Raw genomic sequence first — 57671 nt, forward strand, 5'->3', positions numbered from 1 at the left:
GCGGGCGCCGTGTGGTGAGGTCGTCCGCCGCGGGACCCCGTCCGCGGGGGCCCGGTCACAGAGACCCGGCGGGCGCCCCGGATCAGAGCGCCTCGGCGAGCGCCGCGGACAGCGCGACGGTCACGGCCGGATCGGCCCGCTCGACGCGTACGGCGTCGCAGCCGACCCAGGCCGCCGCCTCCGCGAGGGCCGCCGCCATCGCCTCGACGGCTCCGCGGCCCGCGCGGGGTTCGAGGCCGACCTGCCGGGCGACCAGCGTGGTGCCCTCCCGAGCCGGGTCCACCCGGCCGATCAGGCGGCCGCCGGACAGGACCGGCATCGTGAAGTAGCCGTGGACCCGCTTGTCCTTCGGGACGTACGCCTCCAGCCGGTGGTCGAAGCCGAAGACGCGCGAGGTGCGGGGGCGGTCCCAGACGAGGGAGTCGAACGGCGACAGCAGGGTGGTGCGGTGCCGTCCCCGCGGTTCGTCCTCCAGCGCCGCGGGGTCGGCCCAGGCGTCCGCCGCGCGTTCGGGCCAGCCGGAGACCCGCACCGGGACCAGCCCGGTGGCGCCCGAGGCGAGGGCCCCGTCCAGGAGCGTGGCCTCGGGCGCCTTGAGACGGAGGAAGTCGACCAGGTCGGCCCGGGTGGCGACGCCCAGGGCGCGCCCGGCGGTCCGGGTGAGGCGGGTGACGCACTCGGCGTCGGAGAGGTCCTCGGCCAGCAGGTGGGCCGGGACGGCCCGCTCGGTCAGGTCGTACACCCGCCGCCAGCCGACGCGGCGGGTGCAGACGACCTGCCCGGTGTCGAGCAGCCACTCGATGGCGATCTTCGCGTCCGACCAGTCCCACCAGGGACCGCCGTTCTTGGCGCCGCCGAGGTCGGCGGTGGTGACCGGGCCGCTCTCGCGCACCTGGTGCAGCACCTTCTCGACGGTCGGCGGCACCTCGTGCCATCGGTACTTCCTGGCCGCGTAGTACCGGCGGCGGAAGGCGTAAAGGGGCCAGTCGCCGATCGGCAGCACGCACGCGGCGTGGCACCAGTACTCGAACGCGCGGGCCGGGTCGTCCCAGTAGGCGCGCTCGACCTTCGCCCGGCCGACGGCGCCGAGGCGGGCGTAGGCGACGAGCTCGTGCGAGCGGGCCAGGACGGAGATCGTGTCGAGCTGGACGGCGCCCAGCCGGCGCAGCACGGCGGGGACACCGCCGCGGCGGGCGTCGGCGCCCAGGAAACCCTGGGCGCGCAGGATGATCCGGCGGGCCTCGTCGGCGGAGAGTGCGACCGTCATGAGCGGCCCCGGGGCAGGCATCGCGTCAGCATGACGCCGAGACTAGCGCCTGACACCGACGAAAACGGTATGCCGGTTAGCGGCCCCGGGTGCGCGGCGGGGGTGGCGTCGCCGTACACCCGGGTGGGGAAGGGCGGCCGGGCGGTCAGCCGCGCGGGCCGGCGGCGCGGCCGGTCCGGCCGGTCCGGGCGTCCGGGAACTCGCGGGGGAGCTCGACCGAGACGTCCCGGAACACCCCGAACACCGCGACGAGGACGCCACCGAGGGCGCAGACGGCCGTGCCCGCCCAGAACAGGAACCAGTCGGGACCGCGGCACAGACCGATCCCGCCGACGGCGAAACCCAGGATGAGCACGGTCACGGCGAGCCAGGACGACGCCCTGCCGGCGTGGCCCGCGCCGTGGTCCGAATGAGGTGCGCCGTCCGGCATGGCGGCGTCTCCTTCCGGGGATGACCCGAGGGGGGCGACGCGCCCGTGCGGCACCGGCCGTCGTCGTGCGCGTGGGCCGATCGGCATACCCTTTAGTCTGGGAAGTAGTCCTGATGCAAGGACACGAGGGACTCCGCGGTCGTGGAAGGCGTCGCCGAGGATGGCTGTGCCGGGTGGCGGAACCGCCTACGATGGCTGCGGAGAACCATGTCTCGTCCTCATCCGGGCCCGTCCGGTCCGGAAGACCTGCGAGGAGCCTTACCTAAAGTGCCAGCCTTTCTCGACAAGATTCTTCGCGCAGGCGAAGGCAAGCTTCTGCGTAAGCTCAAGCGGATCGCCGACCAGGTCAACTCCATCGAGGACGACTTCACGAGCCTGACCGACGCCGAGCTGCGCGCGCTCACCGACGAGTACAAGCAGCGCCACGCCGACGGCGAGTCCCTCGACGATCTGCTTCCCGAAGCCTTCGCCACCGTCCGCGAGGCCTCCCGGCGTGTGCTGGGCAAGCGCCACTTCGACGTGCAGATCATGGGCGGGGCCAACCTGCACATGGGCAACATCTCCGAGATGCGCACCGGTGAGGGCAAGACCCTGACCTGTACGCTGCCCGCCTACCTCAACGCCATCTCCGGCAAGGGCGTCCACGTCATCACGACCAACGACTACCTGGTCAAGGTCGGCGCCGACGAGATGGGCCGGATCCACCGCTTCCTCGGCCTCGAGGTCGGCGCGATCATGGCGAACATGTCGCCGGAGGAGCGCCGCAAGCAGTACAACGCCGACATCACCTACGGCACGAACAACGAGTTCGGCTTCGACTACCTCCGCGACAACATGGCCTGGTCGCTGGAGGAGTGCGTCCAGCGCGGCCACAACTACGCCATCGTCGACGAGGTCGACTCGATCCTCATCGACGAGGCCCGGACGCCGCTGATCATCTCCGGCCCCGGCGAGCAGTCCGGCAAGTGGTACGCCGAGTTCGCCAAGATCGCCCCCCGGCTCCGCCGCGGCACCGAGGGCAAGGACGGCGAGGAGAGCACCGGCGACTACGCCGTCGACGAGAAGAAGCGCACCGTCGGCATCTTCGAGTCCGGCGTGGAGAAGGTCGAGGACTGGCTCGGCATCGACAACCTCTACAAGCCCGAGCACACCCACCTGGTCGGCTTCCTCAACAACGCGCTGAAGGCCAAGGAGCTCTACAAGCGGGAGAAGGACTACATCGTCGTCGAGGGCGAGGTCCTGATCGTCGACGAGTTCACCGGCCGCGTCCTGCACGGCCGTCGCTACAACGAGGGCATGCACCAGGCCATCGAGGCGAAGGAAGGCGTCAAGATCAAGGACGAGAACCAGACTCTCGCCACGATCACGCTGCAGAACTACTTCCGCCTCTACACCACGCTGTCCGGCATGACCGGTACCGCGGTCACCGAGGCCAACGAGTTCCACCAGACCTACAAGCTCGGCGTCGTCCCGATCCCGACCAACCGGCCGATGATCCGCAAGGACCAGGCCGACGTGGTCTACAAGACCGAGGACGCCAAGTTCCTCGCCTGCGTCGAGGACATCAAGGAGCGCTACGACCGGGGCCAGCCGGTCCTGGTCGGCACCACCAGCGTGGAGAAGTCCGAGCGGCTGTCGAAGGAGCTCAAGCGCCGGGGCGTCCCGCACGAGGTCCTCAACGCCAAGAACCACGCGCGTGAGGCGGCGATCGTCGCCGAGGCGGGCCGCAAGCACGCCGTCACCGTCGCCACCAACATGGCCGGTCGAGGCACCGACATCATGCTCGGCGGCAACCCCGACTTCCGCGCCGACCTGGAGCTGCGCAGCCGCGGCCTCGACCCGACCGAGACCCCGGAGGAGTACGAGAAGGCCTGGCCCGAGGCGCTGGAGAAGGCCAGGTCCGCCGTGGCGGCCGAGCACGATGAGGTCACCGAGCTCGGCGGCCTCTACGTCCTGGGCACCGAGCGCCACGAGTCGCGGCGTATCGACAACCAGCTCCGCGGCCGGTCCGGCCGCCAGGGCGACCCGGGCGAGTCGCGGTTCTACCTCTCCCTTGAGGACGACCTCATGCGCCTGTTCAACTCGGCCCGGGTCGAGATGATCATGACGCGGCTCAACATCCCGGACGACGTGCCGATCGAGTCCGGCATGGTGTCGAAGGCCATCGCCTCCGCCCAGCACCAGGTCGAGCAGCAGAACTTCGAGATCCGCAAGAACGTCCTGAAGTACGACGAGGTCATGAACCGGCAGCGCAAGGTGATCTACGCCGAGCGCCGCCGGGTGCTGGAGGGCGCCGACCTGCACGAGCAGATCCGCGGCTTCGTCGGCGACGTCGTCGACGGCTACGTCACGGGCGCCACCGCCGAGGGCTTCGCCGAGGAGTGGGACCTCGACAAGCTGTGGAAGGCGCTGGGCCAGCTCTACCCGATCACCCTCACCGCCGACGACGTCGCCGAGGAGGCCGGCAGCCGCGAGGAGATCACCGCCGAGCTGCTGTCCGAGAAGATCAAGGCCGATGCGCTGGCCGCCTACGACCGCCGCGAGGAGGAGCTGGGCTCCGAGGCGATGCGGGAGCTGGAGCGCCGGGTCATCCTGTCGGTCCTCGACCGCAAGTGGCGCGAGCACCTCTACGAGATGGACTACCTCCAGGAGGGCATCGGCCTGCGCGCGATGGCGCAGCGCGACCCGCTGATCGAGTACCAGCGCGAGGGCTTCGAGATGTTCTCCGCGATGCTGGAGGGCATCAAGGAGGAGTCGGTCGGGTACCTGTTCAACCTCGAGGTCGAGGTGCAGACCAACCCGATCGTCGAGGAGCACGACCACGACCACGAGCACGAGGACGCGGCGCTCGCCGAGACCCGCTCGATCATCGCCCGCGGGCTGCGCGGCCCGGAGCGCCCCTCCGAGCTCGAATACTCCGCGCCGGGTGAGAGCGGCGAGATCGAGCACACCCGCGTGAGCACGAAGGCCGAGCGCGACGCCTACGGCGACGTGGAGCGCAACGCCCCCTGCCCCTGTGGCTCGGGCAAGAAGTACAAGCGCTGCCACGGCGACCCGCGGAACGTCCAGGCCTGACAGGTCACCACCCGGAGAGGGGCCCGCACGGCCGACGTGCGGGCCCCTCTCCGGCTTTCAGGGGGTGGTCTCCACGTCGGTGCACAGCCACCGCGTCCCCCGCCGTTCCAGACGCAGCGCCAGGACGCGCGGCCGGTCGCCGCAGTGCACCAGGACGCACATCTCCACCACCCCGTCTCCGGGCCGGGACACGTGCGGGGCGCCGACCAGCGGCGGCCGGGCGCCGCCGATGACCTTCCCGGTCCGGACCAGCTCGGCGTGGGCCCGGACGGTCATGTGGGCGGACAGGCTCGCCGGCGGCCGGCGCCCGGACAGGGCCTCGGCGACGGCCTGGCCCAGGGCGCGCAGCCGCCGTTCGTCGGGGACCGCGCCCGGCGGCCGGTGGGCGCGGACCCCGGCCGGCTCGGGTTCCCGGGCGCTGACCGCCTCGGGCTCCGGGGCGCTGACCGGTTCGGGCCCGCCGGCCAGCGCGAGGGCGCCTTGGACGTACGGTGGGGCGCCCTGGACGTACGGCGGGGCGGCCGGGCCGGATAACGGCGGGCGCTCGTCGTCGTAGGGCGGCTCCGCCGGGGGATGCGGCGCGAGCCGGGGGAGCGGCACGGGACGCGGCGGGCGGGAAGGACGCGGCGGGCGCGGAGAGCGGAGGGACCGTGGCGGACGCGGCGGGTGCGGAGGGCGCGACATGGGGGGCTCCGATCGTCGTCGGCTGACCTGACGCGTTCAGGAGTTTCCGGCCACCCGTCCAGATACCGTCGCCGCCAACTTCCCGCCCGGCCGTTCCGGTTCGCCCCGGTAGGTGAGGAAGGCCGGACCGACCTGGCGCGGCCCCGGACCGGGCGGAACGGGTTCCGGCGCGGATCGCGGCGTCCGGCGGACGTCCGGAACGCCCCTCAGGAGACGGACCCCGCCGGGGGAGCCCCCTCGTCCGGTTCCCGGCCCGGGGTGGCGAGGTTCATCCTCCTGATCAGCACGGTGAACAGCAGGTAGTAGACGACGAAGTAGACCAGGCCGAAGCCGATGATCAGGACGAGCCGGTGGGTGTTGGACTTGCCCGCGTTCAGCAGCATGTCGATGGCGCCCGCGGAGAAGGTGAACCCCAGGCGGGCGTCCAGCTCGGCCATCAGGGCCATCGACAGGCCGGTGAGCAGCGCGTGCACCACGAACAGCACGGGCGCGACGAAGATGAAGGCGAACTCCAGCGGCTCGGTGATGCCGGTGACGAAGGCGGTGAGACCGGCCGACAGCATGATCCCGCCGACGGTCGCGCGCCTGCCGGGCGGTGCCGCCCGCCACATCGCGATGGCCGCGCCGAGCAGGCCGAACATCATCACCGGGAAGAACCCGGTCATGAAGATGCCGGCGCCGTCCTGGCCGGCGAAGTAGCAGTTCAGGTCGCCGGCGGCGCTCCTGGTCGCGCCGTCGACGCCCGCCCGGCACTCCGGAAGGGTGAACCAGACGATCGTGTTCAGGAAGTGGTGCAGGCCGACCGGGATGAGCAGCCGGTTCGCCACGCCGTACACACCGGCGCCCACCGGGCCGTGCAGCGCGAGCCAGTCGCCCGCGTTCGCCAGCCAGTCGCCGACCGGCCGCCACAGCAGGCCGAAGACCACGCCGAGGAGCAGCGCGGCGACGGCGGTGACGATCGGGACGAACCGCCTGCCGCCGAAGAAGGCGAGCCAGGCGGGGAGCCTGGTGCGGTAGTAACGCTGCCAGAGCAGGGCGGCGACGATGCCGATGACGATGCCGCCCAGGACGCCGGTGGGGTTCTCCGCGCCCAGGTCGAGCGCGGGCGCGGGCTGCCCGTCGGGTCTCACGACGGTCAGCGCGACCTTCCGGTAGACCGCCGAGTCCTGCGGGGCGGCGAAGAACAGCGTCCGGGACACCCGGTCGAAGACGAGGTAGCCGACGAGCGCGGCCAGGGCGGTCGAGCCGTCGGCCTTGCGGGCGAACCCGATCGCCACGCCGATCGCGAACAGCAGCGGCAGGTTGTCGAACAGCGCGCCGCCCGCCGCCGCGAACACCCCGGCCACCTGGTCGAGGACGGGATTGTCGGTACGGCCGAGCAGGTCGTCCTGGCCGAAGCGGAACAGGAGCCCGGCGGCGGGCAGCACCGCGATCGGCATCATCAGCGAGCGCCCGACCCGCTGGAGCACCGCGAAGACCGCAGGGAAAGAAGGTCGCTTCACTGGTGTGGTCCCTCCGTTCGGGACGGGCGGGGCGTGTCAGACGCGCCGCGGCGTCTCCAGGACGGTGCGGAGCTGGTAGCGGTCCGCGCGGTAGGTGGACACCCCCAGCTCGGCGCAGACGCCTCCGGCGAAGGAGCGCCGCTGCAGCAGCAGCACGGCCCCGCCGCGCGGCAGCTTCAGCAGGTCGGCGTCGCCGGGGTCGGCGATGCCGCCGTCGATGGTCAGCTCGCCCGCGTCGAGCACCAGCCCGTAGCGGGTCTCCAGCAGGGCGTACAGCGAGCGGCCCGTCAGGTCGTGGTCACCGAGGTCGGGTGCGATGGAGACCGGGATGTGGGCCCGCTCGATGCACATGGGCTCGGCGTCGGCGGTCCGCAGCCGCTCGATGAAGTGCACCTCCTCGCCGGGGCGGATACCGAGTTCCCTGGCGAGGTAGGCGCTGGCCCGGACCACGCGGCGGTCGAGGTCGCGGGAGCCGGGTTCCATGCCCCGGGAGCGCATCTCGTCGCTGAACGAGGTCAGCCGGAGCGCCATCTCGATCTTCGGGCGGGCCACGAAGGTGCCCTTGCCCGGGACGCGCTGCAGCCTGCCCTCGGAGACCAGGTGGTCGACCGCCTGCCGTACCGTCATGCGGGACAGGCCGAAGCGCTGGCAGAGCTCGCGCTCGGACGGGATCGCCGTGCCGATGACCAGCTCGTCCCTCTCGATCATGTCGAGCAGGATCTCCCGGAGCTGGAAGTACTTCGGCACCGGGCTGTCCGGATCGATCCGGGCCACGGCGTCCCCCTCTCTGACAGGTAACCACCCACTCGATCTGTGATGTGGCGATGAGCTATGGTTCGTACTGGTCTAGTCCGGACTAGACCACGTGCCGGAAAAGGGTGTCAACATACGGACCGGAGACGGATCGATAACGGCCCGATCTCGTCCGTCCGAGCCGAAGGATGAACGAGATGACGACCAAGATGCGCAGCGAGATCGCCGAGCAGCCCGCAGCGCTGCGCGCCACCCTCGACGCGCTCCTCCCCCGGGTCGGAGAGGTGGAACGGATCGCCCGGCGGACCCGCCAGCTGCTGTTCATCGCCCGCGGCACCTCCGACAACGCCGCAGTCTACGGCCGTTACCTGGCCGAGGCGCACGCAGGCCGTCTTTCCACCCTCGCCGCGCCGTCGATCGCCACCACCTACCGCCGCAGGCTGGACCTCGACGGCGTCCTGGCCGTGGCGCTCTCCCAGTCGGGCCGGACCGAGGAGATCGTCGAGACCCTCACCTGGGCCAAGGACTGCGGCGCGGTGACCGTGGCCGTCACCAACGGCGGCGAGGACAGCCCGCTCGCGCAGGCCGCCGACCTCGCCCTGTGCACGCTCGCGGGCGAGGAGAAGGCCGTCCCGGCCACCAAGACCTACACCACCCAGCTCGCCGCCCTGGCCGTCCTGGGCCTCGGCCTGGGAGCCGACGTCGACCCGGGCGACCTGCGGCGCGTGCCGGACGCCGTGGAGAAGCTCATCGCCGAGCCGGGGGACCTGGAGGCGATCGTCGAGGGCTTGGCCGACAAGCCGGGCGCGGTGATCTCCGGCCGGGGCCTGGCCTTCTCCACCGCCCTCGAACTGGCCCTCAAGCTCAAGGAGGCGTGCTACCTGCACGCCATGGGCCTGTCGTACGCCGACCTGCTGCACGGCCCGATCGCGGTGGTGGACGCCGACACCCCCGCCGTCCTCGTCGCCGCCGGTCAGGGCCCCACCCTGGCCGGTACGGTGGCCCTGGCCCGGCGGGTCACCGGGGCCGGAGCCCAGGCGTTCACCGTCGGCGGCGGCCCCGAGCTCGCCGCCGCCTCCAGCGCCGCGCTGAACGGCCCGGACCTGCCCGAGTGGGTCGCCCCGCTCGGGCTGATCGTCCCGGGGCAGCTGCTGACCGAGGCCCTGGCCCGCCGGCTCGGGATCGACCCCGACGCCCCGCGCGGCCTGAACAAGGTCACGCAGACCGACTGATCAACGAGCGTCGTTTAGCCTGGTCACAGACCGCAGGCAAGGGAGGGCGACATGGCGGCTGACGCCGACGCGATCATCGCGGGCCTCGGGGGCGCGAGCAACATCATCGAGATCGAACCGTGCATCACCCGGCTCCGCACCGAGGTGCGCGACGTCTCCAAGGTCGACCAGGCGGCCCTGCGGGCGGCCGGCGCGCACGGGGTGATGGCCACCGGCAACATCGTCCAGGTGGTCGTGGGGCCCGAGGCCGACACGATCGCCGGTGACATCGAGGACATCATCGGCTGACGCGCCGGTCCGTCCCCGCCCCGGCGCACGGGGGGAAGACCGAGGGGGGTTTGCGATGATGACGGTTATGGCTCCCGTCACGGGGACGGCGGTGGACCTGGACGCGGTGCCCGACCCGGTGTTCTCCAAGGGCCTGGTCGGCCCCGGGATGGCGGTCGAGCCCGAGCGGACGGCCGGCCGGGCGGTCTCGCCGATCACCGGCACCATCGTCAAGCTGCACCCGCACGCCTTCGTCGTCGTCGGTGACGACGGCCGCGGGGTCCTGGTCCACCTGGGCATCGACACCGTGCAGCTCAGGGGGGAGGGCTTCGAGACGCTGGCCGCGGAGGGGGACCGGGTCGGCGCGGGACAGCCCGTGGTGGCCTGGGATCCGGCGCGGGTGGCGGCGGGCGGGCGCTCGCCGGTCTGCCCGGTGGTGGCGCTCGACGCCCCCGCCGAGGCCGTCACCACCCTCGCCCGGGGCCCCGTGCACGCCGGGGACGGGCTCTTCCGGTGGGCGTGGGCCCTTTGAGCGGGTATGACATGTCCGGGCGTGGCCGGGCCCCGGTACGGCGCGCGCGGGCACGGCCGGAGCCCGGCATGACGGCGCGTGGCGCATCCGGGGATCGGCATGACGTGCGTGGCACGGCCGGAGCCCGTTACGACGCGCTCGGCGCGGCCGGGCCCCGGTACGGCGTGCGCCGCATGGCCGGGCCCCGCACGGGCACGGGACCCTCGGCGGCCGATCACCGGCCGCCGTACCGTGGAGGCCGCCCGGGTTCCACCGGGCGGCAGGACACCGGGTGGTCCGGACCGCCCGGCCGACACTCGCAGGAGGAGTTCGTGACCCAGCGTCAAGTCACCGTCGAGGCCGAGGTCGGCCTGCACGCCCGTCCGGCGGCGACGTTCGTGCAGACCGCCGCCAAGGCGCCCCTGGACATCACCATCGCCAAGGGGAGCGGCAAGCCGGTGAACGCCAAGAGCATCCTGTCGGTCCTGTCGCTCGACGTGCGCAAGGGCGACATCGTGGTGATCGCCGCCGAGGGCGACGGCGCCGACGAGATCCTGGACCGGCTGGCCGAGATCGCATCGGCTCCGTGAACGGGCTGACGGGGACGGGCGTCAGCCCCGGCGTCGGCTTCGGCCCGGCCTTCGTGCTCGACTGGGAGCCGCCCGTCCCCGAGCCGGGGGCCGGGCACGGCGGGGACGCCGAGGCGGAGCGGGCGCGGGCCGAACGGGCCCTCGCCGACGTCGCCGCCGACCTGGAGGCGCGCGGGGCCAGGGCGGGCGGCGAGGCCCGGGAGATCCTGAACGCCCAGGCGCTGATGGCGCTCGACCCCGGCCTGGCCACCGGGGTGGCCGAGCTGATCGACGCCGGCGCGTCCGCCGCCCGTGCCGTCTACGAGGCGTTCGGCGCCTACCGCGCGATGCTGGCCGGCGCCGGGGGATATCTGGGCGCGCGCGTCGCCGACCTGGACGACATCCGGGACCGGGCCATCGCGGTGCTCGACGGCCGGCCGCCGCCCGGACCGCCGTCCTCCCGGGACGCCCTCGACGGTCCGCCGGGACCGTACGTCCTCGTCGCCCGCGACCTGGCGCCCGCCGACACCGCGGCCCTGTCGCCGGACGTGGTCGCCGCGTTCGTCACCGAGGAGGGCGGGCCGACCAGCCACACCGCGATCCTCGCCCGCGCGCTGGGCGTGCCGGCCGTGGTGGCCTGCCCGGGGGCGGCCTCCATCGCGGCGGGCACGCCGCTGCTGGTGGACGGCGCCGCCGGGACCGTACGGCCCGCCCCGCCGGACGCCGACGTGGCCGCCGCCCTCGGGGCCGCGGCCGGCAGGGAGGCCGCCCTGGCCGCGGCCATCGGCCCCGGAGCCACCGCCGACGGCCACCCGGTGCCGCTGCTGGCCAACATCGGCGGTCCGGACGACGTCGAGGCGGCCCTCGCGCACGGCGCCGAGGGCGTCGGGCTCTTCCGGACCGAGTTCCTCTTCCTGGGCCGGTCGGCGGCGCCCGGCGAGCGGGAGCAGGAGGAGGCCTACCTCGCGGTGCTGGACGCCTTCCCGGGCGGCCGGGTGATCGTGCGGGCGCTCGACGCGGGGGCGGACAAGCCGCTGGCGTTCCTGCCGCCGCCGCGCCCGGAGCCCAATCCCGCGCTGGGTGAGCGGGGCCTGCGGCTGCTGCGGGCCCACCCGGAGATCCTGGAGACGCAGTTGCGCGCCCTGGCCCGGGCCGCGGCGCGCTCGCGGGCCGATCTCCAGGTGATGGCCCCGATGGTCGCCACCGCGGAGGAGGCCGCGTGGTTCGCCGCCGCCTGCCGGGAGGCCGGGCTGCCGTCCGCGGGCGTGATGATCGAGATCCCGTCGGCCGCGGTGCGCGCCGCCGACCTGGCCGCGGAGGCGGGCTTCTTCTCCGTCGGCACCAACGACCTGGCCCAGTACACCCTGGCCGCCGACCGGCAGGTGGGGGCGCTGACCGGGCTGCAGGACCCCTGGCAGCCCGCCCTGCTCGACCTGGTCGGCCTGGCCGTGGCCGGCGCGGCCGAGCGCGGCAGGCCGTGCGGGGTGTGCGGGGAGGCGGCCGGCGACCCGGCGCTGGCCTGCGTGCTCGTCGGGATCGGCGTCACCTCGCTGTCGATGGCCGCGCCCGCGCTGCCCGCCGTACGGGCGGCCCTGGCACGGCACTCCCGGGAGGAGTGCGTGCTCGCCGCGGCCGCCGCCGTGGCCGCGGGCTCGCCGGACGAGGCGCGCGCCGCGGCCCGGGCGAACCTGCCGGGCCTGGCGGATCTGGGCCTTTGACCGGCGGATGGGAGATTTCCGGCCCGGAGATGGGGCGGTGCGGCGTGTCCGTCGGTGGGCACGGATAGCGTGGGACGCATGGTTCGGTGCATTCGTACGACTGGTCTGGCAGTGATCGCGACTATGGTGGCCGGCTGCGCCGCCTCGGGAGCGGACTCGCCCGCCGGGCCCGCCGCGGGGCGGGAGAACGGCGCCGTCGCGAGCGCCACCGCCACGGTCCTCACGGCCCCCACGTCCGCCGCCCCGTCCGCGACCCCGGACGGCTCGCAGGCGCCCCCGGCGTCCCGGGCGTCCGCCTCCTCGAAGGTGGAGGCCGTGCTCGCCCGGATGAGCCTGGAGGAGAAGGTCGGGCAGCTCTTCATGCCGGTGGTGTACGGCGCGGACCCCGGCACCGTGTCGGGGGAGAACAGCGCGCGGTTCGGGGCGGACACCCCCGCCAAGATCGTGGCGAAGTACCGGCCGGGCGGGGTGATCCTGTTCCCCTGGGCCGGCAACATCAAGAGCGTCCGGCAGGTGGTGGCCCTGACCAACGGGCTGCAGAAGGCCTCGCCGAAGGTTCCGCTGCTGATCGGCGCCGACCAGGAGAACGGCCGGGTCTCCCGCCTCGCGCCGCTGGTCACGGCCATGCCGGGCGCGTCGGTCATCGGTTCGACCGGCGACCCCTCGCTGGCCCGTAAGGCCGCCGAGGTCACCGGGAGCGAGCTGCGCGCCCTGGGGATCAACCTCGACTTCGCCCCGGTCGCCGACGTGAACATCAACCCGCGCAACCCGGTGATCGGCCCGCGTGCCTACGGCTCCGACCCGGCCAAGGTCTCCCGGATGGTCGCCGCGGCGGTCAAGGGGTTCCACGACTCGGGGACGGCCACGGCCGCCAAGCACTTCCCCGGCCACGGCGACACCGCCGTCGACAGCCACACCGGGCTGCCGGTGATCCGGCACTCCCCGTCGCAGTGGCGGAAGCTGGACGCGCCGCCGTTCGCCGCCGCCATCGGCGCGAAGACCGACGTGGTGATGAGCGCCCACGTGGTCATGCCGAAGCTCGACCCGTCCGGCGACCCGTCCACGCTGTCCAAGCCGATCCTGACCGGGTTGCTCCGCGACAGGCTCGGCTTCGACGGGGTCGTCTCGACCGACGCCCTCGACATGGCGGGCGTGCGGAAGAAGTACGGCGACGCGCAGGTGCCGGTCCGGGCCATCCTGGCCGGGGTCGACCTGCTGCTGATGCCCCCGAACTTCACCAAGGCGTACGACGCGGTGCTGGCCGCGGTGAAGTCGGGGAAGATCTCCCGGGCGCGGCTCGACCAGTCCGTGCGGCGGCTGCTGACGCTGAAGGAGGCGCGGGGGCTGCTGGAGCGCGCGCCGGTCGCCGACCCGGCGAAGGCCGAGAAGGTGCTGCGCTCGGCGGAGCACCGTAAGGTGGCCCGGCTCATCGAGTCCCGGGCCCGCTGAGCGGGAGGCCGTGTCTAGGCCGGCTGGAGGCCCCGGCGCTCCAGGACGGAGGCGACGATCGCCCGGATGGCGTAGGCGGCGATGGCTTCGAGCGCGATGACGGCCAGTTTGGCCAGCAGCGACGTCAGGATGGCGGGCATGATGACCTCACAGGGGAGAAAACTTCTTATAAGCGATAATTCATGACAAATATGGACTAAACGCCCAGGTCAGGTTACCGGGAGATGAACAGACGGTGACACCTTGCGGGCCGGAGCCTGCAGCGCCGCCTCCATGACCGTCGCGGCGGCGGCGCTGCCCAGGGCGACGGTCCACCCCACCGGCCCGAGCGGGCGGCAGCCGAAGAACCGGCACACCCCCGGCACCGACACCGTCAGGCCCAGCACGGCCAGCGAGACGGCCGAGGCCAGCAGGACCACCCGGTCCCGGCGGCCGAGCACCAGGGTCTGGAAGAGCTGCGCCGACACCAGCGCCACCAGGCCCATCGTGTTCGCCCGGCCCGTCGTGCCGGTCATCCGGCCGATCCACCACGCGGCCCCGGCCGCGCTCGCCGTGGTGACCGCGCGCAGATAGATGTCCCGGGTCAGGGAGGCCCCCAGCGACGCCTCCGGCCCCTCGGCCAGCAGCTTCTCCGGGCTCGTCGACGCCGGCGGCCGGACGGCCACCGCCAGCGCGGGCAGCATGTCGGTGAGGAGGTTGACCAGCAGCAGCTGGCGGGCGTTCAGCACGTTCCGGCCGGACAGCAGGCTGGAGCCGACCGCGAAGACGATCTCGCCGATGTTGCCGCCGAGCAGGACGCTCAGGGCATCGCGCACCGAGCTCCACATGGCCCGGCCCTCGGTGATCGCGTCGACGATCGTCTCGATCCGGTCGTCGGTCACCACGACGTCGGCGGCGGCCCGGGCCGCGGGGGTGGCGCGGGAGCCCAGGGCGATGCCCACGTCGGCGACGCGGATCGCGGGCGCGTCGTTGGCGCCGTCGCCGGTGACCGCCACGACCTTGCCGGACCGGCGCAGGCAGCGGACGATCCTGGCCTTGTGCGCCGGGGTGGTCCGGGCGAGGACCGCCGCGTCCGACAGCGCCTCGGCCAGCTCCTCGTCGTCCAGGGCGTCGATCTCCGGGCCGGTCATGACCCGCCCGCCGTTCAGCGCGTCCAGCTCGGCGGCGATCGCCTCGGCGGTGCTGGGATGGTCACCGGTGACCATGACGATCCGGACGCCCGCTCCCATCAGACGGCGGACGCTGTCGGCCGCCGTGGGCCTGACCGGGTCGGCCAGGCAGAGGAACCCGAGGAAGCGCAGCTCGCGGATGCGCTCCTCGTCCAGGTCCCGGCGGCCGGAGGCCGGACGCTCGGCCACCGCGAGCACCCGGTACCCCTGCAGGGCCAGCCGGTTCACCTCCTTCTCCAGCTCCGCGCGCACGGGACCGGTCAGCGGGGTCTCGCGGCCGTCGCGCAGCACCGCCGTACAGCAGGTGATCACGATCTCCGGGGCGCCCTTGACGCTCAGCAGCGCCCCCGCCCCGCCCACGCCGAGCACGGCGTGGTAACCGCGGCCGGGTTCGAAGGGCAGCTCGTCGATCCGGCGCCACCCCTCGGCTCCGTCCTCGGGCGTCACCTCCAGCCGCCGGGCCCCCTCCAGGACGGCGCGGTCGGTGGGATGGGCGACGGGCCGCTCGGCGTCGTGCCGCGGCCCGGCCCGCATCCCCGCGGCCACGATCCGCCGCAGCTCCGGCGTCAGCGCCTCCACCGGCCGGTCGGACCGCCCGTCGGAGACGCGCCGCAGACTGATGCGCCCCTCGGTCAGCGTGCCCGTCTTGTCGAAGCAGAGCACGTTCACCCGGCCCAGGGCCTCGATGGTCGAAGGGTTCGGCACCAGGGTGTTGCGCCTGGACAGCCGCCGGGCGGCGGCGAGCTCGGCGACCGAGGCGACGAAGGGCAGCCCCTCGGGCACGGCGGCGACGGCGAGGCTCACCGCGGGCGCCAGCGCCTGCGCCACCGGCCTGCCCCGCGCCAGGTCGGTGACGAGGAGCAGCAGGCCGGAGCCGATCGCGGCGGGGAGGATCTCCCGGCTCAGCCGCCGCAGCCGCAGTTGCACCCCGGTCGGCGGGGGCCGCTCCGCGGTGATCCCGGCGGTGCGGGCCGCCTCGGTCGTCCGGCCCGCCGCGACGACCACGGCGAGGCCGTGCCCGGCCGCCACCGTCGTGCCCTCGTAGACCATCGAGGTCCGCTCTGCCAGGGCGGACGCGCCGACCGGCGCCGGCGACTTGGCGACGAGCTGCGACTCGCCGGTCAGGCTCGCCTCGTCGACCTCCAGGCCCACCGCTTTGACCACCCGGCAGTCGGCCGGTACGGCGTCGCCCGCCCGCAGCTCGACGACGTCGCCCGGTACGAGCTTCTCCACGGTCGTGCTCTCCTGGCCGCCGGGGCGGCGCAGCCGTACGCGGAGCGCGACCGTCTCGGTCAGGCGGCGCAGGGACCGGTCGGCGGCGAACCGCTGGCCACCCCCGATGAGCGCGTCGATGACCATGACCGCGGCGATCAGCACCGCGTCGGAGACCGAGCCGACCAGGGCCGACAGGCCCGCGCCCGCGGTCAGGACCGGCGTCAGCGGGTTGGCCAGCTCCTCGGCGGAGGCGCGCAGCAGCGAGGCGGGGGCCTCGGGGCGCTCGGACCCGGCGGCGGTACGGCGCCGCAGCGCCTCGGCCTCGCTGATGCCCCGGGGCGAGGAGCCGAGCCGGGTCAGAACGTCCTCGGCCCGCATCGCGTGCCAGGGCGTCGGGTCGGCGCGGACCGGCGCCGCCACGCGCCCGACGTCGCGGCCCGACCACTCGCCGACGACGATGGCCAGCAGCGCCGTGCCGTCGCTGACGAGCTGCGCCCAGCGCACCACCGCCGCCCTCGGCACGAGGACCGTCAGGCCGGTCCCGAGCAGCGCCGTCGCGACGCCGATCCACACGCACCGCTCGCTCGTCCGGTGCGCCGGGCCCAGGGAGCTCAGCAGCAGGTGGGCCTCGCCGGGCTCGCAGATCACGTCCGCGTCCCACGGCACCGGGCCCGACGGCCGCAGCACGCCGACGCCCAGGTCGGCCTGGGCCAGCGCGGCGAGGGAGCGGTTCGACACCACGGCCACGCCGTGCCCGTCCGCCTGGAGCGCGCGGACCCTCGCGACGAGCCCGGAGCCGCCCGGCACGCTCTCGCCGACGCCCAGCCGCGGACCGAGTTCCGCGAACGCCGCGAGCTCCGGGTGGCCGCCGGCGAGCAGTACGGTGCCCGCGTCCCGGGCCGCGGCGACGAGGGCGTCCGCCATGGGATCGACATCCGGCGCCACGCCCACCAGCGCGACCGGCACGCCCTCCCGCCTCACGCCGACGGCCCGCAGTCCCCGGCTCTCCCACTCGCCGAGGTCGTCCGGCGGGGGTGGACCGTCCGCGGGGAGGAAACCGGCGGGGTCGGCGAGCGGTTCGGCCGTCCATCCGTCGTGCTCGCGCCGCGCGCCGGGGTCGGAGAGATCGATCAGCCCGTACAGCCGGGCCCGCAGCTCGTCTCCGTCCGTGTTCCCGGCCGAGTCTCCGTCCGTGTTCCCTGCTGTGCCGCCCTTCATGTCGCCGGCCGCCCCGCTGATCGCGTCACCGATCGCGTCGCCGGTCAGCGGGACGACGCGGTCGATCGTCCAGGAACCCGTGGCGAGGAGGCCGGCGTCGAGGACGACCGTGTCCACGCCGTCCATCCGGCGCAGGGCGTTGCCCCTCAGCACGATCGCGCCGCGCCGCGCCGCGGCCCGGCCGACCGCGCCCGCGAACGCCTCGCGGCCCAGCTTCGCGGCCCTGGGCGTCGCGTTGACCAGCATGGCCAGGCCCTGCTCGCGGCTGCCGCTGAGCAGGCGCGTCAGGCCGGAGACGCCCACCGCCAGCGGGCTCGCCACGCGCTCGAACCGGTCCACGGGACTGTGGGACATCGGGGCCGTGCGGGGCGTCCGCGCCGCCCGGATGTGGCGGTAGCCCCCCTCCCTGGTGGCCAGCTCCTTCTCGTGCTCCCGCCAGGCCCGCAGGGCGCCGCGCGCCTCCGTGTAGCGGGCCGCCGCGGTCACCGACTGGACCACCATCCCGAACGGCCGCATCGCGAGCGTCTGGCCGACGATCCCGGCGGTGGTGAACAGCGTGTCGGTGACCGCGCGCCCGAGGCGACGCTCCAGTCCCGCGCGGACGAACGGGGTGGAGTCGACCAGGTTGAGGACGGTGGGGACGGACGGGGGGAGCAGCGGCGTCCGCAGCGCGCGTCCGGCGACCGCCAGACCGGCCCCGAGCAGGCTCGCGCCGAGCCGGATACCGGCCCGCATGTGGTTCTCCGCCAGCCGGGACGACGGGGACCGCGGGCTGTGGTCCGTCGTGTCCCCGGCCTCCTCCACGGGGCCCGGTTCGAACTCCTCCTCCCCTGCCCCGCCGTCGAACAGGTCGACGATGGACAGCAGCCTGCCCAGGTCGGCCGAGGCGCTGTCGCAGCCGACGAAGACCCAGCCCAGGACGCCGTTGACCTCCGCCCGGCCGATGCCCTTCATCGACAGCAGCCGCTCCTCCAGCCGTCGCGCCGCCCGCCCGGTGCCCGGGCCGCCGATCCTCCGCAGGTCGATGCGGACCCCGCCGGGACAGGCCCGCGCCTCGCGAGGGCCCGGCAGGGCGGCGCGGATCGGATCGGGCACGATTCCCCAGAGCGCCTCGATCGGCGATCTGAGCGCGCGCGGCACGAACATTCGGTTCTCTCCAGTGAAAAGGAAACCGGGCCGACCCGGCCTCGTGGATCATGGCCCGATCGGCCCTGTCACCCTGGCGTCGCGTCCCGCGCCGCCGCTCCCCGGACGTCCCTCCGGTGTCCTCCGGATGCCCCGGTGGTGCCCTTCCGGCGGGCACCACCGGGATTCCCGGTGTCCTTCCGCGCAGGCGTGCCCGCCGCCGTCACTCGGAGGCGCCCTCCGCGCCCGCGGCCCGGGTGGTCCGCGACGTGGACCGGGTGGCCGTCGAGGCGGCCCCGGTGGCCGGGGAGGCCGCCTTGGCGGCCGCGGCGGTGGACCGGGTGGCCCGCGCCGTGCCGCCCGCGGTGGCCCGGGTGGCCCGGGTGGCCCGTGCCGTGCCGCCGGTGGCCGCGGTGGACCGGGTGGCCCGGGTGGTGCCACCGGCGGCGCGGGTGGACCGGGTGCGCGCGGTGCCCGCCGTACCGGTCGTCCCGGCGCCCTCGGCGGCGGGGGTGCTCGTGGAGCCCGGCCCGGAGGCCGGGACGGGCGGCGCGGCGGCCCCCGCGGAGGGCGAGGCGGCCCGCTCCCTGCGGGCGCGCTGGGCGATCACCGTCCCGACCCCGATGGCCGCCGCCACCGGCCACTCGATCAGTCCCGCGACCGCGAGCGCGCCGAGCCCGCCGTAGTAGACGAGCCGTTCCGGCGGCGGGAGGAGGGACCGGGCCGTGTCGACGGCGTGGCCCGCCTCCTGCCGGTTGATGTGCGGTAGGTGCATGTGCGGGGGACGCAGCTGCAGGGTCAGCATCGGCAGGTTCAGCGTCAGCGCGTGGCCGTCCGTGCTCTGCTCCGCGGTCCCGGGCTGCTCCGTCTTCCGGCCGGTCGCCGCAGGCTCCGGCGCCGTCGCGGCGGAACCCGCCGTCGCGCGGCCGCGTGACGGCCGGGACGTCCGGCTCGACGTCCGGCTCGACGTCTGGCTCACTGTCATGGCCCCTCCTGGACGGAGTTCTGAGGAAACGGTCAAAACAAAACCCGCAGAAGCCTCGTCAGGCCATCTACGTGCTGTTTCATGGGCATGCCGCCATTCCCATAGCGTTCCTCCCGCGGCGCTTCCGAAACGCGTTATGCCTGGTCAGATGGGCGTTCACTACGCAAAGCCATCTGCGTTCCACGCTCTTTCCGGAAATATCAGGAAGAGGCGACGGAGAGGGTGTTTCGACCACTGGTGATCAGGGGGAAGATAGGACCCCCGTTGGCTTCGTCCGGATACGTCCTAACCTGGAGCCGACGCCGAGAAGGAGGCGGGATGCTCAAAGGTGTGCTCATCGACTGGGGCGGGGTGCTGACGACGAACCTGTCCGAGGCGATCACCGACTGGATCGTCGCCGACCGGATCGACGCCGACCACTACCACGGCGTGATGCGCGAGCTGGTGCAGCACGCCTACGAGGGGCCGGGGCCGGCCGAGAACGTCGTGCACGCCCTGGAACGCGGCGAGATCTCCGGACCCGACTTCGAACGCTCCCTGGCGGCCATGCTGATCACGACGGACGGCGTGCCGCCGGCCGCCGAGGGCCTGCTGGAGAGGATGTTCGCCGGGTTCCTCCGGATCGAGCCGATGTACGACATGCTCCGCGCGGCGCGCGCCGCGGGCCTGCGGACCTGCCTGGTCTCCAACTCCTGGGCCAACGAGTACCCCCGCGACGGCTGGGAGGAGTTCTTCGACGAGGTCGTCATCTCCGGCGAGGTCGGCATGCGCAAGCCGGAGCCGAGGATCTTCGAGCACGCGCTGGGCCGGGTGCGCCTCACCGGTGAGGAGTGCGTGTTCGTCGACGACATCGAGGCCAACATCGTCGCCGCCCGCGCGCTGGGCATCGTGGGCGTGCACCACCGGGAGGCGGAGGAGACCATCGCGGAGCTGGAGACGATCCTCGGCGTGCCGCTGCGCTGAGGTCCCCACAGCGTTCCCACAGCGCTCCCACAGTGTTCCCACGGCGTCCCCGCCCCGCCCCGCGCCGCGTGCGGCCCGGCCGTCCGGGCTGGCACACTCGATGGGTGATCGGCGCCGCACCGGCGCCGGTGTGGGATGAACAGATCGAGGCATGGATGCGCGTCTACCTGCCCTGCACGCTTCCGGCGCTGGCCCGCGTGCTCGCCGACGGCGAGCTCGGCCCGGCCCCGCTGACCGGCTACGCGGTCACGCCCGCGCTGGTCGAGTGGTACGCCTCGGGTGACACCGAGGAACTGGAGTACGTCGCCCTGACCGACGCGGCCCGGGCGTCCCTGCGGATGCTGGCCGCCGACCGCGCCGACGGGGTCAAGGCGGCCGCGCGCCGGGTCGTCGTCGCCGCCGAGGTGCCGGACGACGAGGTGAGCACGGGCGCGGAGCCGGAGGAGCGCGCCCGGGTACGGCTCGCCGCCGCGGTCCCGATGACGCGGATCGCCGCGGTCCACGTGGACGAGGAGGCCGCGGCGGCGGACGTCGAGGCCGCGGTCGCCGCGCTGCCCGAGGCCGACCGCGGGGACGAGGACGCGCGGTTCACGGTGGACGGCGCCGAGGCCCACGAGCTGCTGTGGTACGCCACCCAGGAGATGCCCGACCTGCTCGGCTGACCCCGCGCGGCCTTCTCCCGTCCGCGCGCTCCGGAGCCGGGTGGCGTGTGCCCGTCCCTCCGGGACCATCATGGCCCCGGGGGAACAGGTCACGCGGATCATCCGGGCCCCGCCCGATGCGGCCGTGTCGTCCCGAAGAGCTCAAGCTTGCACGGCTGTGACTCCTCCGCTCCTCAGGCGGGAGCGGCCTCTCGTCTCCCTCGGCTAAGGTGGGCGACGGGCAGGCCCTGCCCGCTTCGAACGCACGAGCCATATCAAGGAACGATTCCCCCGCCGGGTGAACCCGGTGGCCCCCTCGCAGGATCCGATGACGAAACACATTGTCTGGGACTGGAACGGCACGCTCTTCCACGACATCCACGCCGTGGTGGCGGCGACGAACGCGGTCTTCGAACCCCACGGTCTGGCCCCCTACGACGTCGAGGGCTTCCGGGCGGTGTACTCCCGCCCCATCTGGACGGCCTACGAGCGCATGCTCGGCCGTTCCCTCCTCGACGGCGAGTGGGAGAGGCTCGACCTCGAGTTCCACGAGCACTACCACCGGCTGATGCCGGAGTGCGGTCTCGCGGCCGACGCGCTGTCCGCCCTGCGGAGCTGGGAGGAGTCGGGTGGCGGGCAGTCGCTGCTGTCCATGTGGGCGCACGACCGGCTGGTGCCCAAGGTGACCGAGCTGGGGATCGCCCGGTACTTCCTGCGGATCGACGGCCTGCTCGCCGGCTTCGGCAGCCGCAAGGCCGAGTCGATGGTGGCGCACCTCGCGGCACTCGGCGTCGATCCCGCCGACGTGCTGGTGATCGGTGACAGCCTCGACGACGCGCACGCGGCGCAGCACGTCGGGGCGCGGGCGGTGCTCTACAGCGGCGGCGTGACCGGCAGGGATGCCCTGGCGACCTGCGGCGTCCCGGTCGTCGACACCCTCGCCGACGCCCTCGACCACGCCTGACGCGCGCCGGGCCGTACGTCATCGGTCGCATCTGACGTGTAACGGACCGGACGTCCCCGGTCACGCCCGGCGCCCCGCCGGGCCGGATGTTCCCGGCATCGGGTGGGGCGCGGGCCCGGCGGCGGCCGTACCCTTGGCATCCGTACCATCGGCGTCCGCGACCCCCCGCCCCGGTGGGCGTCCGCGACCCCCACCCCCGGGAGGCCACGATCAACCGCCTGGTTCTCTGGAACATCGACCTCACGCTGGTCGACGTGTCCATCGTGACCCGCGACGCGTACGCCGAGGCGTTCCGGCGGGTCACCGGCCGTCCGCTGGTCAAGCTGACCCAGCACAACGGCCGCCCGGACTCCGAGATCGTCTTCGAGATGCTCGCCCTGAACGGGGTCGTCGCCACCGACGACCACCTGCCGGCGTTCCTCGACGCGCTGGCCGCCGCCTTCGCGGCCCGGCGCGGCCTGCTGACCCGGAACGGCCGGACGATGCCCGGCGCGGCGGACGCGCTCAGGGCCGTGGCCGGGCTGGAGGGCACCGTCCAGTCGGTGCTCACCGGCACGATCAGGAGCAACGCCGTGCACAAGCTGACCGCCTTCGGCCTGGACCGGCACGTCGACTTCGAGGTCGGCGGCTACGGCGAGGAGGTCTATCCCAAGGCCACCCTGCTCCAGGTCGCCCAGGGCCGGGCCAGGGCCAAGTACGGCACGGCCTTCGACGGCGGCAACACCGTGCTGATCGGCGACTCGGCCCGCGACGTCCAGGCCGCCCGGATCGCCGGGGCCGCGATGATCGGCGTCGCCACCGGCCGCTCCCTGCCGGCCGAGCTGCACGAGGCGGGCGCCGACGTGGTGCTGCCGGACCTCGCCGACCCCTCCGAGGTCGTCACCGCCGTGGCAGGTCTGACCTCCCCGTCCCGCAGGGCGGGCTGATCGGCGGCGTGGCCCGGCCGTGCCGCGTCCACGCCGCACGGGGGTCACGAGCCCGCGCCTCTCCGCGCCTCCCGGCGTCTCCCCATGTCCTTCGGGGTTCCCGGGCGTCCTCCGCGCCCCGCCGGGGACGGAGCCGCCGCGTTGACCTTGTCGCGACGTCAACGTTTCTAATGGCGGTATGAAGATCGGCGAACTCGCCGCGCTGGCCGGGGTCTCCACCCGGACGGTGCGCCACTACCACCGGATCGGCCTCCTCCCCGAGCCGGAGAGGCTGACCAACGGCTACCGGGACTACCGCCTGCGTGACGCGATCGCCCTGGCCCGGGTGCGGAGGCTGGCCGAGCTGGGGTTGTCCCTGGACGAGATCCGCAACGTGCTGGCCGACGACCGGGGCCGGGACCTGGAGGAGGTGCTGGCCGAGCTGGACGCCGACCTCGCCCGGCAGCAGAAGGTGATCGCCGACCGCCGCGCCCGGCTGGCGGCACTGCTGGCCGACCCCGTCGGACTGCACCCCGACGCGACGGTGTCCCCCGGCGTCGCGGAGGTGCTGCGCGGCTTCCCGGCCGGGGAGTCGGCGCTCGCCGACCTCGACCGCGAGTTGCTGGCGCTGCTGGACACCGCGGTCACCCCGGAGGGCCACGAGCGGCTGCTCGGCCTGATGCGCCCGCTCACCGAGCCGGCCGCCGCCGCCCGGTGGAGGGCCGTCTACGAGCGGCTCGACGAGCTGACCGAGGCCGACCTCGGCGATCCCCGCGTCGCCGAGGTCGCCGCCGACGTGGCGGCCTGCATTCCGGGCGAGGCGGCGGCGATGGCCGCGGCCATGGGCGACCTCGCCTCCACGGAGGCGGAACGGTGGCTGCGGACGCTGTACGCCGAGGTGTCGCCCGCCCAGGCCGAGGTGTTCCGGCGGGCCATCGTCATGATCGCCCGGGGATCCGAGGAGAAGCCCGGGGAGGGACGATGACGCTCCGGATCGCGCGTGCGGCGCTGCTCGCCGTACCGGTCGCCGAGCTGGTGCTCATGGTGCTGCTGTTGTCAGGGGCGCCGCTGCCGGTCCCGGTGGTCGTGGCGGCGGAGGGGCTCGTCGCGGCGGTGTTCGCGTTGGAGGCGGTGACCTTCGTCCGGCTGTTCCGGGCCGAGCGTCGCCGCGGCGCGGGCCGCCGGGCCGCCCTCCGGGGGGTCGTGCGCCGGCTGGTTCCGGAGCCGGCGCGCAGGTTCCTGGGGTTCGAGGCCCGCGGCATGGCCTCCCTCGCGCTGTGGGCGGCGCGTCGCCGCGACGGCGTCCCACCGGGCGCGGTCGCGGTGCCGTACGCCCGGGGGCAGTTCTCCACGGTCCTGCTCCTGCTGTTCGCGACGGTGGTGGAGGGGACGGCCGTGGAGCTGATGCTGCAGGGCGGGAGCGTGCCGTGGGCGATGCACCTGGTGATGCTCGCGCTGCACGTCTACTCGGTGGTCTTCCTCCTGGCGTTCGGCGCCGCCTGCGCCACCCGGCCCCACGTCGTCTCCGGCCGGGAACTGCGCGTCCGGTACGGGGTCTTCTTCGACCTGCGCGTCCCCCGCGAGCTGATCTCCTCGGTACGGCGGGCGTCCGGCTACGGCGAGTCCGGCATGGTGACCGTGAAGGACGGACGACTCGGCGTGGCGGTCTCCTCCCAGACGAACGTGGTCGTCGAGCTGGCCGATCCCGTCGTCGCGGTCCGCCCGTTCGGCCGCCGCGCGGAGGTTCGCGTGATCCGGTTCTTCGCCGACGACCCCGCCGCGGCCCTGGCCGCCCTGCGCCCGCCGGTTTCCGGCCCGGCCCCCGGGACGGGCCGGAAACCGGCGCGGGACGCGGCCAGGCCGGACCCGGTGATCCCGTGACCCGGCGGCCCGGAACGCCGGATCGGTGATCGGAACCGGCCGGCGGCCCGTCACCCGGAACCCCGGCCCGGCGGTCCGGTTCAGGGTGAGGCGAGGCCGTTGAGGAACCGGGCGGCGATCGGGGCGGCCACCGCCGCCCCCTCGCCGGCGCCCTCCACGATCACCGAGAACGCCAGGTCGCCGCGGTAGCCGATGAACCAGGAGTGGGTGGGCGGCTCCTTCCCCGAGCCGAACTCCGCGGTCCCGGTCTTGCCCGCCGTACCGGGCGGGAAGGAGACCCCCTTGGCGGTGCCGTCCGTCACCACCGCGGGCATCAGCGTGCGCAGCGCCCGCACCACCGAGGGCTCCAGCTTCCTCGGCTGGGCGGCCGGCAGCAGGGCGGCGTCCACGAGGCGGGGCGGGCGCCAGGAGCCGTCGGCGATGGCGGCGGCGACGGTGGCCATGTTCAGCGGGCTGGTCAGGACGCGGCCCTGCCCGATCGCGGCCGAGGCGAGGTCGGTGTCGTCCTTCGGGGCGGGGAACTGCGCCCGTACGGCGGGCACCCCCGGGTCCACCGGCCCGCCGAACCCGAAGCTCGCCGCCACCGAGGTCAGGCGCTCGGCGCCGAGCCGTTCCACGCTCAGCGACCCGAACGTGGTGTTGCACGAGTGCGCGAACGCCGTCCGCAGCGGCACCGTGCCGAAGTCCTCGAAGCCGGCGTTGTGGAAGGCGTAGCCGCCGATGTTCCGTTCGGCGGGGCAGCCCACCGGCTGATCGGCCGTCATGCCGCCCGCGACCAGGGCCGAGGCGGTGACCACCTTGAAGGTGGAGCCGGGCGGGTAGTGGCCGAGCAGCGCCCGGTTGAACCCGCCGGGCTGGTTGGCCACCGCGAGGACCTCACCCGTCGAGGGGCGCAGCGCGACGAGCGAGGCGGGCTTGGTCACGCCGTCCATGGCGTCGGCGGCGGCGCGGTGCACCCGCAGGTCGATCGTGGTGGTCAGCTTCCGGCCCGCCCGCGCGCCCGCGGTGGCGAGCGTGGTGACCCGTTCGGCGTCCCGCACCAGGTCCACCCGGCCGCCGGAGGAGCCGGTGAGGCGGGCGGCGTACCTGTCGGCGAGCCCCTCGACGAGCTGCTGCACCGAGCCGGGCGCGGAGGGGGTGTCGATCCTGGTGCCGTCGGCGGCCAGGATCGGAGCCCGCTCGGGCCGGGACGGCACGGCCTTGATCCGCAGGCCCGGGCCGAGGCGGGGGTGGATCGCCGCCGGGGTCCACCGCACCCGCCAGGCCCGCTCGTGCTCGACCACCCGCAGCGACCCGTCGTAGGACCAGCGCACCGGGCCGTCCAGCGTCGCCCGGAACCGGACCGTGGGGTCGCCGGAGCCGCCGGAGTCGTCGGAGTCGTCGCTCCCGGTGACCCGGAAGGCGGCCCCCGACAGCTTCAGGTCCGACCGGAAGCGGGTGTACCAGCGGTCGAAGTCACCCGGCGGATCGACGGTCAGCGTCCGCATCGTCCGGTAGTCCTGCCGGGCCCAGGCGGCGAGGAAGTCCCGGGCGGTGTCCTCGGGTGATCCCGGGGTGCGCAGCAGCCACACGCCCGTGCCCGCCGCGGCGGCGGCCAGCGCGACCGCCGCCGCGCCGTACCTGTACTTGTTCCTCATGGTCCGTCCCCTGTCTCGCAGGTCGAGGAGACCAGAGGGGTCCCGGCGGTGTCCAATATTGATATTCGCTGCTTACCTATAGCGAAACCGATATGATTCCTGCTCATGGACATCGTCCGCCATCTGCGCTACTTCACCGTCGTCGCCGAGGAACTCCACTTCGGCAACGCGGCGATCAGGCTCGGCATGGCCCAGCCGCCGCTCAGCCAGCGCATCCGGCGGCTGGAGGACGAGCTCGGCGTGCGGCTGTTCGACCGCTCCGCCCGCCAGGTGCGGCTGACCAAGCAGGGGCGGCTGCTCCTGCCCGAGGCGCGCGAGATCGTGTCGCGGGTGGAGCGGCTGCGCGAGCTGGCCGGACGCGGCGAGGGCGCGGTGCTGCGGGTGGGGGTCCTGCCCGACCTGGGGTCGGCGGTGATCGCGGCGCTCATCGCCGGGTTCCGGGAGCGGGCCCCCGACGTGCGGCCGGCGCCGGCGGAGATGTGGAGCGCCGACCAGGTCGCGGCGCTGCTCGACGGCACCCTCGACGTGGGCGTGGTCCGGCACCCGGTGGCCGTGCCGGGCCTCCGCTTCGGGCCGGTGCTCGTCCAGCGTCCCGGCGTGGTGCTGGCCGAGTCCGACCCGCTGGCGGCGTCGGCGTCGGTGCACCTGGCCGACCTGGCGGGGCGGCGGCTCGTGCTCTACCCTCACGAGCCCGGGCTGCACGAGGAGACGCTCACCGAGTGCCGCCGCCACGGGTTCGTCCCGGAGGAGGTCCACGAGGCGCAGACCCTCGGCCTGGTCATGGCGGGCACGGCCGTCGCCTTCGGGCCGCAGGTCGCCCTTCCCGGGCTGCGCTGGAGGCCGCTGCTGGGCACCCCGCTGACCTGGCAGGTCTCCACCGCCTGGCGCGGAGAGCCCGGGGAGGCTGCCGTAGCCTTCGGTGCGGTGGCGGTACGAGTGCTGAAGGAGAACGCCGGGATGACGGACGACGGAGTGGCGCCGGCCCGGCGGGTGCGGGCCCGCCCCGCCTCCGGGTTCCTCGCTTGACCTCCGCCCGTCCCGGCCACGGCGACCGGGCTCCCCTCGCCCAAGGAGATTCGATGACCGGCCTCGGCACCCTCTTCCGCTCCGCCGGGGTGACGGGCTTCCTGCACGCCGTGGACGTCGACACCGGCGCCGAGGTCGGCCACTGCGCCGACGACGCCGTGGTCACCGCCTCGATGTTCAAGGTGGCGCTGCTGGTGGAGTTCTTCCGGCAGGCGGACCGCGGGCTGCTGGACCCGGCCGAGCGGGTCACGGTCATGGCGGACCGCCACACTCCCGGGGCCACCGGAGTGTCGGCGATGTCCGACGACGTGACGATGTCCCTGCGCGACCTGGCCTACCTGATGATGGCGGTGAGCGACAACACCGCCGCCGACACGCTGATGGACCGGGTCGGGCTGTCGGCGGTCAACACCATGCTCGCCGGTCTGGGGCTGACCGGCACACGGGTCGAGCATGACTGCCGCGGGCTGTTCGCGAGCATCGTCGAGGACTCCGGGCAGGAGGAGATGCCCACCGACCCCGCCGTGCTGGCACGGCTGCGGGCGCTCGACCCCGCGCGCACCAACCGCAGCACCCCGCGCGAGACGACGCGGCTGCTCGGCATGATCTGGCGTGACGAGGCGGCCTCGCCGCGGTCGTGCGCCGCGATGCGCAGGCTGCTCGGCCTGCAGGTGTGGCCGCACCGCCTGGCGGCCGGCTTCCCCTACGACGACGTCGCGGTCAGCGGCAAGACCGGGACGCTGCCCACGATCCGCAACGAGGCCGGAGTGGTGGAGTACCCCGACGGCGGGCGCTACGCCGTCGCCGTCTTCACCCGCTCGTACGGCACCGCCCACAACCAGCCCCGCGCCGACGCGGTGATCGGCGCCGCGGCGCGGGCCGCCGTGGAGCGGCTGCGCGGCTGAGCCACGTGGCCGGCACACACCACGTACCCGGCCGGTGTGTGCGCCCGGGGGATGACATTCGGGCGGGCCGCCGACAGGATGGGGACCATGGTTGAGGAAGGTGCGCTGCTCTGGGAACCCTCCCCGGAGGTCGTGAGAGACGCCAAGGTGACCCGCTACATGGAGTGGCTCGGCCGGCCGGGCGACTACGACTCCCTGTGGCGGTGGTCGGTGGACGACCCCGCCGGGTTCTGGACGTCGATCTGGGACTACTTCGGGGTGGCCGGCGAGCGCGGCGACGGGCCCGTGCTGTCCGGGACGATGCCCGGCGCGGAGTGGTTCGCCGGCTCGACGCTGAACTACGCGGCCAACGCGCTGCGCCGCGCCGCGTCCGACCCCGGCCGCCTCGCGGTGGTGGCGCGCGGCGAGACCGGTGAGCGCCGGGCCCTCACGCTGGGGGAGCTGGCCGGTGAGGTCGCGCGGGTCCGCGCGGGCCTGGCCGCGCTGGGCGTCGGCCGGGGCGACCGGGTCGCCGCCTACGCGCCGAACGTGCCGGAGACGCTGATCGCCTTCCTCGCCACGGCCTCGCTGGGGGCCGTCTGGTCGTCGTGCTCCCCGGACTTCGGGGCCTCCAGCGTGATCGACCGGTTCACCCAGATCGAGCCGAAGGTGCTCATCGCGGTGGACGGCTACCACTACAACGGCAGGCGGTTCGACCGCTCCCAGGTCGTGCGGGACATCGCGGCCAAGCTGCCGACCCTGGTCGCCCGGGTGCGCGTCCCCTCCCCGGGCGCGCCCGCCGGAGCCGGGACGCCCGCGGCCGAAGCGTCCGGTGAGGGGGCGCCCGGCGCCGCCGGGGACGGCGGGCGGGTGATCGGCTGGGCGGAGCTGCGGGCCGCCGAGGGGCCGCTCGACTTCGAGCCGGTGCCGTTCGGCCACCCGCTGTGGATCGTCTACTCCTCCGGTACGACCGGCCTGCCCAAGCCGATCGTGCACGGCCACGGCGGCGTGGTGCTGGAGCACCTCAAGGCGCTCTCCTTCCACCAGGACCTGGGCGAGGACGACGTCTTCTTCTGGTACACCACCACCGGCTGGATGATGTGGAACTACCTCGTCGGCGGCCTGCTGGTCGGCGCGACGGTGGTGCTCTACGACGGGTCGGCCGCCCACCCGGGCACCGACGCGCTGTGGCGGCTGGCCGCCGAGGAGGGGGTGACGTACTTCGGCGTCGGCGCGCCGTACATCGTGACCTCGATGAAGGAGGGGGTGCGGCCGGAGGGGCTGGAGGCGCTGCGCGGCGTGGGCTCCACCGGCTCGCCGCTGCCGCCGGAGGGGTTCGCCTGGATCGCCGAGACGCTGCCCGGGGTCCAGCTCGGCTCGTTCTCCGGGGGCACCGACGTCTGCACCGGCTTCGTCGGCGCGGTCCCGCTGCTGCCGGTCCGCGCGGGCGTCATCCCGTGCCGCTGCCTGGGCGCGAAGGTGGAGGCGTTCGACCCGTCGGGCCGGCCGGTGGTCGGCGAGGTCGGTGAGCTGGTGCTGACCGCGCCGATGCCCTCGATGCCGGTCATGTTCTGGAACGACCCGGACGGCGCCCGCTACCGGGAGAGCTACTTCGCCGACTACCCCGGCGTCTGGCGGCACGGTGACTGGATCAAGATCCTGCCGGACGGCGGCTGCGTGATCTACGGCCGCTCCGACTCCACCCTCAACCGGGGCGGCGTGCGGATGGGCACCAGCGAGTTCTACCGGGTGGTGGAGCGCTTCACCGAGATCGCCGACAGCCTGGTGATCGACACCGGCCAGCTCGGCCAGGACGGCCGGCTGCTGCTGTACGTCACCATGGCCGAGGGGGCCGAGCTGTCCGGCGACCTGCTGGCCCGGCTGCGCGCGGCGCTGCGCGAGGAGCTGTCCCCCCGGCACGTGCCGAACGAGGTCATCGAGGTCCCGGGCATTCCGCGCACGCTCAGCGGCAAGAAGCTGGAGGTGCCGGTGCGCAAGATCCTCCTCGGCGTCCCCGCCGAGAAGGCCGCCAACCTCGACGCCATGGCCAACCCGGAGGTTCTCTCGCACTTCACTCCGAACCAGGAGTGACCCAGATCACTAAACTGCAGTTGACTAAACTGTAGTTTAGTAGAATCGGCACATGCCGGTTGCCAAGCCTGAACGAATCTTCGATCGCGACAGCGACTGGAACGCGCTGGTCTCGTTCGTCGAGTACGCCGAGCCGGAGCCGACCCTGGGAGTGATCAGTGGTCGGCGACGGCAGGGCAATACCTACCTGCTCACCGCGTTGGCCGAGAGCATGGGCGGCTTCTACTTCCAGGCGGACGAGTCAACCGAGACTGAAGCGCTGCGCATGTTCGGCGCGGCACTCGCCCGCTTCACGAACGCTCCCACGCCGATCATGTTCTCCGGCTGGGACGACGCCCTCACGCACTTCTTCTCCCTGGCGGCGGACCGGCCCATCCCGCTGATCATCGACGAGTTCCCGCTCCTGATGAAGGCGAGCCCCGCACTGCCCTCGATCGTGCAGCGTCACCTCGACACGTACTGGCACGTCAGCCGTGAACGGTGCTTCGCCCGTGTCCTGCTCTGTGGGTCGGCGATGTCGGTGATGGGCGGTCTGCTCTCCGGGCAGGCCCCGCTCCGGGGGCGTGCCGGACTCGAACTGGTCGTCAAGCCGTTGCGCTACCGGTCCGCCGCCGCGTTCTGGGGAGCGGACGACCCGACGCTCGCCGCGCTTCTCCATGCCGTCGTCGGCGGCACGCCCGCCTACCGGCGTCAGTTCGTCCGCAACGACGCTCCCGATGGATCGGGCGACTTCGACGACTGGGTCCGCCGCACGGTCCTCAACCCCCAGACGCCGCTGTTCCGTGAGGCGCGGTATCTCCTCGCGGAGGAGATGGGAGCACGGGACGCGGGCCTCTACCACTCGGTTCTCGGCGCCATCGCCGCTGGAAACTCCACCAACGGTGGAATAGCCGCTTATGTGGGACGCAAGTCCGCGGAGATCGCTCACCCGCTCAACGTGCTTGAGGACTGTCAGCTGATCGTGAAGGATCACGACGCCCTCAAGAGCGGGAAGCCCGTCTATCGGATAGCGGAACCCCTCATCACCTTCTACCAGGCGGTGATGAGACCGCAGTGGGCCGCTCTTGAACTCGGGGAGGCCGAGCGGGTGTGGCGGGGTTCGCGGCCGAGGTTCCTGTCCCAGGTCGTTGGCCCAGATTTCGAGCAGACATGCCGCGACTGGGCGATTCTGGCTGATGGCGCCTTCGACGAACCACCGGGGGAGGTGGGCTCCACTCTCGTCGTCGACCACGCGAAGCGGGAGAACAACAAGATCCAACTTGATGTGGTGGCGGTGTCGCCTTCGTTGCTCGGCGAAAAGCGGCGGGTCCTGTCGATCGGTGAGGTGAAGTGGGACAGGGTGATGGGGCTCGGGCACCTGGAGAGGCTGCGTCGCGCACGTGAGGTGCTCGCGGCACAGGGGCACAGGGTGGAGGAGGCGAAACTGGCCTGCTACAGCGGGGCGGGGTTCGACGCCGACCTCACCGCCGCCGCCCGCCGGGACGACCGCGTCCTCCTGGTGGACCTTCTCACGCTGTACGGCTGACACGGGAACGTAGGCGGGTGACCGTCCGAGGCGGTCAGCCGCTCTCCGTCGTACGGCTGACGCCGAACAGCGGCAGGCAGGGCTCCAGGCCGTGGATCGCGATGTCCTCCCGGGCGGTCCAGGCGTCGCGGGCCAGGCGCAGCCGGCGGAGCTCGGCGGCCTCGCCTCTGCGGCTGCGGATCTCCACGCCGTCGGGGGCGTAGCCGAGCTTGCGGGAGACCCCGAGCGAGGCGTGGTTGTCGACGAACGCGCCCGAGACGGCGTGGCCGGCGCCGAGGCCCGCGAAGGCCAGGTGCAGCACGGCGGCGCGCATCTCGGTGCCGATGCCCCGCCCCTGGAACCGGCGGCCGATCCAGGAGCCGGTGTCGACCTGCCGGGTGACGGCGAAGTCGGTGGCGCCGATCTCCTGGGTGCCGACGACCTCCCCGTCCACGACGGTGACGAAGGAGCAGCTCCACTTCTCCGGAGACCACGCGCCCCACTGCCGGAAGTGGAAGGCGACGGTGCTCCGCGCCCGCTCGTCGGGCTCGGCGTCGGTCCACGCGAAGAGGAACGGCATGGCCCCGGGGTCGTGGACGCCTTCGGCGGCGAGGCCGGCCAGGGCGTCGAGGTCGTCGAGGGACGGGAGCCGCAGCTCCAGGCGAGGGGTGGTCACCCGCAGTCCGAAAAGGGGCCAGTTGCGCATTTCCCGATGGTGCCAACCCGGACGGGTGGCGCTCCACCGGTTTTCGGCGGACCCCCGGCTCCCGCGGGCGGTCCCGCCGCGCCGCACGGCCGGTCGCGAGCGGACCTCCGGCTCCCGCGCCCCGCCCCGCCCCGCCGCACGGCCGGTCACGGGCGTACCCCCGGCCCCCGCGGCCGGTCCCGCCACGCCGTACGGCCGGCGGGACCGGCCCGCCGGGGCGGCGAGGATCGGCCGGGCCGCCGGTGATGCGCGAACCTCGCGAAGACGCCCGCCCGGGGCCCTACCATGGTGAGGGAGCGGGGGCTTCCCCGCCGCCCGGACCGCACGAGGCACCCCCCGGCGTCCGGCCGGACCGTTCCGGCGGCCCGCCGGAGCATCGACGCCACGTTGACGTTTCCTGGCTTTTCGGGTGATATGCAGGGCGGCGGCATGTTTCGGTCAACGGGGATCGGGACACGCGGCCGCTGGAGGTGTTGTGCCGCGGGCCATGCCCGGTGGGCGGAGTTTCGATGGGCGGGGGGCGCGGTGTCGCCGCCTCATCCAGGCCACCCTGTGCGATGCTTTCCTCACCGCCCCCATCCGGCGGGGACCGTCCCTCCCGCACCACGGGACCGCCGGTCCCGCCCCGGCGACGGCGGCTTCCACGCCGACGACGGCGGGGAGCCGCGGGGCCCACGACGCGCCAGGCTCCGACGATCCGCGGCGACCGGTCGCCGGTCCCGCAGGCCACGCCGACCTCGACGGCCCGATCGCCCGCTCCACCGCGGGGACACCGCGCCGCACTCCGCTTCCGCTTCCGCTCCCGTCCGCGCCGGGCGCCGGCCGTACGGGCGCGCGACGCCCGGATGCGGGCCTGGCGGGTACGGCGTGCCCGGGTGCGGGCCGGACGGCGGGAGATCCGCCGCCGGGAGAACCGCGGCTTCCGTATTACTTCCTCCGACCCTGGGAACTACGGATTAAGCCGTAGATCCCTCCAACTATGGAAAACCCCTCACAAAGGAGTGAGAGCGACATGCCGCTCAACGAGGCCAAGGACGAGCTACTCAGGAGTGCCGCCGAGATGTGCGCGCACACGCCGGGTAGCGAGCACGTGGGCGCCGAGGAGGCCCTCGCCTATCTGCGGCTGTACTACCGGCATGTCGCCCCCGAGGACCTGCTGAGCCGCGACCCGGTCGACGTCTACGGCCCGGCGATGGCCCAGCGGCAGCTCGCCGAGCAGCGCCCCCAGGGCCGCGCGCTGGTGCGGGCCTACAACCCCACGCTGGAGGAGCACGGCTGGGACCCCGGATGCTCGGTCATCGAGGTGGTCACCGACGACATGCCCTTCCTGGTCGACTCGGTGACGATGGAGCTCGACCGCCACGAGATCGGCGTCCACCTGGTCGTCCACCCCCAGATGCGGGTGCGCAGGGACATGACCGGCAGGCTGCTCGGCCGCGGCGAGGACGACACGACGGGGCAGATGCTCGTCGAGTCCTGGATGCACTTCGAGGTCGACCGCCAGGCCGACGCCGCGGCCCTCAGGGCGCTTGAGGACGACCTGCAGCGGATCCTGTCCGACGTGCGCTTCGCCGTCGAGGACTTCGTCAAGATGCGGGCCCTGGCCGTGCAGACCGCCGAGGACGTCTCGCTCAACCCGCCGCCGCTGGAGCCGGCCGAGGTCGAGGACAGCCTGGAGCTGATGCGCTGGCTGGCCGACGGCCACTTCACGTTCCTCGGCTACCGCGAGTACCGCCTGGAGGAGGGCGAGGACGGCGACAGCCTGCGCCAGGTCCCCGGCACCGGGCTCGGCATCCTGCGCCACGACAAGTCGGGCTCGGAGAGCTTCGCCGCCCTCAGTCCCGAGCTGCGCGCGAAGGCCCGCGACCGGCAGCAGATGATGATCATCACCAAGGCCAACACCCGCGCCACCGTGCACCGCCCGGCCTACCTCGACTACGTCGGCGTCAAGATGTTCGACGCCGCCGGGGAGGTCGTCGGCGAGCGGCGCTTCCTCGGCCTGTTCACCCACGTGGCCTACAGCGAGTCGATCTCCCGCATCCCGGTGCTCCGGCGCAAGCTGGCGGAGGTCCTCGACCTGGCCGGGTTCACCGCCGACAGCCACGACGGCAAGGACCTCATCGAGATCCTGGAGACCTTCCCCCGCGACGAGCTCTTCCAGACCTCGGTGGAGCAGCTGCTGCCCATCGCGCTCGGCGTGCTCAGGCTCCGCGAGCGCAAGCAGGTCAGGCTCTTCCTGCGTCCCGACGACTACGGCCGCTACATCTCCTGCCTGATCTACCTGCCGCGCGACCGCTACACCACCAAGATCCGCGTCAAGCTGCAGAACCTCCTGCTCAAGGCGATCGGCGGCACCTCGCTCGACTACAGCGCCATGATCGGCGAGTCGGCCCTCGCCCGGCTGCACGTGGTGGTCCGCGGCGAGCGCGGCCGGCCGCTGAGCGTCGACACGGTGAACGTCGAGGAGCTGGAGGCCAAGCTCGCCGCGGCCACCCGCTCCTGGGACGACGACCTCGCCGCCGCGATCGTCGAGCTGAGCTCCGAGGAGGAGGCCCCCCACCTCGTGCGCCGCTACGCCACGGCGTTCCCCGAGGGGTACAAGGCCGACTTCCCGCCGCGGATGGCCGTCGCCGACCTGCGCCGCCTGGAGGAGCTCGCGGAGTCGTCCGACGAGCTGGGGATGAACCTCTACGAGCCCTACGACGCCGCCGAGGGCGAGCGCCGGTTCAAGATCTACCGGATCGGCGCCCCCGTGTCCCTGTCGCAGGTGCTGCCGCTGCTGCAGCGCATGGGCGTCGAGGTGGTCGACGAGCGGCCGTACGAGATCGACCGCGACAACGACCCCGACACCAAGGACGCCTGGATCTACGACTTCGGCCTGCGCTACACCCCCTCGCAGGAGGTGGACCGCGACGAGTTCAAGCGGCTGTTCCAGGACGCGTTCGAGGCGCTGTGGCACGGCCGGGTGGAGAGCGACGGCTTCAACGCGCTGGTCCTGGCCGCCGGCCTGACCTGGCGGCAGGCCGAGATCCTGCGGGTCTACGCCAAGTACCTCCGCCAGGCCGGCACCACCTTCAGCCAGCACTACATCGAGCAGGTCCTGCTCGGCAACGTCCGCGTGGCCCGGCTGCTGGTGCGCTACTTCGAGGCGAGGCTCGACCCCCGCCGCGCCGAGGACGTCCGCGACGAGCTGCAGGACGCGCTGCACGAGGAGATCCTCGGCGCCCTGGAGGACGTCGCCTCCCTGGACGAGGACCGCATCCTGCGCGCCTACCTGGAGATGATCGGCGCCACCCTGCGGACCAACTGCTTCCAGACCGTGGACGGCCAGCGCAAGCCGTACATCAGCCTCAAACTGGACTCGCCGTCGATCAGCGTGCTGCCGCTGCCCCGGCCGAAGTTCGAGGTGTTCGTCTACTCGCCGCGGGTGGAGGGCGTGCACCTGCGCTTCGGCAAGGTCGCGCGCGGCGGCCTGCGCTGGTCGGACCGGATGGAGGACTTCCGCACCGAGGTGCTGGGCCTGGTCAAGGCGCAGATGGTGAAGAACACCGTCATCGTCCCCACCGGCTCCAAGGGCGGCTTCGTCGTGAAGAACCCGCCGAGGTCGGGCGGCCGGGAGGAGGTCCTGGCCGAGGGCATCGCCTGCTACCGGATGTTCATCTCCGGCCTGCTGGACATCACCGACAACCTCGTCGACGGCCGGGTCGTCCCGCCCGCCGACGTGGTCCGGCACGACGAGGACGACACCTACCTGGTGGTCGCCGCCGACAAGGGCACCGCGAAGTTCTCCGACATCGCCAACGAGGTCGCCAAGGACTACGGCTTCTGGCTGGGCGACGCCTTCGCCTCCGGCGGCTCGGTCGGTTACGACCACAAGGGCATGGGCATCACCGCCCGGGGCGCCTGGGAGTCGGTCAAGTACCACTTCCGCACCATCGGCGTGGACGTGCAGAGCACCGACTTCACCGTGGCCGGCATCGGCGACATGTCCGGCGACGTGTTCGGCAACGGCATGCTGCTGTCCCAGCACATCCGGCTGGTCGCCGCCTTCGACCACCGGCACGTCTTCGTCGACCCCGACCCGGACGCGGCCCGCGGCTACGCCGAGCGCGCCCGGCTGTTCGCGCTGCCCCGCAGCTCCTGGGCCGACTACGACGCCTCGCTCATCTCCAAGGGCGGCGGCGTCTGGCCCCGTACGGCCAAGTCGATCCCGGTCTCCCCGCAGATGCGCGCCGCGCTCGACCTGGCCGACGAGGTGACCTCGCTGGCGCCCAACGACCTGATCAGCGCCATCCTGCGGGCCCCGGTGGACCTGCTGTGGAACGGCGGGATCGGCACCTACGTCAAGGCGTCGAGCGAGTCGCACGCCGACGTCGGCGACAAGGCCAACGACGCGCTGCGGGTCGACGCCGCCGACCTGCGCTGCAAGGTGATCGGCGAGGGCGGCAACCTCGGCTTCACCCAGCTCGCCCGGATCGAGTTCGCGCTCAACGGCGGGCTGGTCAACACCGACTTCATCGACAACTCCGCCGGTGTGGACACCTCCGACCACGAGGTGAACATCAAGATCCTGCTGGACCGCGCGGTCCGCGACGGCGAGCTGACCGACAAGCAGCGCGACCAGATCTTCCTCGACATGACCGACGAGGTCGCCGAGCTGGTCCTGCGGGACAACTACGACCAGAACGTGGTGCTGGCCGCCGCCCGCGCCCAGGCGCCGGAGATGCTGCACATCCACGCGCGCCAGCTCCGCAGGCTGGAGCGGGCCGGGCTGCTCAACCGGGAGCTGGAGGCCCTGCCCTCGGACAAGACGATCGCCGAGCGGCGACAGGCCGGGCTCGGGCTCAGCGCGCCGGAGTTCTCGGTGCTGCTGTCCTACACCAAGCTGGTGACGGACGCCGAGATCCTCGCCTCCGACCTGCCCGACGACCCCTACCTGGCCTCCTGGCTGGTGTCCTACTTCCCGTCGGCGCTGCGCGAGCGGATGCGTCCCCACATGGACGCCCACCCGCTGCGCCGGGAGATCATCACCACCTGCGTGGTGAACGACATGATCAACTCCAGCGGGACCACCTTCATGTTCCGGCTGGGGGAGGAGAGCGGCGCGTCCGCCCCCGACATCGCCCGCGCCTACCTCGTCACCCGCGAGGTCTTCGACCTGCCCAGCTTCTGGCGGCAGGTCGAGGAGCTGGACAACAAGGTGGACACCGCCACGCAGATCGCCATGGAGCTGGAGGCGCGCAAGCTGGCCGAGCGCGGCACCCGCTGGCTGCTCGGCAACCGCCGGGCGCCGCTCGACCTGGCCTCCACGGTCGACTTCTTCGCCAAGGGCATGAACGGCCTGCTGCCGCACCTGCCCAAGCTGCTGACCGGCTCGGACCTGTCGGCGTTCGAGGAGCGCCGCGACTCCTTCATCGCCCGGGGCGTGCCCGAGGAGCTGGCCGAGCGGGTCGCGTCGATGGTCCCGGCCTACTCCACGTTCGACCTGGTGGAGGTCGCCTCGCAGCTCGGCCGCCCGGTCGGCGAGGTGGCGGAGGTCTACTTCGACCTGGCCGACCGGCTCCAGCTGGCCGGGCTGCGCGAGCGCGTCATCGCGCTGCCGCGGGACAACCGGTGGAACTCCATGGCGCGGGCCGCGCTGCGCGACGACCTCTACGCCGCGCACGCCTCCCTCACCCGCGACGTCCTGGCCCACAGCACGCCGGGCCTGTCGCCGGAGGAGCGCCTGGCCCACTGGACCGAGGCGAACGCGGCGGCGGTGGCCCGGGCCCGGCAGACCCTGTCGGAGATCTGGGAGAGCGACAACTTCGACCTGGCGACGCTGTCGGTGGCGCTGCGCGCGATCCGCGCGCTGGTGGCCACGGTCAACCTGCCGCTCCGCGAGGTGTGATCCCGAGCCGCGGGGCCCTCGGCGACCGGCCGGTCACCGAGGGCCCCGCGGCCGGTCAGGTGCCGAAGACCTTGGTGACGGCGCCGAGGTAGGCGATGACCCGCGCCGGGCCGTGGGCGTTCCGGCGCGGGACGACGCTGACGTAGGGCTGTGTCTCCACGATGCGCAGCTCCTTGACCGGCAGGTTCGAGCCGGAGACCAGCCGCTCCAGGTGCTTCGGCACCCTGATCATCGCGCAGGGCACGACCTTGACCGTGAGGGTGTCTGTCCTGATCAGCGAGTACATGACCATGGCCCCGCCGTCGGCGGTGCGCAGCGCGCGCACCGGGTAGCCGCTCGCGCCGAAGATCGAGTCGTAGCCCTGGCAGTCGTCGGCCTTGTACTTCTTCCGCTCGGCCGCGATCTCCTCGGCGTAGCCGGTGGTGCGCCGGCCCTTCTCGACCAGCCCGGCCGCGATCCCCTGGGTGCCCTGCTCCGCCGCGGTCGCGTGCAGCGGCGCCATCAGCCGCGGGCTGATCTCCACGGACCGGTCGTCCTGGTCGAGCGCGGTGGCGTAGCCCTCGGCGTCCCTGGCGATCTCCGGGACCCTCTCGCCCGGCTCCAGCAGCGCGGTCGAGCTGACGCACCACCTGTCGTCGCGCTCGGTCAGGGTGAGCACGGCGGTGCGGGAGCCGCCCGCGGAGTCCTCGCGGCTCACCACCGCGGCGAACCAGTACGGCGCCCGCTGGACGCGGGGGACCAGCAGCCGCGGCCGGCCCCAGGTGTGGTGGGGCGGCGCGCCGGCGGAGACGTTGAACGCGGCGGAGCTGAGGGCCTGCTGCGCGTCGCAGGTCTGCGCCAGCATGTACCTGCGGTCGGCGGCCAGGTGCGGCGTGGCGCCGCTCAGCACGCCCTCGGCGTCCAGGACGCCCGCCAGGGCGTCGTCCGCCTCCGCGAGGGTGACCGGGGGCTCGGCCGGGGCGGCGGGGGTGGGGGTCGATCCGGGCGGCATCCCGCCCTTGAGCGGCGTCTGGTCCCCGGGGCCGGAGCAGGCCGCGGCGCAGGTCACCAGCGCGAGGGCGAGCGCGAGCGGCCCGCGTCTCCGATGTGCCCGCAACTGCCCGCCTCCTCGTGGTCCCCTCGCGCGCCCATGCTAGCCACCGGCGGGCGCGAGCCGTACCCAACGGGGTTCGGTGGTCGCGTACCCTTTACAGACGTGGCAGTCATCGATCCGGCCGAAGAGATCAACGAGCTTACCGGCACGCTCGCCAGCATCCAGGACGTCCTCGACCTCGGCGTGATGCGCAAGCAGATCGAAGAGCTCGGGGAGCAGGCCGCCGAGCCCGACCTGTGGAACGACCAGGAGCGGGCCCAGCAGGTCACCAGCAGGCTCTCCTACCTCCAGGGCGAGGTCAACAGGATCGAGTCGCTGGGGCGCCGGCTGGAGGACCTGGGGGTCCTCTACGAGCTCGCCGCCGCCGAGGACGACGAGGAGACCCGCGCCGAGGCCGACCGCGAGCTGGAGTCGCTCAAGAACGACATCGGCGCCCTGGAGGTGCGCACCCTCCTGTCGGGCGAGTACGACGCCCGCGAGGCCGTCGTCACGATCAACTCCCAGGCGGGCGGCGTCGACGCCGCCGACTGGGCGCAGATGCTCCTGCGGATGTACCTCCGCTGGGCCGAGCGCAAGGGCTACCCGACGGAGGTCTACGAGACCTCCTACGCCGAGGAGGCCGGTATAAAGTCGGCCACCTTCACCGTCAAGGCCCCCTACGCGTACGGCACGCTCCGCGGCGAGCACGGCACCCACCGCCTGGTGCGGATCAGCCCGTTCGACAACCAGGGCCGCCGCCAGACCTCATTCGCGGGCGTGGACGTGGTGCCGGTCGTCGAGACGACCGACCACATCGACATCAACGAGGACGACCTGCGCGTCGACGTCTACCGTTCCTCGGGGCCCGGCGGTCAGGGCGTCAACACCACCGACTCGGCGGTCCGCCTGACCCACCTGCCCACCGGGATCGTCGTCTCCTGCCAGAACGAGCGCTCGCAGCTGCAGAACAAGGCCACCGCCATGGCGGTCCTGCAGTCCAAGCTGCTGGAGCGCAAGCGGCAGGAGGAGGCCGCGGCGCTGAACGAGCTGCGCGGCGAGTCGACGACGTCGTGGGGCACCCAGATCCGCAACTACGTGCTGCACCCGTACCAGATCGTCAAGGACCTCCGCACGGGTTCGGAGGCCGGCAACCCGGCCGCGGTGCTCGACGGCGACCTCGACCAGTTCATCGAGGCGGAGATCCGCTGGACGCGCCGCCAGGAGTCGGGCGCGGAGTGACGGCCGGATGACGCCGCCGGGCGTCCGGGCGGACCGTCGTACGGCGGCCGGGCGCCGGGGCGCCGTCCGGCGCCCGCCAGGAGCCCTCTCAGGCCCCGGTGAGGTGGTTCAGGGCCAGGGACAGCAGGAGCAGCGCGACCAGCGCCAGCAGCACCATCGTGGCCGCCGTGCCGTCCAGGCCGTGGTGGTGCATCCGCTCGCGAGCGGCGCGGCACTGAGGACAGCGGCCCTCGGCGACAGGGTGCGCGCATCGCGCGCAGACCAAGTCCTCACAGCTCATACGTCCTCCTTCTAGCCTTCAGAACCACTTTATGCGGTCGTTACCGGGCGGCCGAATCGTTTTGTTTCCGTTATGGACTTTCCAGGCCTGTCTTCCCCCTAGACTGGGCTCCGGCCACCGGAACGTCGATCCTCGGTAAAGACCGGCGCCCCCCGGCCGGCGAGAGGCGAAGGCGAAGCTCCGCCACTACCTCGACCGTCCTACCCCCTAGACTGGCATGCCGTGATGCGCCCGTGATCCATTTTGATAATGTCACCAAGGTCTACGCGAACCAGAACCGGCCCGCGCTGGACCACGTCAGCGTCGATGTCGACAAGGGTGAGTTCGTGTTCCTCGTCGGCCCCTCCGGGTCGGGGAAGTCCACCTTCCTGCGCCTGATCCTCAAGGAGGAGCGCCCCGACTCCGGGGTGATCCAGGTGGCCGGCAAGGACCTCGCCCGGCTGTCCAACTTCAAGGTGCCGCACCTGCGGCGCCGGATCGGCTGCGTGTTCCAGGACTTCCGGCTCCTGCCGAACAAGAACGTGTACGAGAACGTCGCGTTCGCCCTCGAGGTGATCGGCAAGCCGCGGCGGTTCATCCGCAAGGTCGTGCCCGAGGTCGTCGAGCTCGTCGGCCTGGAGGGCAAGGCCCACCGGATGCCCGACGAGCTGTCCGGCGGTGAGCAGCAGCGGGTCGCGATGGCCCGCGCGTTCGTCAACCGGCCGATGATCCTCCTGGCCGACGAGCCCACCGGCAACATCGACCCGGCCACGAGTATCGGCATCATGAAGGTGCTCGACCGGATCAACCGGACGGGCACCACCGTCGTCATGGCCACGCACGACGCGGCCATCGTCGACTCCATGCGCAAACGCGTAGTGGAACTGGAGGACGGCAAGATCGTCCGAGACCAGTCGCGTGGCGTGTACGGCCAGGCGTACTGACACACCAGTACCGGCAGCAGCGACAGGAAGAGCATGCGGGCAAACTTCATCTTCTCCGAGGTCTGGATCGGCCTCCGTCGTAACCTCACGATGACCGTCGCGGTGATCGTGACCGTGGCGATCGGCATGGCCCTGCTGGGCGTCGGCCTGATGATCAATTCCCAGATCTCCACCATGAAGGACTTCTGGTCGGACAAGGTCGAGGTCTCGGTCTTCCTGTGCAAGAAGGTCGACCCCTTCCCGGCGTGCAAGGGCAGCGGCGGGGTGAACGCCCAGGAACGGGCCGCCCTCAAGCAGCAGATCGAGGCGATGCCGCAGGTCGAGTCGGTCGCCTTCGAGGACTCCGCGCACGCCTACGAGGTCTACAAGTCGCAGAACGCCGGCAACACCGTGCTGCTGTCGGCGATCCGGGCCGAGGACATGCCGGAGTCGTTCCGGGTGAAGCTCAAGGACCCGGACACCTACACCGCGGTGATCGAGCAGCTCAAGGGAGCCCCCGGCGTCTCCAACGCGATCAACCAGAAGGAGCTTCTGGAGAAGTTCTTCGCCCTGCTGGAGAGCCTGCGCTGGGCCGCCCTGGTGGTCGCCATCATCCTGGTCTTCGCGGCCACGCTGCTGATCGGCAACACCGTCCGGCTGTCGGCCTACAACCGCAGACGCGAGACCGGGATCATGCGGCTGGTGGGCGCGTCCAACATCTACATCCAGCTGCCGTTCGTCATGGAGGGCGTCATCGCCGGCCTGATCGGCGGTGTGATGTCCGGGGTGCTGCTGATGGTCAGCAAGGTGTTCCTCTTCGACAAGGTGCAGGTCTACCTCGCCAACACCGTGCTCACCTGGGAGACCGTGACCAAGGTCATCCTCATCACGCTGGTCTTCGGTGTGGTGATCTGTATCCTGGCGTCGTTCGTCACGCTCCGCCGCTACCTGCGGGTGTGACGCCTCGATGACCCTCGTGCCGGACATGCGCGCGATCTCGGGCGCGGTAGGCCGTCCCGGGCACCGGTAGGCTCGAAGCATGCCACGTGAGACCGGGCGGAAGGCCATCGCCCAGAACAAGCGTGCCTGGCACGACTACCACATCGAGGAGACCTTCGAGGCCGGCCTCGTGCTGCAGGGCACCGAGGTCAAGTCGCTCCGCCTGGGGCGGGCGTCCCTCGTCGACGGGTACGCCACGATCAAGGACGGCGAGGCCTGGCTGATCAACGTCCACATCCCCGAGTACACGATGGGGACGTGGACCAACCACGCGGCGCGCCGTACCCGCAAGCTGCTGCTCCACCGCAAGGAGCTCGACAAGCTCGCCGCCAAGACCAAGGAGGGCGGCCTCACCCTGGTGCCGCTCGCGCTGTACTTCAAGGACGGCAAGGCCAAGATCGAGATTGGCCTCGCGAAGGGCAAGAAGGACTGGGACAAGCGGCAGACGCTGGCCGAGCAGCAGGCCAAGCGGGAGATGGCCCGCGCGCTCAGGTACAGGAACAGGTAACTGTGACGGGGAAGGCTCGGCGCGCCGTCGCCGCGGCGCTCACGCTGGTCGCGACCGTACCCCTGCTGTCGGCGTGCCTTGAGGAGCCGTCGGCCCACGAGGCGGTCCGCGACTTCCTGGTCGGCTGGCAGACGGGTGACTACGCCGCCGCCGCCAGGCGCACCGACGGCGACGAGAAGGTGGTCCGCAGGGCCCTGGAGGACGCCAAGATCCAGCTCGACGCGGCCTCGTTCCGCTTCCGGCTGACCGGTCTGCGCGGCGGACAGGGCGACCAGGACGAGCAGGCCGAGGCCGACTTCGCGGCCGAGGTCGACCTGGGGGAGAACAACCCCCTGTGGGAGTACGACGGGAAGCTGCCGCTGCGCCTGGTGAACGGCCAGTGGAAGGTGCACTGGTCGCCCAGCGTCCTGCATCCCGACCTGCACGAGGGCCAGCGGTTCGCGGTGGACATCAAGCCCCAGGGGCGCAACCCGATCCAGGACCGCACCGGTGAGCCCCTCCAGCAGGAGACCACGCTCTACGTGGCGAACGTCACGCCGGCCGAGCTGAAGAACCCGTCCGAGGTCTGCGAGCGGCTGGCCAAGGTCACCGGGTTCCCGCAGGACCGCCTGCTGAGCCGGATCCGGTCGGCCCGGCCGGACGCGGCCGTGCCGCTGGCCACCTTCGGCGGCAGGCGCTACGCGCAGCTGGAGTCCCAGCTGAAGGCCATCCCCGGCATCACCATCGCCAAGGATCCGCAGCCGCTGGCGCCCGACTCGCCCAAGCAGATCGTGGGCATCGTCTCCGCGGTCACCGCCGACCTCCAGCAGCAGCTCGGCGGCCCCCAGCGGGCGGGCGACACGGTCGGCCGCACCGGGCTGCAGAAGGCGTACCAGGAGTACCTCACCGGCTCGACCGAGACCAGCGTGATCACGCTGGACGTCAAGACGACGAAGAAGGTGGCCGAGCTGCACAAGTGGGAGGGACGCCCCACCTCGCCGGTGCAGACCACCCTCGACCGCGGCGTCCAGAAGGCGGCGGACGACGCGCTGCTCGGTGTCACGCCCGGCATGCTGGTCGCGGTGCAGGCCTCCACCGGCGAGGTGCGGGCCGTCGGCACCACCAAGGAGTACCACCAGGAGAAGGACGCCCTGGCCGGGCGGTTCCACCCGGGCTCGGCCTTCTCGCTCATGGCCGTCGAGGGGCTGATCAAGGCGGGGACGAACTTCAAGCAGAAGCTCGCCTGCCCCGCGGAGCGGAGCGTCGGCGGCGCCCGCTTCCGCCAGTCCGGGCCGCCCGCCCCGGGCACGCCCACCGTCCAGGGGGCCTTCGCCACCGGCTGCGTGACGGCGCTGGCCTCGCTGGCCCGCAAGGTGGACGGCGCCGAGCTGGCGGCCGGCGCGGCGAAGTTCGGCCTGGGCACGCGCTGGAACCTGCCGCTTTCGACGTTCAGCGGCTCGATGCGGCCCCTGAAGGGCGACGCGGCCACGGCGCGGGCCATCGCGGGCCAGAACGTGCTGGTCAGCCCGCTGACCATGGCCCTGGTGGCGGGGGCGGTCGCCTCTCCCACGGGCACCTGGCACCCGCCCGTCCTGGTCACCGACCCCAAGGAGCCCGACCCGTCGGCCGAGACCAAGCCGGTGACGCCGCCCGCGCAGATCAAGCTCGACGACAGGACGGTCGCCACCCTCAGGACGCTCATGCGGGCCGGGGTGACCGCAGGTTCGGCCGCCGCCGCGGCGGCCCCGGGCGACCCGGTGTACGGCGTCACCGCCACCGCGGCCCGCGGCCGCAAGCCTCTGGCGTGGTTCGTCGGCTGGCAGGGGGACACGGCGGTGGCGGTGCTGATGGAGAGCACCGACCCCGCCGCCGGGGCGGCCGTCGCCGGCCGGTTCTTCCGGGGGCTGCGCGCGGGCCTGTGACCGATCCCCGCCGGACGGGTCACGGCCCCCGGATGGGGCCCGCCCGGGGACTGTGACCCGTCCGGGCGGAGACGGAACCGGGCGCCTCGTCGGCCCCCTGCGCACTCCCGGTGACAATCTCGTCGCCCCGAGCAACCATGGGGTGCCCGCGCTGCGTCCTTCCAGGTGACCGGGCATCGCTTGGGGGGTTGCGGGCCCGGTCGCTGTGATGGCACCGGGGTCTCGTCTCGGGGAGGCCCCGCCGTCCGGACCGGCTCGACCCTGCCGGTCGATCCCGGGGGCGCGCGGCGCGACGCCCGCGTCCCCGGGATTTCCGGATTTTCCCGCCCGGAAGGGCTCCCGGGCGGGAATCAGGTTGGCATCGATGGTGTTGTTACGGGTATCTTCGGATCGCCCGCCTTTCGAGGCCGGGTTGACAACTCAACAGGGGGGTGACTGGTTTCGACTTTGGCTTTGCAACTCAGGGGAAGCGGGTCGAGGACTGCGGACATAACCTCGTTAACACTGTGACCGCGACCAACAAGTGCCAATAAGACGCACTCCGAGGTCAGCCAGGGCAACCTGGCCCTCGCCGCCTAAGCAGCGAGTGACCTCTGCCGGCCCGGGAGCGCCTCCGGCCCGGATCCGGCATCGCTAGGAGGCTCAACCGATCGACCCGGCCACGGGGGAGATCGGGAAATCTAACAGTGGCTGAGCCCGTCGGCGACTTGCCTGCGTGATCGCCGGGGCTGAGAAAAGCACAGCGGGCTGCACCCGGAGAAGCCCTGTCTTGGAGCTGAAGGACGCGGGTTCGATTCCCGCCACCTCCACCACCCCATGAGGAAGCCCGCCGGGGCGAGTAGCACTCGCCCCGGCGGGCTTCTTCGTCATGGCCGGAGAAATCCCCGTGCGGGTCGCCGCCCCCCTGGCGGAGCCCCCGGGTGGAGCCGCCTTCCCCGCCTTCGCCGCCTTCGCCGCGTCGGCGTGGGCGGCTTCTCGTGTTCCCCACGCGGGTCAGTCGCTTTCCCACGCGGGTCAGCCGGTTTCCCACGCCGGCCAGCCGCTTTCCCGCGCGGGTCAGCCGCCGCTGGGGAGTTCGCTCAGGGTCACCGTGACGGTGGTGGTGGAGCCGTTCGAGCGGCGCAGCTCCACCCGGGCCCGGTCGCCGGGATCGAGGTCGGCGAGGACCTCCGAGAGGGCCTGCGTCGTCGGGGTGGCGGTGCCGTTGACGGAGACGATCAGGTCGCCCGCCTTGATCCCCGCCCGCGCCGCGCCGCCGCCGGGGGTGACCCGTACGACGCCGGTGCCCGCGGGCAGGCCGTCGGAGCCGATCACGGTCTGCACGGTGACGCCGAGGGCGGCCCGGCGGGTGTTGACGACCCGGCCCTTCTCGATGATCTGCCGGGTGATGTCCACGGCGGTGTCGGAGGGGATCGCGAAGCCGATGCCGGCCGCCTGGCCGCCGCCCAGCTCGGGGTTGACGGCGGTGAGGGTGGGGATGCCGATGACCTTCCCCGCGAGGTCGACCAGTGCTCCGCCGCTGTTGCCCGGGTTGATCGCGGCCGACGTCTGGATGGCGTTGGTGATCGTCGCGGCGGGGCCCTCGCCCTCGGCGGGCTCGGTGACCGTACGGCCCAGCGCGGAGACGATCCCGTCGGTGACGCTGCCGGACAGGCCCAGCGGGTTGCCCATGGCCAGGACGAACTGGCCGACCCGCAGGCGGCTGGAGGCGCCGAACGCGGCCGGTCGCAGCCCCCTGGGGTCGTCCACCTTGATCACGGCCAGGTCGCCCAGCTCGAAGGTGCTGACCAGCCTGGCCGGCCGGGGCGGGCCACCGCTGGCGAGGGTCACCTGGAAGCGCCTGGCCCGGCCGACCACGTGGGCGTTGGTCACGATGTGCCCGGCGGCGTCGTAGACGACCCCGGAACCGAGGCCCTCCCCCGTGGTGATCTGCACGATCGACGGCAGAACCTTGGCGATGACCTGCTCGTAGGCCGCCTGGAGCGACTGCGGCGAGACCGGCGCCCCGGGGCCGGGCGGCGCGCCGGTCGGGGAGCCGGGCAGCCTGCCGGCCGTGACGGCGGGCGGGCCGCCGGCCGAGCCGGAGACCGAATCGGAGACGGAGCCGGTCAGCCCCGTCCCGCCGTCCCCGCCGCAGCCCGCGAGCGCCACGGCGACGGCCGCCAGCAGCGCGGCCCGCGATGTCGATCCCCCCATGCAGGGATATCTTCCCGGACACCGGCGGCGGTACCCTGTCGAGGTTTTGATCGGGTCTGGGTTCATCGTTCCGGGTCCGGTGACGTAGCCTGACGACCATGGCGGACGTTGACGGTGACTCCTCCGGGCGTTCTCACGAGAGATACATCCCGTCGTACGAGGCGCCCACGGCGCCCATGCCCGCGGTCCAGGCCGAGGACGGCACCATGGTCGGCACCCGGGTGCCCCGCCGGTTCCCCATCGGGGACGGCGAGGAGACCCTGCTGGTCCCGAGGATCGACCCGGCTGGAGCGTTCCCCGCGCCGGAGCGGCCGTCACCCGCGGGCGAGCCGGCCGGGCGGGTGGAGCCGCCGGCGCCGCCCCCGCCGTCCGGGGCCTCGCCCGCCGGGCCGCCGCGGCGCGGCGGGCTGTCGCTGCGGGCCGTCTACAGCATCGTCGCCGCCCTCCTCACCGCCGCCGCGGTCGTGCTGGTCTTCGTCCTGTTCTCCGGGGACGAGCCCCCCGAGCAGAGTGCGCAGCCCCGGCAGGAGGGCGCCGCCGCGCCCCCCGCGAAGGCCGCCCCCACGATCACGTTGCCCGGCCGGCCCAAGATGAAGGCGCTGGCGGCGCTGCCCGGCAAGCCCAGCGGGGTGGTCGGCTCGGTGAGCGACGCCACGGCGGACATCGGCTACGCCAAGCTCGGCAGGCCCTGGAAGGCCGCGGCCGTGCCGTCCTTCTCGGTCGGCCAGCAGGTCGGCGCGGCGCGGCTGCCGCGCACGGTCGTCGGCTCCGGGATGCTCCCCGGCGCGACCCCGGCCACCGCCCCGAAGACCTACCCCGCCCTGCGGACGGCGGCGATGCAGGCGGTGAAGTGGACGGTCGCCAACCACCACCCGCCGGGCGGGAAGATCGCCTGGACGGCCTCGCAGAAGGCGGCCGGAGGCAAGGGCTGGACGCTCGGCTACCGCGTGACCTACGTGCTGAACGGTGAGAAGCACATCTCCCAGGCGGCGGTCACCGTGCTGGACGTCGGCCGCCGCAAGCCCGCGATGCTCTTCGTGACCGTGCCCGACTCGCACAAGGAGCTCTGGGCGGACATCGCCCCCCTGATGGCCAGTGCCCGGCCGTTGTGATGGAAGCAACTTCTAGAATATGGTTCTGGCAGTGAATCGTGTCTGGAGGCTGCCATGGCGATCGGGTTGAGTGAGGAGCACGAGGCGCTCCGCGAGTCGGTGACCGGCTGGGCCGAGCGGAACATCCGCCCCGAGGTCGTGCGCGCCGCCGTCGCGGCGGGGGACGGGGAGCGCCCCGCCTTCTGGTCCGCCCTCGCCGGTCAGGGCCTGCTCGGCCTGCACCTCCCGGAGGAGTACGGCGGCAGCGGCTACGGCCTGCTGGAGGCCGCCGTCGCGGTCGAGGCCCTCGGCGAGAAGGCCGCCCCCGGCCCCTACGTCCCCACCGTCCTCGCCGCCGCCGCGATCCTCGCCTCCGACGGCAAGGCCCGCGCCGAGCTGCTGCCCGGCCTCGCCGACGGCACGCTGACCGGCGCGGTCGCGCTCGGCGCCTCCCTCACCGGCACCCGCGACGACGCCGGGACGCTCACCGTCACCGGCGTCGCCGAGACGGTTCTGGGCGGCGCGCTCGCCGACGTCCTGGTGCTCCCCGTGGACACCGGCCGGGACGAGGAGGAGTGGGTGGCGCTGGACGCCTCCGCGGTGACCGTGACGCCGGTCGCCTCCCTCGACCTCACCCGCGGGGTGGCCAGGGTCGAGCCGGCGGGGGTGACCGTACCGGCCGGGCGGGTGCTGGACGGTCTCACCGGCGCCGCGGTCCGCGACCTCGCGGCGATCATCCTCGGTGCGGAGGCCGCGGGCGTCGCGGCGTGGTGCGTGCGCGCCGCCGCCGAGTACGCCAAGGTGCGCGTGCAGTTCGGCCGCCCGATTGGCCAGTTCCAGGGCGTCAAGCACAAGGCCGCCCGGATGCTCGTCGCGCTGGAGCAGGCCCGCGCCACGGTCTGGGACGCCACCCGCGCCGCGGCCGAGGCCGCCGGGGAGGGCGACGGCGCCGCGGAGGCCGCCTACACCGCCGCGATCGCCGGGGTCGTCGCGCCCGACGCCGCCGTGCAGTGCGCCAAGGACGCCATCCAGATCTTCGGCGGCATCGGCTACACCTTCGAGCACGACGCCCACCTCTACTACCGCCGCGCGCTGACCCTGCGCGCGCTGCTCGGCCCCTCGTCCGAGTGGGCCGAGCGGGTCGCCGGGCTCGCGCTCTCCGGCGTGAGCCGGGAGATGGAGATCGAGCTGCCGGAGGAGTCGGCGGCGCTGCGCGAGGAGATCCGCGCCGAGATCGCCCAGATCGCCGCGCTGGAGGGCAAGGAGCAGAAGCGGGCCCTGGCCGGGGCCGGGTTCGTCATGCCGCACCTTCCCCGCCCCTGGGGCCGCGACGCCAGACCGCTTGAGCAGGTGCTGATCCTCCAGGAGCTCCGGGCCGCCCGGGTCAGGCCGCCCCAGATGATCATCGGCGCCTGGGTGGTGCCCTCGATCGTCGCGTACGGCACGCCCGAGCAGCAGGAGCGCTTCCTGCCGCCCACGCTGAGCGGCGAGATGATCTGGTGCCAGCTCTTCTCCGAGCCGGGCGCCGGCTCCGACCTCGCCTCGCTGCAGATGAAGGCCGAGAAGGTCGAGGGCGGCTGGCGGCTCAACGGCCAGAAGATCTGGACCTCCGTGGCCCACGTCGCCGAGTGGGGCATCTGCATCGCCCGCGACTCCTCCGAGGGTTCCAAGCACGAGGGCATCACCTACTTCATCGTCGACATGAAGGCCCCGGGCGTCACCGTCCGGCCGCTGACCGAGATGACCGGCGAGAACCTGTTCAACGAGGTCTTCCTCGACGACGTGTTCGTCCCGGACGAGCTGGTCGTCGGCGAGGTCGGCCAGGGCTGGAAGGTCGCCCGCAACACGCTGTCCAACGAGCGGGTCTCGCTGTCGGCGGGGTCCGGCGGCACCGGAGCGTCCGTCCCCGACCTGCTCGGCCTGGCCGGGCGGCTCGGCCGCGAGCTGTCCTCCGCCGAGCGCCAGGAGGTGGCCCGGGTCGTCTGCGAGGGCCACTCGATCAGCGCCCTCGGCATGCGGGTGACGCTGAAGCAGCTCACCGGCGCCGAGCCGGGCGCCGACGCCTCGGTGCGCAAGCTGCTGTCCACCTCGCACGCCCAGCACGTCTCGGAGTGCGCGGTCGGCCTGCTCGGCACGGCCGCGGTGGTCGCGGCCGACATGAAGCTCGGCGACGCCGGCTACTGGAACCGCGCCGTGCTCGCCACCCGGGCGATGACGATCTACGGCGGCACCACCGAGGTGCAGCTCAACATCATCGGTGAGCGGATGCTCGGCCTGCCGCGCGACCCGGAGCCGGGCCGGTAACCCGTGGCGGGAGTGCCTCCGGGGCCGGACGCGGCCGTCCCACCGGGACCGGCCGCGAACGGGGGCACCCTTCCAGAGACGGGCGGGCCGTCCGGCGCGCGGGCCGCGGCGGCGCGGTTCGCGCCCGCCCTGCTCGGGCTGGCGCTCGGGCTGCTCGCACTGGGGCCCGCGCTGGGCCCGGGGTTCGTGCTGCGGTACGACATGGTGTTCGTGCCCGACCCGCCGCCGGTCGGGCCGGGGGAGGGCTTCCCCCGGGCGGTGCCCAGCGACCTGGTGGTCGCGCTGCTCGCACAGGCCGTGCCCGCGCAGGCGGTGCAGAAGGCCGCGCTGCTCGGCATCTTCGTGCTGGCCGCCTCGGGTGCGGCGGCACTGGTGCCCTCGCGGCGTCTCGGCCCGCGGCTGGCGGCGGCGGCCTTCTACGCCTGGAACGCCTACCTCGCGCAGCGGCTGCTGCTCGGCCAGTGGGCGCTGCTGCTCGGGGTGGCCGGGCTGCCCTGGGCGGTGCGCGCCGCCGCGGCGCACGCCTTCCGGGGCGGATCGGGGCGGTCAGCGGGAGCCGTACGGCGGACCGGGCGGACCCCGGGGACCACGGAGACTCCAGAGACTCCGGGGGCCTTGGGGGCCTCGGAGACATGGCGGGCGCGGGCCGCCTGGCCGGTACGGCTGGCGGTCGCGCTGCTGCCGGCCGCGGTGGGCGGGTTCCAGGCGATGCTGGTCTCGGCGCTGGCGGTGCTCCCGGTGGCGGCGACCGCGCGGGGCCCGGCCGGTCACCCGCCACCCGCCGGTCCGTCGGGTGCCGACCCCGGGGAGCCGCCCGGCGTCCCGGAGACGGACCGGCGTCCCGGTGAGGCCGGTGGCCGGTGGCGGGGCGGTCCCGCGGTCCGCCGGGCGGGCGGGGCCGCGGCGGTCGTCGTCCTGCTCAGCCTGCCGTGGCTGGTGCCGGCCCTGGGCAGCCGGGCGGTGACCGACCCCGCCGGGGTGCGGGCGTTCGCGGCCCGCGCCGACGGCCCCTTCGGGACGGTCGGCAGCCTGCTCACGCTCGGCGGGATCTGGAACTCGGACGCCGGGGTGCCGGGGCAGGGCACCTGGTGGTCGGCGGGCGTACGGCTGGCGCTGGCGGCGGTCGCGGTCTGGGGGTTCGCGGGCACGCGCGCCGGGCGGGCGGCGCCGTACCGGGCGGGGCTGGCGACGGCGGCGGCGGCCGGGCTGGGCGTCGCCCTGGCGGGCGCCTTCGCGCCGGGGGCGCTGGGCGGCCTGATCGCCTGGTGGCCGGGGTTCGGGCCGCTGCGGGACGGCCAGCTCTACCTCGCCCCGTTCGCGCTGCTGCAGGCGGTGGGCCTGGGCTGCGCGGTGGAACGCTGGAACTCGCGCGCGGTGGCCGCGGTCGCGGCGGCGGTCCCGGTGCTGGTGCTGCCCACGTTCGCGCTGGGGGCGTTCGGCAGGCTGGCCGCGGTGGACTACCCGGACGAGTGGCGGCGGGTCCAGGCGATCGTGAACGCCGACCCGGCGCCCGGGGCGCTGCTGTCGCTGCCGTGGGGCGCGCACCGGGCGTTCGGGTGGAACGGCCACCGGGTGATCCTCGACCCGGCTACCAAGATGTTCCGGCGCAGGGTGCTGTGGAACGACGCGCTGCTGGTGGGGTTGCCGGGCGGCGGGCGGCTGCGGGTGGCGCCCGAGGACCCGGCGACGGCGGGGGTGGACGCGGCGCTGCGCGCCGGTCCGGGAGCGCGGGAGGCGGCGCTGGCGCGGCTGGGCGTCCGCTACGTCCTCACCCGGGCCGGTGACGACACGTTCCGTGACGCGGCGACCGTGTTCACCGGCCCGGAGATCCGGCTCCTGCGGCTTGACGAGGGCCTCTGAACAGCTTGATCGGCGTTCTTGGAGGGGGTATATCCCCAGCTCGGAGGAGTACCCAACGGTAACTTTCTTTGTCACGTTTTAACCAAAACCATGGCTTATGCGCGAATCACGTTCTAGTCTCGGCACACTGTCCGTCGCTGAAGGGAGCCAGGGATGCGAGTGCTCTTGGCGCTGGCCATCGGTGCGATCCTCGCGGTCGGTGCCTCCGTGGCAGTCGTGAACGTCGGCTCGCCCACCCCGGAGCCGCCGAACCGCCCCCTGTACAACTACGGCACCAGGTGACCTGAGGCCGCGCGGCGGCCGGTGATCGCACCGGTCCCCGGGCGGGCCGCGGAGATCGTCCATCGGAACGGAGCGCGGCTTCACCATGCCCTGAAACGGGCGGGCCGCCCCGGGGCGGGCGGCGGCGCCGTACCCGGACCGGCCCGGACCGGCCGGTGCCCGTCCGGACGCGGGGGACAGGAGAGACCGCGGAGGACCGCGGACCGGAGAGCAAGGAGGCAGCGTGGCCCTTTTCGGCCGGAGCGCGGGGCCGCACCCGTCCGCCCCGTCGCGGCCCGCCCTCAGCGTGGAGGCCGAGGGGACGCCCGAGGTGCCGCTGCGCGGCGTCCGGGTGGCGGTGCTGAACTTCCGCGAGCCGCAGCAGTCGGTGGCGGGCGGCGCGGAGGAGTACGCCTGGCAGGTCAGCCGCTACCTGACCGGCCAGGGCGCGGAGGTGTGGTTCGCCACCGCCCGCGAGCCCGGCCAGCCCGCCGCGGAACGGCGCGACGGCGTCGAGCTGCGCAGGATGGGCAACCGCTACCTCGTCTACCTGCTCGTGCCGCTCTGGCTGCTGCTGCGCCGCCGCCGGTTCGACGTCGTCATCGACTCGATGAACGGCATCCCCTTCTTCTCCCCCCTGGTGGTGCGCCGCCGCACCGCGGTGATCTGCCTGGTGCACCACGTGCACGACCGGCAGTTCCACGCCTTCTTCCCGCCCTGGCTCGCCAGGATCGGCTGCTTCGTCGAGGGGCCGGTGGCGCGGTCGCTCTACCGCCGCCGCACCACGATCACCGTCTCGGAGTCGTCCCGGGAGGACCTGCGGGCGCGGCTGCGCTGGAAGGCGCCGATCCACGTCGTGGCCAACGGCAGCCCGGCGGCCCGCCCGGTGACGATGCGGGAGCTGCCCGGCGACCCGCCCGTGGTCTACCTGGGCAGGCTGGTCGGGCACAAGAGGGTCGAGCGGGTCGTCGGCCTGGCCGCCGAGCTGGGCGAGACCCGCCCCGGACTGCACGTCCACGTCGTGGGCCGGGGACCCGAGAGCGGGACGCTCGCCCGCCGGGCCGCCGAGCTGGGCGTCACCGACCGGGTGCACCTGCACGGCTTCCTCCCCGAGCCCGCCAAGAACGCCGTGCTCGGCGCGGCGCTGCTGAACGTGACCGCCTCGGAGTTCGAGGGCTGGGGCCTCACGGTGATCGAGGCCGCGGGCTTCGGCGTGCCGACCGTCGCCTACGACGTCGCCGGGCTGCGCGACTCGGTCCGGGACGGGGAGACCGGCTGGCTGGTCCGCGAGGGCGAGACGCTCGCCGACGTGGTGGACCGGGCGATCGGGGAGCTGTCGGACCCTGCGCGGCGCGCGGAGATCCAGGCGGCCTGCCGGACGTGGGCGGGCGAGTTCACCTGGGGGCGGACCGGCGCCGCCGTCACCGGCCTCGTCACCGCCGAACTGCGCGCCGCCCGTACGGCCGGCCCGCTCCGGACCGCTCTCCGGACTCTCCGGGCTTCCCTGGCGGCCCAGGTCACCCCGGCGGCCGGCCGCCGGGGAGGGGCCGCCGCGCCGGCTCCCGAACTCCGCCTCGCCCCGGGGAAGACCGACACCGCTTGAGAACGGGACCCGCCGCCGAGACCGCCGGAACCGCCGCGCCCGATGACGCCGCGGCCGGCGGCCGCGCCGTACCCGCCGGGAGGACCGGGAAGCCCGGGAGGACCGGGACGGCCGGCGGGTCCGGGGCCGCCCGGCTCCGGCACGGCCTGCGCCTGCTGGCCGGCTGCCTGCTGCTCGCCGCCGTGGCGTTCAACACCGCCCCCGGCCAGGTGATCGGCGAGACCAAGCTCGACATGGCGATCAACCCGGTCGCCTTCCTGGCCAGGGCGACGCACCTGTGGGACGGCGCGTTCTTCGGCCACCTGCAGAACCAGGCGTACGGCTACCTGTTCCCGATGGGCCCGTTCTACGCGCTGTTCACCGAACTCGGCATGCCCGCCTGGAACATCCAGCGGCTGTGGATGGCGCTGGTGCTGTGCGCGGCGTTCCTCGGCGTCGAGCGGGTCGCGCGGGCGATGGGGATCGGCGCCCCCGCCACCCGCGTCCTGGCCGGGCTCGCCTACGCCCTCGCCCCGCACGCCGTCGCGCTGATCGGGACCAACTCCTCGGAGTTCCAGCCGAGCGCCGTGCTGCCGTGGGTGCTGCTGCCCCTGGTCCACGGCACCCGGCCCGGGGCGAGCCCGCGCCGGGCCGCCGCGCTGTCGGCGCTGGCGTTCGTCCTCGCCGGGGGGATCAACGCCGTGGCCGAGCTGGCGGTCCTCGTCGTGCCGCTGCTGTACCTGCTGACCCGGCGCGGCGGCCCCCACCGGCGGCGCCTGCTCGCCTGGTGGCTCGCCTGCGTGGCCGCGGTGTCGATGTGGTGGCTGCTGCCCCTGCTGGTGATGGGCCGCTACATCTTCTCCTTCCTGCCCTTCATCGAGACCGCCGACGCCACCACCGGCGTCACCTCGCTCCTCAACACCCTGCGCGGCACGTCGAGCTGGATGTCCTTCCTGCCGGTGGACGGCCAGGCGTGGCTGCCCGCGTCGTTCGAGCAGGCCACCGCGCCGGCGATGATCGCGCTGACCGCGGCGGTCGCCGCGCTCGGCCTCGCCGGGATCGCCGCCCGCGCCACGCCGGAGCGGCCCTTCCTCGCGCTCAGCGTGCTGGCCGGGGTGGTGGCGGTCACCGCCGGGCACGCCGACGTGCTCGCCCACCCGTGGACCGAGCAGGTGCGGGCGCTGCTCGACGGGCCGCTGGCGCCCTTCCGCAACCTGCACAAGTTCGACGCCCTCATCCGGCTCCCGCTGGCCCTCGGCCTCGCGGCCCTGCCCCTGGCCGGCCCGGTACGGCTGCGCCGGCCCGTCCTGGCCGGCGCGGCCGTACTGGCCGCCCTGGCCGCGCTGCCGGTGGCCACCGCCGGGGCGACCCCCGCCGGGGGGTTCGAGGCGCTGCCCGGCTACTGGCGGGACGCCGCGACCTGGCTGAACCGCAACACCGGCGACGGCATGGTCCTGGCCGTGCCCGGCTCGCGCCGCGGCGACTACCTGTGGGGCCGCCCGATGGACGAGCCCATGCAGTCGCTGCTGACCGTGCGCTGGGCGACCCACACCAACGTCCCCTGGGGCTCGCCGGGACTGGCGAGGCTGGTCCAGGCGGTGGACGAGCGCTTCGCCACCGGCCGCGGATCGCCGGGCCTCACCGCCGCGCTGCGCCGGATCGGCGTGAAGTACCTGCTGGTCCGTAACGACCTCGCCCGGCAGAGCCTCGGCACGGCCTGGCCCGCGCGGGTCCACGAGACCCTCGCGGAGTCCACCGGCCTGCGGCGGGTCGCCGGCTTCGGCCCGGAGATCGGCCTGCGGTCCAGCCCCACGGCCGCCGGCTGGTTCGAGCAGCCCTACTCGGCGCTGGAGGTCTACGCGGTGCCCGACCCCGCGCCGCTCGCCGCGACCGTGCCACGTGACGGGACGCTCCGGGTCACCGGCGCGCCCGAGGCGGTGCTGGACATGGCCGAGGAGGGACTGCTCGCCGACGACCGCCCCGTCGTGGTCGGGGACGAGCCCGGGGCGCCCGCCGTGTCCGCGCGCGACACGGTGGTCACCGACACGCTGCGCCGCCGCGAGATCCTCTTCGGCGACCTGCGCCGCATCGCCACCCCCACCATGACCGCCGGCCAGCGGCCCGAGCGGCCCCGGGGCGCCGACCTCACCGACCCCGCCTGGTCCGGCGCGACCGTCACGGCCGCCTACACCGGCGTCCGGGACGTGCGGGCCTCCTCCGCGGAGTCGGGCATCGAGGCGGGGGAGCGCCGCGACCCGGGCCGTCAGCCGTACGCGGCGTTCGACGGCGACCCGCGCACCGGGTGGCGATCCGACGGCTGGGACGGCGCGGTCGGGCAGTGGCTCCAGGTGCGCTTCACCGCGCCGATCGACATGCCGCAGATCACCGTCGCCTTCGAGCGCTCGCCGCTGCTGCCGCAGGTGGCCGAGGTGTCCCTGGAGACCGAGGCGGGCGCCCGCCGGGTCGCGGTGAGCCCGACCGCCGACCCGCAGCTGATGCGCCCGCCCCTCGGGCGGACCTCCTGGCTGCGGATCCGGGTGACCCGGCTGGCCGCCGAGCTCGCGACGCCGACCGGCGCCCGCGTCGGCGTCACCGAGGTCGCGATCCCCGGCGTGCGGCCCGGACGCACCCTCGTCGTGCCCCCCGACGGCCCGCGCGACCCCGGGACGGTGCTGCTGACCCGCCGGGGTACGGCGAGCGCCTGCATGCGCGGGTCGTCCACCTGGACCTGCGACCCCGCCGCACTGCAGGTCACCGGAGAGGACGGCGACGGCTTCGACCGCTCCTTCACCGTCCGCGAGGGCGGGAGGCGGTCCCTCAGCGGCGACGCCGTGCTGACCGACCCCGTCTCCTCCCGGCTCGTCACCACCCTGCACGGCGTCTACCCGCAGGTGACCGCCTCCTCCACGCTGACCGGCCACCCGGCCGTGCTCGGCCGCGCGGCCATGGACGGCGACCTCGGCACCGTCTGGTACGCCGACCCCGCCGACCGCCACCCGACCCTGACGGTCAGGCTGGGCAGGAAACGGACGATCTCCCAGATCATGGTGCTGTTCCCCGACTCCTTCCTCGGGCAGCCGCCGGTCCAGGTCAGCGTGAGCGGCGGCGGGCAGACCACGCGGGGCTGGATCCGCGCCGACGGCCGGGTGGTCTTCCCCAAGATCACCACCGACACCCTGGAGATCGGCTTCACCGCCCCGGTGTCCCGGCCGATC

Annotated in this window: 42 protein-coding genes and 1 other RNA gene (1 of these 43 running past the window's edge); 30 read left to right on the top strand and 13 right to left on the bottom strand. The window is 73.5% G+C overall.

Annotated elements, in window-relative coordinates; genetic code table 11:
* Positions 1 to 82 precede the first annotated feature (82 nt).
* Positions 83 to 1267 carry a winged helix-turn-helix domain-containing protein gene (locus IEZ10_RS07420; protein WP_189245752.1) on the bottom strand — a complete coding sequence of 395 codons (1185 nt, stop codon included), beginning with the start codon at positions 1265 to 1267 and terminating at the stop codon, positions 83 to 85.
* A 145-nt stretch (positions 1268 to 1412) separates the two neighbouring features.
* Positions 1413 to 1697: an HGxxPAAW family protein gene (locus IEZ10_RS07425; protein ID WP_189245753.1), complete on the bottom strand. Its 285-nt coding sequence runs from the start codon at positions 1695 to 1697 to the stop codon at positions 1413 to 1415.
* Between the two features lie 267 nt (positions 1698 to 1964).
* Here IEZ10_RS07425 and secA point away from each other — a divergent pair, with 267 nt between their 5' ends.
* Positions 1965 to 4772, top strand: a complete 2808-nt coding sequence (secA, locus tag IEZ10_RS07430; protein ID WP_189245754.1) for a preprotein translocase subunit SecA — start codon at positions 1965 to 1967, stop codon at positions 4770 to 4772.
* Positions 4773 to 4829: 57 nt separating this feature from the next.
* Here the strand turns inward: secA and IEZ10_RS07435 are convergent, their stop codons facing one another.
* From IEZ10_RS07435 to IEZ10_RS07445, 3 genes are all read right to left on the bottom strand, one after another.
* Positions 4830 to 5372, bottom strand: coding sequence for an Rv3235 family protein (locus IEZ10_RS07435; RefSeq protein ID WP_189245755.1), 543 nt, complete (start codon positions 5370 to 5372; stop codon positions 4830 to 4832).
* Between the two features lie 290 nt (positions 5373 to 5662).
* On the bottom strand, positions 5663 to 6958 hold the full coding sequence (locus tag IEZ10_RS07440; RefSeq protein ID WP_373287380.1) for a PTS transporter subunit EIIC: 1296 nt from the start codon (positions 6956 to 6958) through the stop codon (positions 5663 to 5665).
* A 36-nt stretch (positions 6959 to 6994) separates the two neighbouring features.
* A complete protein-coding gene (locus IEZ10_RS07445; RefSeq protein ID WP_179819411.1) occupies positions 6995 to 7732 on the bottom strand; it encodes a GntR family transcriptional regulator in 738 nt (245 codons plus the stop codon).
* Positions 7733 to 7908: 176 nt separating this feature from the next.
* Here IEZ10_RS07445 and IEZ10_RS07450 point away from each other — a divergent pair, with 176 nt between their 5' ends.
* The 6 genes from IEZ10_RS07450 to IEZ10_RS07475 all read left to right on the top strand — a co-directional run bounded on the left by IEZ10_RS07450 (position 7909) and on the right by IEZ10_RS07475 (position 13457).
* Complete coding sequence (locus IEZ10_RS07450) at positions 7909 to 8943, top strand: SIS domain-containing protein (protein WP_373287381.1); 1035 nt, start codon at positions 7909 to 7911, stop codon at positions 8941 to 8943.
* A 51-nt stretch (positions 8944 to 8994) separates the two neighbouring features.
* Positions 8995 to 9231, top strand: coding sequence for a PTS sugar transporter subunit IIB (locus IEZ10_RS07455; RefSeq protein ID WP_189245757.1), 237 nt, complete (start codon positions 8995 to 8997; stop codon positions 9229 to 9231).
* A gap of 55 nt (positions 9232 to 9286) precedes the next feature.
* A complete protein-coding gene (locus tag IEZ10_RS07460; RefSeq protein WP_189245758.1) occupies positions 9287 to 9742 on the top strand; it encodes a PTS sugar transporter subunit IIA in 456 nt (151 codons plus the stop codon).
* A 311-nt stretch (positions 9743 to 10053) separates the two neighbouring features.
* Positions 10054 to 10311 carry an HPr family phosphocarrier protein gene (locus tag IEZ10_RS07465; protein WP_179819407.1) on the top strand — a complete coding sequence of 86 codons (258 nt, stop codon included), beginning with the start codon at positions 10054 to 10056 and terminating at the stop codon, positions 10309 to 10311.
* A complete protein-coding gene (gene ptsP / locus IEZ10_RS07470) occupies positions 10308 to 12008 on the top strand; it encodes a phosphoenolpyruvate--protein phosphotransferase (RefSeq protein ID WP_189245759.1) in 1701 nt (566 codons plus the stop codon). Before IEZ10_RS07465 ends, ptsP begins: the two co-directional genes overlap by 4 nt.
* Before the next feature lie 78 nt (positions 12009 to 12086).
* Entirely contained in the window at positions 12087 to 13457 is a 1371-nt protein-coding gene (locus IEZ10_RS07475; RefSeq protein WP_229811047.1) for a glycoside hydrolase family 3 protein, read from the top strand.
* 14 nt (positions 13458 to 13471) lie between these two features.
* Here the strand turns inward: IEZ10_RS07475 and IEZ10_RS39830 are convergent, their stop codons facing one another.
* The 3 genes from IEZ10_RS39830 to IEZ10_RS07485 all read right to left on the bottom strand — a co-directional run bounded on the left by IEZ10_RS39830 (position 13472) and on the right by IEZ10_RS07485 (position 19169).
* On the bottom strand, positions 13472 to 13597 hold the full coding sequence (locus IEZ10_RS39830) for a hypothetical protein (protein ID WP_268246288.1): 126 nt from the start codon (positions 13595 to 13597) through the stop codon (positions 13472 to 13474).
* Positions 13598 to 13666: 69 nt separating this feature from the next.
* Positions 13667 to 18205: an HAD-IC family P-type ATPase gene (locus tag IEZ10_RS07480; protein WP_189245760.1), complete on the bottom strand. Its 4539-nt coding sequence runs from the start codon at positions 18203 to 18205 to the stop codon at positions 13667 to 13669.
* A gap of 202 nt (positions 18206 to 18407) precedes the next feature.
* Positions 18408 to 19169, bottom strand: a complete 762-nt coding sequence (locus IEZ10_RS07485) for a hypothetical protein (protein WP_189245761.1) — start codon at positions 19167 to 19169, stop codon at positions 18408 to 18410.
* A gap of 318 nt (positions 19170 to 19487) precedes the next feature.
* Here IEZ10_RS07485 and IEZ10_RS07490 point away from each other — a divergent pair, with 318 nt between their 5' ends.
* The 6 genes from IEZ10_RS07490 (at position 19488) to IEZ10_RS07515 (ending at position 24523) form a co-directional block, all read left to right on the top strand.
* On the top strand, positions 19488 to 20132 hold the full coding sequence (locus IEZ10_RS07490; RefSeq protein ID WP_189245762.1) for an HAD family hydrolase: 645 nt from the start codon (positions 19488 to 19490) through the stop codon (positions 20130 to 20132).
* A 155-nt stretch (positions 20133 to 20287) separates the two neighbouring features.
* Entirely contained in the window at positions 20288 to 20794 is a 507-nt protein-coding gene (locus IEZ10_RS07495) for a DUF6912 family protein (RefSeq protein WP_189246122.1), read from the top strand.
* A gap of 307 nt (positions 20795 to 21101) precedes the next feature.
* Positions 21102 to 21737: an HAD family hydrolase gene (locus IEZ10_RS07500; protein WP_189245763.1), complete on the top strand. Its 636-nt coding sequence runs from the start codon at positions 21102 to 21104 to the stop codon at positions 21735 to 21737.
* A gap of 173 nt (positions 21738 to 21910) precedes the next feature.
* A complete protein-coding gene (locus tag IEZ10_RS07505) occupies positions 21911 to 22663 on the top strand; it encodes an HAD family hydrolase (RefSeq protein ID WP_229811048.1) in 753 nt (250 codons plus the stop codon).
* 178 nt (positions 22664 to 22841) lie between these two features.
* A complete protein-coding gene (locus IEZ10_RS07510) occupies positions 22842 to 23627 on the top strand; it encodes a MerR family transcriptional regulator (protein WP_189245765.1) in 786 nt (261 codons plus the stop codon).
* The gene (locus IEZ10_RS07515) at positions 23624 to 24523 is read left to right on the top strand and encodes a hypothetical protein (protein ID WP_189245766.1); all 900 of its coding nucleotides are present in this window, start codon (positions 23624 to 23626) and stop codon (positions 24521 to 24523) included. The genes IEZ10_RS07510 and IEZ10_RS07515 overlap by 4 nt, the downstream gene beginning before the upstream one ends.
* 80 nt (positions 24524 to 24603) lie before the next feature.
* Here IEZ10_RS07515 and IEZ10_RS07520 read toward each other — a convergent pair whose 3' ends face one another.
* The gene (locus IEZ10_RS07520) at positions 24604 to 26160 is read right to left on the bottom strand and encodes a penicillin-binding transpeptidase domain-containing protein (protein WP_189245767.1); all 1557 of its coding nucleotides are present in this window, start codon (positions 26158 to 26160) and stop codon (positions 24604 to 24606) included.
* 105 nt (positions 26161 to 26265) lie between these two features.
* Here IEZ10_RS07520 and IEZ10_RS07525 point away from each other — a divergent pair, with 105 nt between their 5' ends.
* The 4 genes from IEZ10_RS07525 (at position 26266) to IEZ10_RS07540 (ending at position 31686) form a co-directional block, all read left to right on the top strand.
* Complete coding sequence (locus tag IEZ10_RS07525) at positions 26266 to 27186, top strand: LysR family transcriptional regulator (protein ID WP_189245768.1); 921 nt, start codon at positions 26266 to 26268, stop codon at positions 27184 to 27186.
* 53 nt (positions 27187 to 27239) lie between these two features.
* A complete protein-coding gene (locus tag IEZ10_RS07530; RefSeq protein WP_189245769.1) occupies positions 27240 to 28091 on the top strand; it encodes a serine hydrolase in 852 nt (283 codons plus the stop codon).
* A gap of 87 nt (positions 28092 to 28178) precedes the next feature.
* Entirely contained in the window at positions 28179 to 30161 is a 1983-nt protein-coding gene (locus IEZ10_RS07535; protein ID WP_189245770.1) for an acetoacetate--CoA ligase, read from the top strand.
* Positions 30162 to 30213: 52 nt separating this feature from the next.
* On the top strand, positions 30214 to 31686 hold the full coding sequence (locus tag IEZ10_RS07540) for an ATP-binding protein (protein ID WP_189245771.1): 1473 nt from the start codon (positions 30214 to 30216) through the stop codon (positions 31684 to 31686).
* A gap of 34 nt (positions 31687 to 31720) precedes the next feature.
* Here IEZ10_RS07540 and IEZ10_RS07545 read toward each other — a convergent pair whose 3' ends face one another.
* Positions 31721 to 32371, bottom strand: coding sequence for a GNAT family N-acetyltransferase (locus IEZ10_RS07545; RefSeq protein ID WP_189245772.1), 651 nt, complete (start codon positions 32369 to 32371; stop codon positions 31721 to 31723).
* A 1012-nt stretch (positions 32372 to 33383) separates the two neighbouring features.
* On the opposite strand from IEZ10_RS07545, the gene IEZ10_RS07550 reads away from it, so the two are divergent.
* Entirely contained in the window at positions 33384 to 38261 is a 4878-nt protein-coding gene (locus IEZ10_RS07550; RefSeq protein WP_189245773.1) for an NAD-glutamate dehydrogenase, read from the top strand.
* Positions 38262 to 38316: 55 nt separating this feature from the next.
* On the opposite strand, the gene IEZ10_RS07555 is transcribed toward IEZ10_RS07550, so the two are convergent.
* Complete coding sequence (locus IEZ10_RS07555; RefSeq protein ID WP_189245774.1) at positions 38317 to 39357, bottom strand: DUF8094 domain-containing protein; 1041 nt, start codon at positions 39355 to 39357, stop codon at positions 38317 to 38319.
* Between the two features lie 99 nt (positions 39358 to 39456).
* Between IEZ10_RS07555 and prfB the strand changes: the two genes are divergently transcribed.
* Positions 39457 to 40572, top strand: coding sequence for a peptide chain release factor 2 (gene prfB / locus IEZ10_RS07560; protein WP_189245775.1), 1116 nt, complete (start codon positions 39457 to 39459; stop codon positions 40570 to 40572).
* Between the two features lie 88 nt (positions 40573 to 40660).
* Here the strand turns inward: prfB and IEZ10_RS07565 are convergent, their stop codons facing one another.
* Entirely contained in the window at positions 40661 to 40852 is a 192-nt protein-coding gene (locus tag IEZ10_RS07565; RefSeq protein ID WP_189245776.1) for a hypothetical protein, read from the bottom strand.
* 233 nt (positions 40853 to 41085) lie between these two features.
* Here IEZ10_RS07565 and ftsE point away from each other — a divergent pair, with 233 nt between their 5' ends.
* The 5 genes from ftsE (at position 41086) to ssrA (ending at position 45974) form a co-directional block, all read left to right on the top strand.
* Positions 41086 to 41775 carry a cell division ATP-binding protein FtsE gene (gene ftsE / locus IEZ10_RS07570; RefSeq protein WP_189245777.1) on the top strand — a complete coding sequence of 230 codons (690 nt, stop codon included), beginning with the start codon at positions 41086 to 41088 and terminating at the stop codon, positions 41773 to 41775.
* 33 nt (positions 41776 to 41808) lie between these two features.
* Complete coding sequence (gene ftsX, locus IEZ10_RS07575; RefSeq protein ID WP_189245778.1) at positions 41809 to 42714, top strand: permease-like cell division protein FtsX; 906 nt, start codon at positions 41809 to 41811, stop codon at positions 42712 to 42714.
* Positions 42715 to 42793: 79 nt separating this feature from the next.
* Complete coding sequence (gene smpB, locus IEZ10_RS07580; RefSeq protein ID WP_189245779.1) at positions 42794 to 43261, top strand: SsrA-binding protein SmpB; 468 nt, start codon at positions 42794 to 42796, stop codon at positions 43259 to 43261.
* A gap of 2 nt (positions 43262 to 43263) precedes the next feature.
* Positions 43264 to 45162 (top strand): penicillin-binding transpeptidase domain-containing protein, encoded by a 1899-nt coding sequence (locus IEZ10_RS07585; RefSeq protein ID WP_189245780.1) that lies wholly within the window; start codon positions 43264 to 43266, stop codon positions 45160 to 45162.
* 427 nt (positions 45163 to 45589) lie between these two features.
* Positions 45590 to 45974, top strand: a transfer-messenger RNA (tmRNA) gene (ssrA, locus tag IEZ10_RS07590).
* A gap of 244 nt (positions 45975 to 46218) precedes the next feature.
* Here ssrA and IEZ10_RS07595 read toward each other — a convergent pair.
* Positions 46219 to 47358, bottom strand: a complete 1140-nt coding sequence (locus tag IEZ10_RS07595; RefSeq protein WP_189245781.1) for a S1C family serine protease — start codon at positions 47356 to 47358, stop codon at positions 46219 to 46221.
* Positions 47359 to 47456: 98 nt separating this feature from the next.
* Between IEZ10_RS07595 and IEZ10_RS07600 the strand changes: the two genes are divergently transcribed.
* From IEZ10_RS07600 to IEZ10_RS07620, 6 genes are all read left to right on the top strand, one after another.
* Positions 47457 to 48470, top strand: coding sequence for a hypothetical protein (locus IEZ10_RS07600; protein WP_189245782.1), 1014 nt, complete (start codon positions 47457 to 47459; stop codon positions 48468 to 48470).
* Positions 48471 to 48524: 54 nt separating this feature from the next.
* Complete coding sequence (locus tag IEZ10_RS07605; RefSeq protein WP_189245783.1) at positions 48525 to 50753, top strand: acyl-CoA dehydrogenase family protein; 2229 nt, start codon at positions 48525 to 48527, stop codon at positions 50751 to 50753.
* A gap of 129 nt (positions 50754 to 50882) precedes the next feature.
* Positions 50883 to 52613, top strand: coding sequence for an MmpA family trehalose lipid delivery protein (locus tag IEZ10_RS07610; RefSeq protein ID WP_444545399.1), 1731 nt, complete (start codon positions 50883 to 50885; stop codon positions 52611 to 52613).
* A gap of 153 nt (positions 52614 to 52766) precedes the next feature.
* The gene (locus tag IEZ10_RS39835; RefSeq protein ID WP_268246289.1) at positions 52767 to 52895 is read left to right on the top strand and encodes a hypothetical protein; all 129 of its coding nucleotides are present in this window, start codon (positions 52767 to 52769) and stop codon (positions 52893 to 52895) included.
* Between the two features lie 223 nt (positions 52896 to 53118).
* The gene (locus IEZ10_RS07615; RefSeq protein ID WP_189245784.1) at positions 53119 to 54477 is read left to right on the top strand and encodes a glycosyltransferase family 4 protein; all 1359 of its coding nucleotides are present in this window, start codon (positions 53119 to 53121) and stop codon (positions 54475 to 54477) included.
* Positions 54474 to 57671 carry the 5' portion of an alpha-(1->3)-arabinofuranosyltransferase domain-containing protein gene (locus IEZ10_RS07620; RefSeq protein WP_229811050.1) on the top strand. The gene runs 1113 nt beyond the window's last position, so 3198 of the gene's 4311 nt are visible here — the first part of the coding sequence; its start codon is at positions 54474 to 54476; its stop codon lies off the right edge, out of view. The genes IEZ10_RS07615 and IEZ10_RS07620 overlap by 4 nt, the downstream gene beginning before the upstream one ends.

Origin of the sequence: Streptosporangium pseudovulgare (assembly GCF_014648055.1) — a bacterium.
GTDB lineage: Bacteria > Actinomycetota > Actinomycetes > Streptosporangiales > Streptosporangiaceae > Streptosporangium > Streptosporangium pseudovulgare.

Excerpts from the sequence above, each read along its gene's own strand:
- IEZ10_RS07420 (WP_189245752.1), bottom strand. The coding sequence starts at position 1,267 with ATGACGGTCGCACTCTCCGCCGACGAGGCCCGCCGGATCATCCTGCGC.
- IEZ10_RS07425 (WP_189245753.1), bottom strand. The coding sequence starts at position 1,697 with ATGCCGGACGGCGCACCTCATTCGGACCACGGCGCGGGCCACGCCGGC.
- IEZ10_RS07450 (WP_373287381.1), top strand. The coding sequence starts at position 7,909 with ATGACGACCAAGATGCGCAGCGAGATCGCCGAGCAGCCCGCAGCGCTG.
- IEZ10_RS07455 (WP_189245757.1), top strand. The coding sequence starts at position 8,995 with ATGGCGGCTGACGCCGACGCGATCATCGCGGGCCTCGGGGGCGCGAGC.
- IEZ10_RS07460 (WP_189245758.1), top strand. The coding sequence starts at position 9,287 with ATGATGACGGTTATGGCTCCCGTCACGGGGACGGCGGTGGACCTGGAC.
- IEZ10_RS07475 (WP_229811047.1), top strand. The coding sequence starts at position 12,087 with ATGGTTCGGTGCATTCGTACGACTGGTCTGGCAGTGATCGCGACTATG.
- IEZ10_RS39830 (WP_268246288.1), bottom strand. The coding sequence starts at position 13,597 with ATGCCCGCCATCCTGACGTCGCTGCTGGCCAAACTGGCCGTCATCGCG.
- IEZ10_RS07480 (WP_189245760.1), bottom strand. The coding sequence starts at position 18,205 with ATGTTCGTGCCGCGCGCGCTCAGATCGCCGATCGAGGCGCTCTGGGGA.
- IEZ10_RS07485 (WP_189245761.1), bottom strand. The coding sequence starts at position 19,169 with ATGACAGTGAGCCAGACGTCGAGCCGGACGTCGAGCCGGACGTCCCGG.
- IEZ10_RS07490 (WP_189245762.1), top strand. The coding sequence starts at position 19,488 with ATGCTCAAAGGTGTGCTCATCGACTGGGGCGGGGTGCTGACGACGAAC.
- IEZ10_RS07495 (WP_189246122.1), top strand. The coding sequence starts at position 20,288 with ATGCGCGTCTACCTGCCCTGCACGCTTCCGGCGCTGGCCCGCGTGCTC.
- IEZ10_RS07500 (WP_189245763.1), top strand. The coding sequence starts at position 21,102 with ATGACGAAACACATTGTCTGGGACTGGAACGGCACGCTCTTCCACGAC.
- IEZ10_RS07510 (WP_189245765.1), top strand. The coding sequence starts at position 22,842 with ATGAAGATCGGCGAACTCGCCGCGCTGGCCGGGGTCTCCACCCGGACG.
- IEZ10_RS07515 (WP_189245766.1), top strand. The coding sequence starts at position 23,624 with ATGACGCTCCGGATCGCGCGTGCGGCGCTGCTCGCCGTACCGGTCGCC.
- IEZ10_RS07520 (WP_189245767.1), bottom strand. The coding sequence starts at position 26,160 with ATGAGGAACAAGTACAGGTACGGCGCGGCGGCGGTCGCGCTGGCCGCC.
- IEZ10_RS07525 (WP_189245768.1), top strand. The coding sequence starts at position 26,266 with ATGGACATCGTCCGCCATCTGCGCTACTTCACCGTCGTCGCCGAGGAA.
- IEZ10_RS07530 (WP_189245769.1), top strand. The coding sequence starts at position 27,240 with ATGACCGGCCTCGGCACCCTCTTCCGCTCCGCCGGGGTGACGGGCTTC.
- IEZ10_RS07535 (WP_189245770.1), top strand. The coding sequence starts at position 28,179 with ATGGTTGAGGAAGGTGCGCTGCTCTGGGAACCCTCCCCGGAGGTCGTG.
- IEZ10_RS07540 (WP_189245771.1), top strand. The coding sequence starts at position 30,214 with ATGCCGGTTGCCAAGCCTGAACGAATCTTCGATCGCGACAGCGACTGG.
- IEZ10_RS07545 (WP_189245772.1), bottom strand. The coding sequence starts at position 32,371 with ATGCGCAACTGGCCCCTTTTCGGACTGCGGGTGACCACCCCTCGCCTG.
- IEZ10_RS07550 (WP_189245773.1), top strand. The coding sequence starts at position 33,384 with ATGCCGCTCAACGAGGCCAAGGACGAGCTACTCAGGAGTGCCGCCGAG.
- IEZ10_RS07565 (WP_189245776.1), bottom strand. The coding sequence starts at position 40,852 with ATGAGCTGTGAGGACTTGGTCTGCGCGCGATGCGCGCACCCTGTCGCC.
- ftsX (WP_189245778.1), top strand. The coding sequence starts at position 41,809 with ATGCGGGCAAACTTCATCTTCTCCGAGGTCTGGATCGGCCTCCGTCGT.
- smpB (WP_189245779.1), top strand. The coding sequence starts at position 42,794 with ATGCCACGTGAGACCGGGCGGAAGGCCATCGCCCAGAACAAGCGTGCC.
- IEZ10_RS07595 (WP_189245781.1), bottom strand. The coding sequence starts at position 47,358 with ATGGGGGGATCGACATCGCGGGCCGCGCTGCTGGCGGCCGTCGCCGTG.
- IEZ10_RS07600 (WP_189245782.1), top strand. The coding sequence starts at position 47,457 with ATGGCGGACGTTGACGGTGACTCCTCCGGGCGTTCTCACGAGAGATAC.
- IEZ10_RS07605 (WP_189245783.1), top strand. The coding sequence starts at position 48,525 with ATGGCGATCGGGTTGAGTGAGGAGCACGAGGCGCTCCGCGAGTCGGTG.
- IEZ10_RS39835 (WP_268246289.1), top strand. The coding sequence starts at position 52,767 with ATGCGAGTGCTCTTGGCGCTGGCCATCGGTGCGATCCTCGCGGTCGGT.